Here is a 57,671-nt window from a genome sequence, read left to right on the forward strand (position 1 = left end):
TTAACCTTAAAATTATCTATAACTATAGCTGAGTTTGGCAAATAAGCACCGTTTTTTTGCAATATATCTAGTTTACCATTAACATTTCCAGCAAACTTTAAACTATCTATTTCAGGAATAATTTTAGCAAGATCGACATTTTTAAAATCGAGTTTTAAATCTTTCTGTGTAGAATCTTTTATAAAGCCCGAAAACTTAATTTCTTCATTTCCATGGTTTATTGACAACTTGTCTATATTAAATTTTGTAAAGGTGTTATTGAATGAAATTTTATTGAATTTGTCTTTCTTTTCATTAATGTACCAAGTATTATCCTTTATGGTTACATCGGATTTCTTAAATCCTATAACCGATTCTTTTTCTTTATTGATAGTATGATAAAAACTTAAGTTAAAAATATCATTGTTTCGCTTTCCGCCTCTAAATTCCGAACGCATAAACAAGGTGTCATTTACCGTTACATTAATTAAACTGAATTTGGAAACGTTGTAATACTTTGTTTTTAAACTATCTACTTCTACGTAGGTATTAAAAAGTGGATTGCTATTATCTACTTGAAGCTCAATATTATTAGCAAAATAGTCAAGTAATTTAATTTGGGGCGATTTGAATGTGAGTTTAAATTGTCTTTGATCGTTTTCTACACGGCCTTTTATATAGGTGTTTTTTCCAAGCTCGATTTCTGGATAAAAAACTTCGACTATTTTATTATAAATTTTAAAATTAAAATCAATATTTTGATTGGTTTTAATTTTATGAGGAATATAATTGGTGTAAATATGTCCTAATGAATTTTCAAATAATTTTTTAATGTCTTTAAATACAAAACGCCCTTTTAGTTCGCCTTCAATAATATCGGGCGATTTGATTTCTATAAATCGAATATCATTTTCAAACCTTGAAGTTAAATCTAATTTATCAAAATAGTAGATATCATTTTGGTTTTTATAAATCGTATTCTTAAAAGAAATTCTACCATAGGCATCATCAAGATTACTACTATTCATATTCATTTTAACTTGACTGCTAAACTCCGATAGGCTATCTTTTTTTATAAAATTAAGGGCATTTAAATTGGCATAATCAACATTTGCTTCAAAATCATATTTTTTAATCTTTTCAGAAAAATCTATAAGCCCTAAAAAGTTTAATCTTAAATTTTTGTCGTTTGCAATTAAGCTTCCGTCAAAAATTCTATTTCTAACATTTCCAACAACTTTTATTCCTGTATAATTATATTTATTGAACTCTATTTGGTGTACATCTCCTTTTACCTGCGTATTTAAATTTTTAGCAGTGAAACCGTACCCTTTTACATCAAAATTTAATGATGCCATACCTATAGTAGGATCGTTTAAAAAGGCACCAAAATCGAAGTTTTCAAAAGCTACATTACCGCTATATGAAGCGTTATCGATGTCATTAATTTTTGATATTTGTAAATTAGAGTCTACATAACCCAATTCTGTATCAATTTGGATATTAGCGTTAACAGTAGAAGCCGTTACTTGAGAATTACCAACAATAGTAAATCTTCCTAACTTATCAAACGATGATGGAATGGATGCTCCTAATATGTTGGGCAACATCGCCTTTAGCTCTTGGTAGGTTGAAGATAAATTTCTAAAATTTCCATTCATATAAAAATTTCCTTCTTCTTTATTAAACAGATTTTTAAAAAGGACATTACCATCAACTACCGTATTGTAACTGGAATTTAGTTTTAGATTGGTGGTTTGTAAATTATTCAATGTTCCAGATAAATCTACACTTAATCTAACCGATTGGTTTCTTCCGAATTCATTATAAAACACATTAATTTCATCTAAAAAAACATGAGAATCTTTAAAGCTAGCAGTAACCAAAACCTTATCAGTAAAATATTGTAAATCTTCTCTTTTGTACGAAAACTTTAAATCGCCTTTTAACCTTGAGTGCTGTGTTTTGGCATCTAAATCGGCAAAGGTCATATCGGTAAGCGTATAGGTAAAGTTGGTAGTCATGTTTTTCATAACCAATCCTCTACTATCATTAAAAGCAAGGGTGTTTATTCTAGCACTAACATCACTTCCGTTAATTAAAAAGTTAGTTGCATTAATGTTTAGCTTTGTAAACTCTAATAATTTTGTAGTTTGCCTATTTTCATCAAGCAATCTAAAGGTTCCGTTATAAATAGATACATCGCTAGAAGATAATAAAAAGGTGCTTGGACTTTTTCTTGGGTTATCATCTTCAAACTTATTTACAAAAACATCTAAATTCGTTTCCGTTTCACCTTCATAGGTTTTAATATTAAAAATTAAATCTTCAATATCAATATCTCCAAAAGTCAATTTACCATTGATTAAATTATTGATACTTATAATGGAGGTATTCAATTCTGCAATACCAATAAGTGTATCTTGTTTGTAATCTTCAATATAAATATCTTTAAGCTCTACATCGCCATTAAACTGCAAACTAACTCTACTAATATTTATATTGGTTTTAAACTCGTCGTTTAGTCGTTTTGTAGCATATTTACCAAGACTTGTTTGAACAGAAGGAATAGAGAGTACTAACACCAAAATGATGAAAAGCATTAGAAAAATACCTGCTAATTTATACGCTATTTTGAAGAGTTTTTTGATACTAATTTAAGTTATAGATTATCAAGAATACATTACATTTCCTTAGTAATTTTCCATTTTATATTATTGAAAAGACAAACTACATAAACTATATTTTTAACTTCAAATAAAAAATATATTTAAGTAGTTTTGCAATTACGAATATAAAGTATGGTATTATACTTTTATTCTTTTCAAAATTAACAATTATTATGCCTAATTTTAAGTAATGGCTGAACAAAATATTTATATTCTAGGAATTGAGTCTTCATGCGACGATACAGCCGCTTCTGTAATACACAACGGGCGCATTTTAAGCAATATTGTAGCTAACCAAAAAATACACGAAGAATACGGTGGCGTGGTACCCGAACTGGCTTCTAGAGCGCACCAGCAAAATATTGTTCCGGTGGTGGCACAGGCTTTAAAAAAGGCCAATATTAACAAAGAACAATTGCATGCTATTGCCTTTACTAGAGGCCCCGGACTTATGGGTTCACTGCTTGTTGGAACATCGTTTGCAAAATCCTTGGCTTACGGATTGAATATTCCGCTTATTGATGTAAACCATATGCAAGGACATATTTTGGCGCATTATATAGATGAAGATGGGTTTGAAAAACCACCTTTTCCGTTTTTGGCGATGACCATTTCTGGCGGACATACACAAATTGTGAAGGTTGATAATTATTTTGACATGACCGTTATAGGCGAAACTATTGATGATGCTGTTGGGGAAGCGTTCGATAAAAGCGGAAAAATACTTGGTTTAGGTTACCCTGCAGGACCAGAAATTGATAAACGTGCCAAATTAGGAAACCCAAAAGCTTTCAAATTTACCAAGCCAAAAGTTGATGGGTTGAATTTTAGTTTTTCTGGGTTAAAAACCGCTATTCTTTATTTTATTCAGAATGAAACCAAAGCGAACCCCAATTTTATTGAAGAAAACCTGAATGATATTTGTGCCTCCATTCAATACACCATTATTGGAATTTTAATTGATAAATTGAAATTGGCCTCTAAACAAACGGGCATTAAACACATTGCTATTGGTGGTGGTGTTTCGGCTAATTCGGGCATTCGTCAAGCTTTAAAAGATGGCGAACAAAAATTTGGATGGACAACCTATGTACCTAAATTTGAATTCACTACCGATAATGCTGCTATGATTGCCATTGTTGGCTACCTGAAATATTTAGATGGCGATTTTTCTGAACAAAATGTGGCTGCTTCAGCGCGATTGAAAATTTGATTTTTGCCAATAATCCACGAATATTTTTAATGAAATCTACAAAACCAAGTATCTGTTTTTGGATAAGTTCAATAATTATTTTCATTATTGGTTTGACTAATTATAATTCTGTTGACTCAATTGATATAAATATTCATGACACATATTATGTGATTTCAAATTTTCATATTTCTATAATTTTTACGTTCATATTTTCTTTAATAGGTTTTATTTATTGGATTTTAAGCACAACAACTTTAAAACTATATCCACGCTTAACTCAAATCCATACCTTCATAAGTATTGGATGTTTTTTAGCATTTATAATTGGTATGCTATATTTTAACAAAATTAAAACAGATAATGAATTTCCTCTTTTTGACAATTCTTTAGACAAAAACATTTTTATTATATTAGTTTTTATAATATTCTTCTTACTTCAGCTATTATTCATTATCAATATAATAGCATCAACTCTAAAACAAATTTTCACTAAAAAAAAAGCAAATAAGTTGTAAACAATACATTCTTAAAAACTTATTTTTCATTCTATTTATATGTTGCGCCAATACCTTTAAATTTGAAACTAAATTTAAAACCCCAATTATGACAAAAAACCTACTTTTTGCAACAATCCTTAGTATTTCTGCTTTATTGAATGCCCAAAATTCGACCGAAAAAGAACTGGAACTTATTGAAACACCAGAGCAGATAGACAACTATCTGGAATTAAAAAAATCAAAAGAAAATAAATTGATTACTTTTAATGAAGAAAAGCACAAAACCATTCTTGCAAATGAACTTTTTGAGCTTTCAACAGGCGGCATTAAAACCGTAAAAACCAATTTTGAAAAAACTATTTACAAAGTGGTTGAAAAAACCAAAACCACCAATTACCGTGCAGCTTATATTTATTTAGATGGCACAAAATACAGCACAAACGATTTGAATACTTTAAGAACTAAAATAATTAACGAATACAAAAATGGCGCACCTTTCGATTTTTTGGCAAGCCAATATTCTATGGACGAAAATGCGAACAGAGGTGGCGATTTAAGTTGGTTTGCACAAGGTGAAATGCATCCTGATTTTGAAAACGAAATCATTAATGGAAATCATGCTTTAAATGATATTTTCACAATTGATGTACCTTCAAAAAACTGGTATTATGTGGTGCTAAAAACACATGAACCAAAAAATATTTCAGAAATTAAAGTCTTAAAAATTGTTGAAGATTTAGATTAATGCAGCTTTTTTATAACCCAGACATAAACGAAACCACTACACAATTTTCTTTTGAAAAAGAAGAAAGCAAGCATATAGTAAAAGTGCTTCGGAAAAGTGTGGGCGATACTTTACATATTACAAATGGCTACGGTTGGCTGTTTACTGCTGAAGTTGCCATACCCAATATTAATAAATGTGTGGTGACGGTTATTTCAAAATCCCAACAACCAAAGCGAAACTACAATCTACATCTAGCGGTAGCACCTACCAAAATGAACGACCGCTACGAATGGTTTTTAGAAAAAGCCACCGAAATTGGTATTGATAGCATCACCCCTATTATTTGCGACCACAGCGAACGTAAAGTTATCAAACCCGAACGGTTTGAAAAAATTTTGCAATCGGCAATGAAACAATCACTAAGTTGTGATATGCCAAAACTTAAGGAGGCTATTTCTTTTAAAGATTTTATTTCACAGGAATTTACAGGGGATTTGTTTATTGCCCATTGCGAGGAAACCGATAGAAAATTGCTTAAGCAACAACTAAAACCAAAACAAAACATCACCATTTTAATTGGTCCTGAAGGCGATTTTAGCACCAACGAAATTGATTTGGCTCTTAATAATAAGTTTATTCCAGTAACTTTGGGTGAAACCAGACTGCGTACTGAAACTGCTGCCATTGTAGCGTGCCATTCGGTGGCTTTTATTAATGAATGAAAAAGATTATAATTTCTATTTACAATTCTATATTCTTCTTTTTTCATAAAAGGATTGGATTAAATAATTATACTTCCAAATCTGCTGCATTAAGCATTGTTTCTTTTGTAATAATTGGCGTTTTAATCATTTTATTAAATGCAATTAGTATAATTCTAATAAATTATGATTTTATAAAAAACGCTAATGAATGGGTTATATTAATTACATTTATTTTCATTTATATAATTACATATAGTTTTGTCAGTAAACAAATTTGAGTCAATTATGAAAAAGACAATCCTACTTTTAACTTTTAACTTTTTACTTTTTACTGTTTCTGCCCAAGAAATAGCCTTAGTAAAATACAAAGGTGGTGGCGATTGGTATGCAAACCCTACGGCATTACGTAACTTAATTACATTTTGCAATAACAATATAAACACTAAAATAAGCCCCAAACCCCAAGATGTGGAAGTTGGAAGTTCTGATATTTTTCAATTTCCTTTTTTACACATGACGGGACATGGGAATGTATTTTTTAGTGACACCGATGCCGAAAACCTCCGTAATTATTTAATTTCGGGTGGTTTTTTACATGTTGATGATAATTACGGTTTTCAACCTTATATAACCAAAGAACTTAAAAAAGTATTTCCCGACAAGGAATTGGTTGAACTCCCTTCAAACCACGAGATTTTTAATATAGCCTATAAATTCCCAAACGGATTGCCTAAAATACATGAACACGATGGCAAGCGCCCGCAAGCATTTGGTATTTATTTTGAAGAACGACTTGTTTTGTTATTCACTTTTGAAAGTGATTTAGGCGATGGTTGGGAAGACCCAGAAGTACATAACGACCTCGCCGATGTTAGAGATAAAGCCTTAAAAATGGGCGCTAATATTGTTAAATATGCGTTTGAACATTGAAAACAATTGATAATTGACAATTGACAAAAAATACAACTTAACAATTTAACCATTGTATATGAAAGATTTATTGTTTTCTTTAGTCGAGTCTATTTTTAATAATGATAATGACGAAGATTTTTCATTTAAAAGAATTTTAATTGTAGCTATAAAAGTCATGACATTTATTGTCATAGTTTCTTTAGGAATTTGGATTGCCTTAAAATTAAAAAAATAAACCATTTATGAATTTATGGCAAAAACAAATAAACTCATAAACAAATAAACAACTCAACACCCTTGCAACTCACTCACTACAACACCCACTTTAAAAAAAGCAAATTCCCCATAATATTGGTGTGCGATAATGTTACTAACGCACCAAATATTGGAAGTTTGTTTAGAATTTCGGATGCATTTGGCGTTGAAAAATTGATACTTTGTGGTAAAGGTATTTCGTTAGGAAGAAAACTAACAAAAACATCACGAGCTACTGAAAAAGTGGTGGATTTTGAAATTTGTGAAGACGCTTCAATAGTAGTTAACGATTTGAAAAATAGCGGTTACCAAATTATGTCGCTAGAAATCACATCTACCAGTAAACCAATTCATACGTTAAAATTTTCAGCAAAAAAACCTATTGCATTAATTATTGGTGATGAAAATTTTGGTGTTTCTGAAGCCATTTTGAATATATCGGATGTTGTTATTCATATTGATATGTTTGGTCTGAACAGCAGTATGAATGTAGTACAAGCAACCAACATTGCATTGTATGAAATTACCAAGCAGATTTTTTAATTTGCCAGGTGGAGCGCAGTCGAGGCTTATTTAATTTACAAGTTTAAAACCTCTCGACTGCGCTCGAGGAGACATTATTAGTTTAATTTGATATATGGGATAGAAAACAACAAATTCCGGCAGAATTTAAATCGTTTTTTCCAACTATTTTACCAAAACCTTTTTCTCGAAACTACTTTTTGGTGCTTCACAAAGTGAACATTCATAGCTATCTGGAAGACTTTCAAACGTGGTATTTGGTGCAATGTTTTGTGTAACATCGCCGTAAATTTCATTATAAACCGTTAAGCAATCTTTACATTGATATACTTTTTCTTCGATGCTTTCTTTCTTTACATCTTTCACAGAGGTTTCTTCGCGTTCTGTTCCTAATTGTTCAAAATACAACTGACTCAATTCCATTAACAACCCAGGTAATTCCACTTTATCAATATCTTGTACATGCATGATATAATCACGTGTATTAGGATCGAAATTTTTAGCGTATAATAAATTGTAGGTGTCTCTAATTACAAAATCGCTTAAAGCTTCTGGTTGTTTGTTCTTTTCAATAACAACCGACGTAAAATAATATGCGTTACTTGCGTAATTAGTCAACCCGAATGTTAAACCATAGGTACTAATATCGTTTTGGTCAAAATTAGTAACCAAATATTTTTTCAGACTTAAAGCATCTTTATCATTAACTGGTAAATGCCAATTTAGTTCGAGCATAGAGTGCCGCACGTTAATACCGAATTTTCCCAAAAACTTCTCCCATTGCAATTTTGCTTTCAACGGAATACCTTTAACTATAAAGGATTTCCAAGGAGTTATGGATATTTTACCAATTTTATTTTCTGCGCACAGTTCGCACATGGCTTTTAAGAAAGATAAGTCGTATCGGTTATTACGCCAATACAATCCTAACCAATATTTATCGCCAATTCTATTCATACCTTCGTAGTACGGAAATGGGTAAAAAGGTACTTCTAAAGGTTTATCAACGGTTCTGTTATTGGTGTCTATGGCATCACTAACCAACTCAAAAATCATTTCAACAGTTTCAGGTTCTTCCTGCAACATGTTTTCGATAGCCAATTCTACCTTATCTAAATCCCAACTATAAATAAGCGCTGGGTACATGACTGTTTTTTTCCATTCTGGAAGTCTTATATACAAATACCAGTAATCTTCGTGTTCCGAAGCTATAAAATTGATATGTCCTGTAAATAAAGGCACTAAACGTTGTTTGGGGTCGGTGATGTTAACACGTAATTTTAGATCGTGCTTAAATTGTTCTAAAACATATAAATATCGATCACCAGTAAGCCACGATGTACTTGGAAAAATATCGGACGACACATAAGACGATACCATATTTTCACTACGCTCCCGGTTTGGAACTACAATTTGAAGCTTATCAAAAACCTTTAGTTTTTCAACATCTACTGGTTCTGGAAAAATAATATCTTGTCGCGAACCAAATGAAATGGAATCTAAACCTAAGCTTTCTGCGGCTTCACAAATGTATTTTAACTCTCCTGGAGAGAGTACACCACCATTAACTAATAATCTATACGATTCTTTCATGTGTCTATTTTATTTGTTTTTTATTGGTCACATGGTGCTTCCATATAATCGTCATCTTGGGTATCAAAATTTAGTTATGAAAGATTCATGCCAATACCTTTGTATTATTAAGAATTTCCTTAACCTCTGTTTTACAACTTCCGCAGCCCAAGCCTGCACCCGTTTTATTACACAGTTCTGTAAAATTGGTACATCCGCCTTTAATAGCTTCTTCAATATTACCTGCCCCTACTTGACTGCAGGAACACACTAATTTACCAATAACCGGCACATCGTTTGAAGCCCCTCGCAGTAAAGTGTTTCGCTTATCGGACATTTCTATTTTGCTTTCAATCATGGTTTTAAATTCGGCAAACTCATTTTTATCGCCCATTAAAACCGCTCCAATTAGCAAATCGTCCTTAACGATACACTTTTTATAATAGCGTTTTGATATGTCCGTGAAAATAACCTCTTCGTACGAATCGTCATTTTCAGGAACCTCTATATTACCAATACTACACAGATTTAAATCGTTGAATTTTAAAATATTCATTAAAACCGAACCATTGTAAGCACAACTAATATCCCCCGCAATAAAGTTTGCTAAAATATTTGCTTGTTCTTCGGCAGCCGAAGTAATACCGAATAACTGGTTGTTAAATTCAGCAATTTCTCCAATAGCAAAAATATCTGGGTTGGATGATTGTAAATGCTGATTTACCTTCACCCCACGACTACAAACAATACCGTTTTCTCTAGCAATTTCTATATTTGGAATGGTACCAATAGCATATACAATAGCATTGGCGGTTATAAATTTACCACTCTTAAGTGTAATGTTCAATTCGCCCGTTTCCTCATCATCAAACACCGTACTTACCTCATTATCAAAATAAATTTGAATACCACGCTCCTGTACATCTAATGCCAATAGTTTACTGGAAACTTTATCTAACTGACGCTCCATTAATCGAGATGCCCGCTGAATGATGGTCATTTTTACGTTTTTATGCTTCATGGCTGCTGCCAACTCCAAACCTAATAAACCACCACCAACAATAACCACATGTTGCTCTTCTGGAGGTAAGCCCGTTGCATCTAAATAGGCTTTAAACCTATCAGCATCACTTTTATTACGCATGGTAAAGCGCCCTGGTAAATCTATTTGAACATCTTTAGGGATGAACGCACGACTACCAGTTGCCAAAATTAGCTTATTGAACGTGTGCCGGTCACCATTAGTATCCATAACTATTTTTGTTTCAGAATCAATGTTCTTAATAGACGTTTCCGGATAGACCTTAATATTTAGCTTGCTTAACTCTTTTTGTTTTATTTTAAGAAGTTGTTCCCAAGTTAATTCTTCGGTTACGTACTCAGGTAATAACACCCTATTATAAAATAAATTAGGCTCTTTTGAAAACACATGGATTTCATCAACCTCATTATACTCTCTATAGTTTTGAACAAACCTGAAAGCAGCAGCTCCTGCTCCAACAATAATTATTTTTTCAACAGGTTTTTTATATTTTGAAACCGATACACGCGTAAATTTAAAATCCGGTTCTTTTGAAGTAGGATCTATATGTGTATTGGTTAAATTGTTAGCTCTGTTTAAATCACTTTGCAATTGTTTCCCCCAATGCATCGGCAAAAACACACAGCCTTTTACAATATTATCTGTAACTTTTGCTCGAACACGAACAACACCATTTTCACTTTTAATTTCAGTAATATCACCTTCCTTTATTTTGTTCAAATACGCATCAACAGGATTAATTTCTAAAACAGGTGTTGGGTAATGTGTTTTTAAACGCGATACTTTTCCTGTTTTGGTCATAGTATGCCACTGGTCGCGCACCCTACCAGTTGTTAAAACTAGCGGATAGGTTTCATTAGGCTGTAAAGAAGTATTTTCAATACTGGTAGCAACGTTAAAAATGGCTTTTTGTGATGGTGTATAGAATTTTTTATCTTGAAAAAGCCTTGGCGTTCCAACATGTCTATACTCTGGCACTGGCCATTGAAAAGTGCCTTCGTTTTTTAATCTATCATAATTTAAAAAGGATACATCAATTTTTGTTCCTTTAGTCATCGAGCTATATTCCTCGTAAATTTCTTCAGCACTGTTGAAATTAAATCCACGGAATCCCATACGCTGAGCAAAATCACAAAAAATTTCAACATCGGGTCTGGCTTCTCCTGGCGCATTGATTTCTTTTGGCAAATAAGAAATACGACGCTCAGAATTGGTCATTGTTCCTTCTTTTTCCAACCAACCAGCTGCAGGAAGAACCAAATCGGCATAAGCTACGGTATCGGATTTATGCGAGATATCTTGAACTACCACAAATTTAGCATTCTTCATGGCGCGTTCAATACGGTGCGTATTTGGTAAACTTACTAGCGGATTGGTACAAGCTACCCAAATAGCTTTCAGTTTTCCTGATTCTAAAGCATCAAACATCTCGGTAGCTGTTAGTCCTGGTTTTGGAGAAATTTGATCGACACCCCAAAACTGTGCTACTTCTCTACGATGCTCTTCATTTTGTAAATCTTTATGAACTGCCAACAAATTTGCCATGCCTCCAACTTCACGACCACCCATGGCATTGGGTTGTCCAGTTAATGAAAACGGCCCCGAACCTGGTTTACCTACTTGCCCCGTAATAAGTGATAAGTTTAATAAAGCGGTATTCTTATCGGTACCAACCACACTTTGGTTTAAGCCCATAGCCCACATACTTATAAAGCCTTTAGAAAGCCCTATAATATCGGCAGCTTTTCGAATATCCGATTCTGGAACTCCACATATTTTTGAAGCATCTTTAATAGATATTGAAAATATTTGTTCTTTATAATCTGTAAATCCTTCAGTATGGTTTTTAATGAAATCGTCATCAATTAAACCACGTTTAAACAAACAACGTGCAATGGCATTGTAAAGCACCACATCTGTTCCTGGAATTAATTGAAGATGTAAATCTGCAAAATTCGCGGAGTCGGTTTTTCGAGGGTCAATTACTATGATTTTAACATTGGGGTTTTTCTCTTTATGTTGCTCGATACGTCTGAAAAGAATGGGATGGCACCACGCAGGGTTTGCGCCCGTAATTAAGAAACAATCGGCTAATTCAATATCTTCATATGAAACAGGAACACTATCTTCACCAAAAGTTTTTTTATACCCTACTACTGCTGAACTCATACATAAACGTGAGTTGGTATCGATGTTATTCGTTCCTAGAAACCCTTTTGTAAGTTTGTTTGCAATATAATATTCTTCGGTTAAACTTTGTCCTGACACGTAAAACGCTACACTATCTGGCCCATGCTTTTTTATAATGGATTTAAAAACGCTGGCAGCTCTATCTAAAGCATCATCCCAACTTACTCGCTCGCGAGGGTGTGAACGACTCCAACGCATTTCGGGGTATAAAATTCTATCGGAAGTATCGTTAACTACGTAATGTAAGTTCATACCTTTAGAACAAAGCATACCTCTGTTTACGGGGTGATCTTTGTCTCCTTCAACAAAAACCTTATCGTTATTATCTCTTTTAACAATAATACCGCAACCAACCCCACAATACGAACACGTTGTTTTTACTTCATTTTTTATCATTTAACCTAGAATTTTTATATTAAATGAGGTTTCTTTTCGTATGAAAATAAAAATCAACCTCAATATACAAATAGCCATCATTATTGTAAAAATAAGTATTTATACTTAATTTAAAGCCTATAAAAAAAGTAACAATTAAAAAATATTAGATTAATAATAATCATATAGTGATTTTATATATATATTAAAAAAGACAGAACTTTATTTGAGTTTTAATGACTCTATAAATGATATTGTCTTTAATTAATAACAAAAAACCTTATTAACAACCAATAACAGCTTTAATTACTTCAAAAACAATTCAACTATTTATTGTTTTTCGAATTTATTTACCAACTGAGGCGTTGCTTTGTCTGCCATTTTTTGCACCACTCTATGCATCCAAATAAGACATACCGCAGATAGAAAAAGCATTAAAATCCAACAACTAGACCAAAGTCCTGTGCCAGCTAAAAGGTAACCAAAAATGATAGGACAAAAGAATCCTCCCAATCCTCCAAGCACACCTACCATACCTCCAACAACACCAACCTCTTCTGGAAAATAATCTGGAATATGCTTATAAACTGCCGCTTTACCTATACCCCAAATAGAACCAATTATAATAGCTATAATTGAAAATATCCACAAATTGGCTTGAAAGAATATATGTGTTTTACCTTCAGCTATTAATTGCTGTTTTTTTACAATATCGCCTTTTTTAACAATTGCTTGTTGCCACGTCTCCTTAACCGGAAAAACATGAAACCCATCATCAACAGTTGCTAATTCATCTGTCTTAGCATTAAAAGGGTATTTAACACCTTCAACTTCTATATATGAGGAAGTTACACCTGTAACAACTCCTGGCGATTTTGCCATAATCCCTTTTCCTGAAGCATAAATATCCATTTTAGGAATAATAAGAGCTGCACTAAAAAAAACAGACGAACCGAGTACCCAATACATGACTTTTCTTGCACCAAATTTATCTGACAACCATCCTCCAAAAGCCCTAATAACTCCTGATGGTAAACTAAAACAAGATGCTAAAAACCCAGCGGTTGCCAAATCCAAGGTGTACACATTGGTATAATAAGGCACTAACCACCCAGCAAATGCAACAAAACACCCAAACACTAAGAAGTAATACAACCCAAATCTCCAGACTCTAATACTTTTTAAAGGTTGTAGCATACCTGCCAAATTCTTTGTACTCGATGCCGGCTTTTTGTTCTTTGTAGCAAAGTAGAAAACAATCGCCATAAGTACCAAAAAAGCAGCATAAATTCTCGGCATATCTCTCCATCCATCCAAATTCGTTTTGCCATCGGTAAGGTAATATAATAGTTTAGGGCCTACCAATGTTGTTATAGCTGCACCAGCGTTTCCCGCACCAAATATACCTAAAGCAATACCTTGTTTTTCTTTAGGAAACCATATAGATGTAAACGCAATACCCACCGCAAAACTAGCTCCAATAATTCCAAAACCAAGACTACAAAGTGCATACGACCAAAAACCATTGGCATAAGACAGCAAGTACATAGGAACGGCACACATTAATAACAAAGCTACAAAAACCGGCTTGCCTCCTAGTTTATCTGTTAAAATCCCTACTGGCAATCTGAATATAGCCCCTGTTAATACAGGAATACCTATTAACCATCCAATTTCTACCGAAGTCCAACTGAACACTTGATTATCTGCTAAAAAAGTAACCAATATGCCATTTATCAACCACGCCGCGAAACAGAACGTGAAAGATAATGTGTTCATAAACAATATTTTATTTGCTCCTTTTGTTGCGTTCATTACAATATAATTTATAAGTTCAAATTAATTTTACTATGTAGAAACTAGTATTTCTGTAACGAAATTAAGTATAAATACTTAATTTAAAGATATAAATTAAGTATTTATTTAAAAAAATACGTAATTATTAATGAACGAAAAAACTTTTTGAGAATCTCTCAAAAAAAGAAAGAATAAAATATAAAATTATGTGTTTTTTTGTACAATTGGTGAACACCAATAATTGAAATACCAAAAAATTCAATTGAACAATGTGTGATTTTAATAAAAATAGAGAATTGAAGTATTTAATAAAAATAGAGAATTGAAGTATTAAATAAGTTCAAACTCCTTAGCCTTGTTACTTAGTTCCATAAGGTTTTTAACATCTAATTTTTTCATTAAATTAAAACGATGTACTTCGGCAGTCCGCTTGCTTATTTGAAGTTCATCTGCAATGTCTTTGTTGTTTTTTAGCTGCAGAACAAGATTTAAAATCTGTTTTTCTCTTTTAGTAAGATTGAAAGGGTCTTCAATTTGTTTTTCTTCTTGATGAGTTGCAGAAGCCACATTTCCATTAACAAAATTATTCATAATAATAGCTGAAATATCACCCGTAAAATACTTACCTCCAGAAGCCACTTTATGTAGTGCTTTTAAAAACTCTTCTTTACTCGCCCCTTTTAATAAATACCCATCTGCACCGGCTTGAATGGCTTTAACTACGTATTCTTCTGAATCGTGCATTGAAAGTACCAAGGTGCGTACATTTGGATAACTCTTATTAACTTCACTAACCACCTCAATACCATTAAGTTCCGGCATTCGGATATCGACTATTAATAAATGTGGTTGGTGCTTTTTAATAACCTTCAAGGCTTCTAAGCCGTTAGAAGCTTCATCTATAACTTGAATACCTTCTTGGTCTTCTAAAAGCGCTTTAATGCCGTCCCTTACGAGTACGTGGTCGTCTGCTAAAACTACATTTATAATATTCATCTTTTCATTTTTATAAGTACAAAACTAAAAAAAATTTACGTAAAAATACTTAATCTGTTGTAGGTATATTTAACGTTACACGTGTTCCCTTATCTATTTCTGAATTTAGAAACAAACGCCCATCTATATACTTAATTCGTTCCCGCATAAAGGTTAACCCCATACCACCATCTCCATTTTTAACATTTTTAACCTTGTTAGGATCAAAACCTTTACCATTATCATCTATAACAATACTTAGTATATTTTCGCTATGCGATAAAGACACTAAAATATGTGTAGAATCAGCATATTTAATGGCATTATTAATAGCTTCTTGCACAATACGGTAAATATTTATTTCAACTAACGAGTCTAAACGCTGATTGAAATCGGTTTTATTAAATAGTACAATATGCTTTGCTGTAAGTTTACCCAATTCCTGAGTTAATTTTGTAATTGCTGGCACAATACCGTGATCAGACAATTCCGGTGGTGTTAAATTGAATGTTGCTGTTCTTACCCCTTTTATTATGTTTGATGTAAGTTCTTTCAGGTGTTCAATTTTAGAAGCGGTCTTATTTATATCCTTAATATCTATGCTTTCTAAATTATATTTTAATCCGGTTAGCATTTGCCCAATACCATCATGCACATCTTTAGCTATTCGGTTTTGCTCCTTTTCTTGGTTCTCAATAATTTTACTTGAAATAACCTTTTGTTGATTCATTCTCTCTTCAAAACTTTCCTTTGTTAAGCGCGCAATTTCTATTTGAGCTACTTTACGTGCTGTGATTTCTGAAGCAATAATTAGAAGTTCCGATTTGTCGTCGGTTGGATTGAATGGAATAATAGCCATTTCCAACCAAACATCACGACTATCTCTGGTGGTTGCTTTTACTTCACCTTGCCATCCTGTTTTTTTGTACTTAGCTATTAAATTTTCTATTTCTAATTGTTCGGTTTCGTTTATTGAAAGTATATCTGAAAAATTAGCAGAACTACTAAATTTAGTAAATTTAAAAAGGCGCGAAAACTTTTTCCCCATGTGCACCAAGGCCCCATTAGGTGTAATTCTGGCAAACAACAGTGTTTCGTCCATAGCATAGCTTAATGCTCGCAATTCTTTAATTGATTTTTCTTTAGATATACTTAACTCATCAGCATCAAAAGCCATTTTTTTAGCTTTCTTTTCGGCAATTAACAATTCTGCTAATGTTGATTTTACCGATTTTGCTGTTGGCCAAAAAATAAATAAAAATTCTCCCAACAATATAAGTATGGTAAATGCCATTAATAACAGCTCCAACTTACGAAGCCAACTTACTTTCGCATCGGCCTCTAAATCATATTGATTAACAATTTGATCCATGACCAAAAGAAAATGCCCTTCATTACCCTTTACACTTTCAATATCATCAATAAATGCTGAGAGCGGTAGCGGCGGTATATTTTCAATTTTTTCAATAATGGATTTTGAAGCATTACTAATTATGTTAAATGTTGGATTTAAAGCTTCAAACTTTTCTTTAATGATAACGCTGTTTTTTCCTGGCAAACCCAAACTATCATTCCCGTTTTGCAGGGCATAATGCGATCGTTCCCAAACATTTAACGTTTGTTTTATTTTTTCTTTTAGAAGTATGCGTTCTTCTGGTGTGTTTTCTGTTGAAAGCGAAACAATTTCTTTTGTTAATTTTTGACTTAGCATACGCTGCCTACCTGCTACATTTATAACCGAAGAATCGCTTTGTTGGTCGTTTAAGTGCTTACGGACTAGAATTTGACTCAAAACTACCGAAAGTGCAATAGTACTTAATGCGATAATGTACAAACGGCTTAATCTATCAAAAGTGCGTTGATCTAATGAATTACCGTTATTTGTCATTGTTATGTATCGTATTTAAGAAATAGCTTGTTTTATAAGTGCTAAACTTCTTTCTGAATAATTTATTTTTAAAGCTTCTGCATGTCCTTCTTCAGACATTTTAACCCAAGTTTTTTGTAGAATATCAATCACCTTTTCATCTTCATGTTTAGCGGCAAATTCTTCAAAATAATAATCTAAAAACACCAAACAAACCACATCTTCAATCGTTTGGCTTTCTTCATTCTTTTTAATAAGTTTCTTATTGATTAAAAAAGACACGCGCTCAATAAACTCACCGTCATACCCCACTTCTTTTAAAATATCTGCTGTTATTTCAGCATGCATTTTTTTAAGCGTTTCGCGCCATTTTAAATAGCCCACTCTGTCCATTGGGTATTCGTCTCTGGCAATTTTCCAACGGCAAATATGCTGTGCTCTTGCGGCAATTTGAAGCGCTCTAGACGCATCTGGTTTAAACTGCAACAACTTTTGAGACATGCGTTGCGAATACAGTAATTCCTTAGGGAAATCCAATCCACATGCATGGTAAACGTTAGGGTCTTCAGAATTTTTTTTATCTATTAATGCAATGGCAGTTTCAAATCGTGTTGGTTTCATGGTGTGTATATTTTATGTTAATCAGAAAAGCCAATATACACATTTCCACTTTCAATTTTAACAGGATATACCGCAATTTTTAAATCGTCACCACCTAAATTAGTACCATCTTCCAACGAAAAATTCTTTTTATGCATTGGGCAAGCCACTTTTGCAACACCATCCTTATCGCCAATCATTCCCAAAGACAACACCATTTCCATTTTATGCGGACATAAATTTTGGCACGCATACCATTTATCTTTCCTGGCAAAATTATACACCGCTATTTGTTTGGTTTTGTACTTTATACAAGCACCACTATTTTCGGGAAAATCCGATACAGTACCAACCTCAAACCACGTTTTAACTTCTGCTTCTGTAACCGATTTATATTGTTCAAGTATATTTTGCATATCTATTTAATTTAATTCATTTTTTATTTGGGCGTTTCTTTTTTCTCATACCTACAAGGTTAAAAAAACCTTGCAGGATCCCAAAAAGTCGGGCTTTTAGCTGCAAGTCCTCGTTCGTGCCTCACTGCGGGCTTTACGCTGCAATCCCTAACGCGAAACAATTGATAATTGTCAATTGACCTACCAAGCCTTCGGCATTTTCTGATCACGCATTGGTACAAACACTAAGTTGTCATCCGTATCATCCGAATTCACAAAATGTTTGAAACGCTTTGCTATATTAGGGTCTTCAATAGCTTGTTTCCATTCACATTCGTATTTGTTTACAAGGCCTTGCATTTCTAATTCTAAGTCTTCAGCAATTCCTAAAGAATCTTCAATAACTACTTTCTTTAAGTATTCAATACCTCCATCTAATTTATCTAACCAAGGTGAAGTTCTAACTAAAGGACCTGCGGTACGTAAATAGAACATTAAAAAACGATCTAAATATTTAATGGCTGTTGCATCATCTAACTGTTCTGCAAAAAGTATGGCGTGTTTTGGAGTTACACCTCCGTTTCCACACACGTATAAATTCCAACCGCCATCAACAGCAATCAATCCAAAATCTTTTCCTCTAGCTTCTGCACATTCTCTAATACAGCCCGAAACCCCACCTTTTAATTTATGTGGTGAACGCAGTCCTTTATATCTGTTTTCAATCTCAATAGCAAATGTCACACTTTCATGCATTCCGTAACGACACCATGTAGAACCAACACAACTTTTAACTGTACGAAGCGATTTTCCGTAAGCATGTCCACTTTCAAATCCAGCATCAATTAATTCTTTCCAAATAAGTGGCAATTCGTGTAGTTGAGCACCAAATAAATCGATACGTTGTCCGCCAGTTATCTTCGTATATAAATCATATTTTTTAGCAACTTCACCTATTACAATCAACTTATCAGGAGTAATTTCACCACCTGCAATTCTTGGCACTACCGAATAGGTTCCATTACGTTGAATATTTGCTAAAAATCGATCGTTAGTATCTTGAATTGCAACCTGCTTGTTTGGTGTCTCCATAGTAATGGTAGCGAAAATAGATGCCAATGCTGGCTTACAAACTTCACAACCATCGCCTTCTCCAAATAAGTTAAGTGCTTCGTCGTAATCTTGAACTTTATTTACTTTTACCAAATCGTATAGCTCCTGACGGTTAAAACTAAAATGCTCGCAAAGCGTTTCTTTAACTTCTTTCCCTAGAGATTTAAGCGTTTCATTAACCAAATCTACCACCATAGGTTTACAGCCACCACAACCTGTTGTAGCTTTGGTTTTAGCTATAACATCTCCTAAATTCTGGCAATCACCTTCTGTAATAGAGCAGCAAATATCACCTTTTGTAATACTTTCACACGAACAAACTTGAGCTGCATCTGGAATATCCATCACACTACCAAACGATGAACCACCCTCTCCTCTACTACCAATAATTAACTCTTCAGCATCTTCAGGAATTGGTAATCCGTTTAAATAAATTTGATGGAACATGTTATAATCAGATGCATCACCTACTAAAATACCTCCTAAAAGGTTTTTACCATCGTGACTGATGTTGATACGCTTATATAAATTCTTTGTTTTATTTTCATAAATAATAGAATACCCTTTCTCTACAGGCATAAAAGGTTCACCGTAACTCGCTACATCAACACCTATTAGTTTAAGTTTGGTAGACATATCAATATCACTCTCCATTAAAACCTCTGCATTTCCTATAATTTGATTAACGGCAACACCAGCCATATCATAGCCCGGAGCCACCAAACCGTATATCATTTGGTTGTATAAAGCAACCTCTCCAATGGCATATATTTCCGGGTCAGATGTTTGCATTCTGTCGTTAACAACAATACCTCCACGTGTTCCCATTTCTAAAAAACAGGTTTTCCCTAACTCATCACGAGGTCTAATTCCTGCCGAAATAACAAGCATTTCAACATCAATTTTATCGTATTCACCAAACTCCATCCCTGTGATGTTTTTATCACCTAATATTTTATTAGTTGCTTTTGATAAGTGTATATTGATGCCTAATGATTCTAATTTTTCTTGTAAAACTTTACTGGCTCTGGTATCTAATTGACGTGGCATTAGTTTATTAGCAAACTCCACCACATGTGGTTCAAAGCCCATATCCATAACGGCTTTGGCTGCTTCCAAACCTAACAAACCACCACCAAGCACTGCAGCCCTTATAGTATCTTTTTTTCTACCCTTTTTAAGTTTAGCGGCATAAGAAAGCATGGCTTCTAAATCTTCAATCGTTCTGTAAACAAAAACACCCTGTTTTTCAACACCTGGTATATTTGGCACAAAAGGCGCAGAACCTGTTGCTAATACTAAATAATCGTACTTATAATTTATATCTTTTGAAGTGGTTACTTTTTTAGAAACACGGTGAATTGCCGTAATACGTTCGTCTGTAACTAATTCAATACCATGCTCTTCGTACCATTCCCTAGGTGCCATTTCTAAAGCCTTCGCATCTTTATTCTGAAAAAACTCACTTAAATGAACACGATCGTATGCTGGTCTAGGTTCTTCACCAAAAACAGTTAACTGAAATTTTTTGTCTTTTGCGAGGGCTACAAATTTCTCACAAAACTTATACCCTACCATACCGTTACCTACAACAATAATTTTTTTCATCTGTTTGGTTTTATTGTTTTTTAATGGTCTGATGTTGCATTCATACTATAATTTCGTCGTTTAACAAAAATGCTATAATGAATGTTTCATCAGTTAAATTTTAATTATTTAGATTGAGCTGCAATACGCAACTACGTAATTTAATTACAAATCTAAGTATTTTTACTTATTTTTAAATACAAATTTAAATTAATTTTTAACCAAATTTAAATTATTGATGATTTCACAAATAGAAATGAATAAAACTAATTATTATATAAAATATTGATGTTAGAATTAGGAAAGTTTGAATAATTCTAATCAGCTTCAACCGTTATAATCACACTTTTTGAAGCGGGTGTTTTAGCTGTATGTGCAAAACTGTCTAAAGGTACCAATACATTTGTTTCTGGAAAATACGTAGCGCAGCAATTCTTAGGAATCCCATACCCCACAACCTTGAAATGATGGGCTTCACGAACCACACCATTAAATTCCGATTTAAGATTGACAACTTGCTGTTCTTGCAAACCTCTTATTTTCATATCTTCACGATTCATAAAAACAATGCGCCGTTCATTATAAATACCACGATACCTATCATTTAATCCGTAGATAGTGGTGTTAAATTGGTCGTGACTACGTATCGTCATCATTATCAACTCACGTTCTTTAAGCTTCCATTCTGGTAATTTATTAACCGAAAAATTAGCTTTTCCTGTTTTAGTTTTGAATTCTCGAACTCGTGCTCCATTTGGCAAATAAAATCCTGAAGGTTGTTTTAGTTTGCTATTGTAATCGTTAAATCCTTCAACAACTTCCTGAATATCATTACGTACTAAATTATAATCATCTTTATATTGAAGCCAATTTATTTTTGTTTTTCCTTTTAAAGTAGCGTTTGCAATTCCACAAACTACAGCAACCTCACTAATTAAAGCTTTGGAACATGGCTCTAAAACACCTTTGGTTGAAGAAACTATACCCATAGAATTTTCTACGCTTTGAACTTGAATACCCGATTTTTGATAATCTTTTTCAGAGCGTCCTAAACAAGGTAAAATAAGCGCTTCATTACCCGTTACTAAATGCGAACGATTCAATTTTGTACTTACATGAACGGTTAAGTCACAATTACCTAAAGCCCGGGCAGCATATTGTGTATCTGGAACTGCAGAAATAAAATTACCTCCCATTCCAAAAAACACTTTCGCTTTTTTCTCATACATCGCTTTTATAGCATCAATTACCGAGTAACCATGTTTTGTGCTCGGTTTAAATCCATACTTAGCTTCAATTTTATCTAAAAATGCTTGTGGCGCAGATTCCCAAATACCTACCGTTCTATCTCCCTGCACGTTGGAATGTCCACGAACCGGACATGTGCCTGCACCTTCTTTTCCTATACTTCCTTTTAATAATAGTAGGTTTACCAATTCGCGAATATTATCTACAGCATTTTGGTGTTGGGTTAAACCCATCGCCCAACAAATAATAATTTTATTGTTATTTAAGATTAGATTAAAAACTTCATCAAATATGTTTTTTGAAACACCTGATAATTTTAAACAATCATTAAAATTATAAGTCTTTAAATCTGAAATAAAACCATCGTAACCATGTGTAAATTCTTTGATGAATTCTTTATCAAACACACCACCTACAAATTCTTCTTTTTCAAGTAATTTAATAAGCAATGCTTTTATAAAAGCTACATCGCCGTTTATGGTAATCGGTACAAATACATCAGCTATTTTAGTACCTCCTGTAAGTAGTTTTAATGGGTTTTGCGGATTAGTGAATTTTATAAGACCTGCTTCTGGCAATGGATTAATAGCTATAATTTTACCGCCATTCGCCTTACATTTTTCTAGAGCGGTTAACATTCTAGGGTGATTCGTTGCAGGGTTTTGACCAATAACCATTACCACTTCTGCTTTATATAAATCATCTAAAGTTACCGAGCCTTTGCCTATCCCCAATGTTTCAGACAGCGCACTACCACTAGCTTCATGACACATATTTGAGCAATCGGGTAAATTAGAAGTTCCAAACTCACGCACAAATAATTGGTACAAAAAAGCGGCTTCGTTAGTCGTTCTTCCAGAAGTATAAAAAACAGCTTCATCAGGGCTATTTAATTTGTTTAAATGTGTTGCAACTTTAGAAAATGCATCATTCCAAGAAATGGGTTGATAACTCGTTCCTCCCTTTTCCAAACACATAGGTTCTGATAAACGACCTGATTTTCCAATTTCAAAATCGGACCAACTAGCAAGTTCGTCTACTGTGTGTTTTGCAAAAAATTCTGCGCCAATGGTTTTTTTTTGAGCCTCTTCTGCCATAGCTTTTATTCCATTTTCACAGAATTCACCCAATGAAGAACGCTCATCATCGGGATCTGGCCAAGCGCAACCGGGGCAGTCAAATCCTCCTTTTTGATTTAGCTTTAGAGAGATTTTGAAAGCATCAGCAGGATTCATATATTTTGCAACATGCCCAACCGCAGCTTTTATAGCACCAAAACCCACACTATTACTAGGTGGCGTTTTCGTTTTTAAGTTGGTAAAAACTTCAGGTGTTTTGGCTTTATCTTGTGGAGTTGAACTCATTATTAATTCTTAAATTTAGAATTATGGGCATTTTTGTAATCTTCTTGTGTATCTAAGTCTATATTCTTTAATGAAGGTATTAAATTTATAACTTGAGATTCATATTTTTTTAAAAGATACTTAGCACCGTAGTCATCACGTAATGCCATTAACTCTTCAAAATATACCTTATCAAAAATAGCAGGGACACCATATTTTCCTTCTTCATAAAAAGTCGCAATAATTTGATTTTTATTAGGCACAAAATTTTTAATTATAGATTCTAAAAAACTACTTGTTACGAAAGGTTGATCTGCCAGCATTATAAGTACTCCATTAATTGGGAATTGAGTGTTTTCAAAATAGGAAACACCTTTAGCGATAGATGTACCCAACCCTTTGTCCCAATCTAGATTATTCAAAACAGTAACAGGGTAGTCTTTAATATCCTTTTTTAGAACATCATAATTAGCACCTAATATTACAACAATTTCTTTGGGCACAACGCCCAAGGCTGTTTCAATAGCATGACTTAATAACGACGTATTTCCCCAATTAAGCATTTGTTTAGGAACACCCATTCGTTTTGAAGCACCAGCAGCTAGTATAAGTATGCCTATGTTTAAAGATATTTTTGGCATTTAATTAATGACACTTTTATGGATCTTACCTGATATTTTATTCAACGAATTAACACTTTTTTTTCTAGTAATTCCTAAAATTTCTGCCACAATTGACACAGCAATTTCTTGTGGTGTTTCTGAACCTATATTGATTCCAGCTGGTCCATAAATGACATCAAAGAATGAATCATTAATTTCTGGTTCATATTCCATGAACTGAGATAATAAGTCTTCGCGTCTATTAATAGGTCCCAAAATACCGATATAATTTGGTTTGCTACTTTTTAAGGCTACTAAAAAGCGTAAATCGTTAGCAAAATTATGGGTCATTAAAACAATTGAAGTTTGATTATCTATGGATAGTAAGCTAATTTCTTCGGGAGACATAGAATAAAACTCTTTTGCGCCAGGAAAATTTTTAATAAATTTAGGTTCTTTATGCCCAGAAACTACGGTAACCTCCCAACCTGTTAAAGCAGCATACTTGCAAAGTTGTACCGCATCGTGCTCTGCTCCAATAATAATTAATTTAAAACAAGCTGGCATATCTTGTTCAAATACGGCTAATTGTTCTTTATTTACCTTTTCAATTTGTTTTCCTTGAATTGAAAATTCATTGCTATTTAATTTTACAATGGAACCAATTCCGGACGTAAAACCTTCTTTCTTAATGAAAAAAGACTGAATTTGAAATGAATCCCTTTGTTCAATACTTTCTAAAAAGGTTTTTTCAAAAGCAGTTTCAGGTTGAAACAACTCCAATAATATGTATAATACACCTTCGCAACCTAATCTATATTTTCCATCATAGATCATTATCTTTGGTTCACAAGTTTTAAAAACAGCTTGCGATTGCAATAAAATTTCTTTTTCAACACACCCCCCACTAACAGCCCCAACCATTTGTCCGTTTTCAAGAATTAGCATTCTTACACCTGGTCTTCTGTATGATGAACCGTCTAAAGCTACAACAGATGCAAGTACCGATTTTAGATTATTTTTCCTTCCTTTTAAAGCTTGTAGAACGATGTCTTTAAATTCATGGGTCATTGCATAAAAAATATTAGAAAGTGTATATAATTTAACTATAAAAAATATTAAGACAAGTAATCACAGTAACATTTTTAAATTAACCAACAATTGGTTTATAGAACATAAAAGGCTGATGATAGTAACGCACATCTGTTGCTTTATATAGGGCATTTGCAATGGCTCCAACAGCTGGCGGAAGTCCTGGCTCTCCTAAACCAGTTGGTGCAATTTCACTTTTAACAAAGAAAACCTCTATGTCCTCTGGTGCCTGTGAATGACGGATGAGTTTATACCTGTCAAAATTCATTTCGTTTGTAGCTCCTTCTGTAAACGTCAACTGACTGTACATGGCATGCCCTATACCGTCTATAACACCACCTTGAATCATATTCTTTGCAGCATCAATATTCACAACAATACCACAATCTACTGCACACCAAACCTTTTTCACTTTGGGCTCCCCATTTTCCATAACCAAATCTATAACTTCTGCAACATAGGTAGAATGACAAAAATAAGCTGCAACACCACGATATACTCCTGGTTTTGTTTCTCCCCAATTGGATTTTTCTTTAACAAGTTTTAAAACACCTGAATAACGTTCGGCATCATAGTCATTTTTTTCTCCTACTGGATTTTTGATGGCACGATCAAACAATTCTAATCGAAAATCTATAGGATCTTTTCCAGCCAATTCAGCTACTTCATCAATAAATGATTGTTCTGCACCAGCAGTAAAATTAGAACTTGGTGCTCGCCATGCACCTGTAGTGATATTTGTTTTTCCTTCAATTTTCTCAGCAGAATAGTTTTCAACAGTTCCTGCAGGGAATCTATTTGGAAATACGGGACTTTCAGGTAATCCCGTACCTCTTACAGAAAAGGCAATAAGATTATTATTTTCATCTAACCCCGCTTTGTATATAGAACTATATGCTGGTTTGTAAGTACCTTGAGACATATCATCCTCTCTTGTATAAATAAGTTTTACTGGGCTTCCTATTTTTTTCGATATAGCCGCTGCCTCCAAGCCAAAATGTACATAAAGCCTCCTACCAAAGCCACCTCCCATTCTGGTCATATTCACTGTTACTTTTTCAACAGGCATATCCAGTAATTTAGCAACCGATTCCTCGAGTGCCTTAGGTGTTTGTATTGGCCCAATTAATTCTGCTTCATTCTCTGTAACATTTGCAAAGAAATTCATGGGCTCCATAGTATTATGTGCAATAAACGGAGCGCTGTATGTACGTTCAATTACTTTAGCTGCATTCTTAAATGCCGCATCTGGGTTGCCGTCTTTTCTTTCTTGTTGTACTTTACCTCTTTCAAGTGCTTCTTCTAATTGTTCAACATGAGTTTTAGAGCTTTCCAATGCACTAACAACTTCCCAATTAGCTTTAATTGCTTTTTTGGCTTTCATTAATTGCCATGTAGATTCACCAACAATAACTATTAATTGTAAAAAACCTTTCTCATCAAAAGCTCCAGGTTCGGGAATTGAAATATCTATAATGAACGCATCTTTCACACCTGGCATTCCTTTTATCTCTTCTTCATTAAAGTCTTTTACTTTCATACCAAAAGCGGGTGGATGCTGAATCATGGCGAATTGCATACCATCTCTTTTGAAATCTAAACCAAATAAAGGTTTACCAGTGACTATCTTTAGGCCATCTACATTTTTTACACTGGTTGAAATCAGTTTAAAATCTTTAGGTTCTTTGAGTTCAATTTCCTTTGGAATTTCAATACCTACAGCTTTTGTTGCTATTTCACCATAGGTGATGATTTTATTACTGTTTTTATCTTTGATAATACCATTGGAAACCGATAAATTGGAAACTGGTAATTGCCACTCTTTTGCAGCGGCTTCTAACAACATTCTTCTTCCTGTAGCTCCAGCCATTCGCAGCGCATTCCAACTCAACCTAATGGACAAGCTACCTCCAGCAAATTGATTTTGATAAAACCCTGTATTTAATGGTGCTTGTTCTACAACAACATTTTTCCAATCTACATCTAGTTCTTCGGCAACAATCATTGGCATTGAGGTTCTTACATTTTGACCAATCTCAGGGTTTGGGGAGTAAATAGTAACCATACCTGTATTGGCTATCTTGATATAACCATTGATATCAAACCATTCATTGGGGACTGAAACCTGTTGTGAATTAACCACTGAAGCAGAGCCAGTTAACCAACTAAACCCAATTAGCATTCCGCCCCCTGCAGCAACAGATACCTTCAAAAATGAACGACGGTTATACTGTGTTTTTATTTTTGTCATAATTTCTGAAGATTAAAGCTTTGAGGCGGTTTTAATTGCCTGTTTGATTCTAATATATGTACCACATCTACAAATATTGCCGTTCATTGCAACATTTATATCTTCATCGGAAGGATTAGGGTTCGTCTTCAATAATGCAGCAGCATTCATGATCTGACCGCATTGGCAATATCCGCATTGCGGAACATCGTGTTCAAGCCATGCTTTCTGTACGGGGTGGTCCCCATTAGCTGAAAGACCTTCAATTGTTGTTATTTTCGAGTTCCCTATTACAGAAACAGCTAAAAGACAACTTCTAACGGCAGTTCCATTAAAATGAACCGTACAAGCTCCGCATTGACCTATCCCACAGCCATATTTTGTTCCTACTAAATCTAAATGATCTCGTAAAACCCACAATAGGGGTGTATCCTCATCAACATCAACAGAGTATTTTTTATTATTGATGCTTAATTTATATGTTGGCATATTGGTTCGTTTTTAGTTAAATTATGAATATTCTGTAAAAAACAAAAAATAAAACAGACTCTTTAAAAATACAAAAAAAAATAGTTGTTTTAAATTTTTGACTAAGTCTTTAATAATCTAACACAAACTCTAGAGCCTTATGTTCATTATAATAGACATTGTTTTTAGATACAAACCCAACATGACCACCAAATTTCGGCATTTCTAAAAACAAATTAGGATTTTGTTTAGCTTCTTTTACGGGGTAACATTCAGGCGATAAAAACGAATCGTTAAGCGCGTTAATAATAAGTGTTGGTGTTTTTATGTTTGAGAGAAATTGCAAACTGCTGCATTGCTCATAATAATCTAAAGCATCTTTAAAACCATGGGCCTTTGCAGTGTAAACATTGTCAAAATCGTATAATGTTTTTATGGAAGCTATGTCTTCTACACTTAACTCCTTAGCAAAGTTTTTTTGTTTGACTTTTAAGCGATTCACAAGATGTCTTTTAAATCTATTGTGAAATAACACGTTCTTAAAAGTGTGTAATTCCTTAGCAGAACCATACAAATAACATGGAGCGGAAATAGCAATTGCCTTTTTTACTTCCTCCGGAACAACGGCACGTTCACCCAAATATTTTAAAATGATGTTAGCTCCTAAACTAATACCTTTTAAGTATATTTCATCATAATTTCTATTAAAAACCGCATGATGAATCACTGATTCTAAATCTTCGGTAGCACCAGAATGATAACTTCTAAATTTTAAATTATCCGTCCCACTACAGCCTCTAAAGTTAACACAAACGGCATCTATACCGTTCTTGTTAAATAATTTGGCAGATCCTGTTACGTACGGACGTTGGGCATGTCCTTCCAATCCATGAAGCAAAACAATGAGTTTTTTGCTTTTTTCTTTTGAAAAACTCCAATCTAAATCTAGAAAATCACCATCATTTAAAGTGATACGTTCCCGCACTTGCTTTAACGAAACTCGACGAACTAAACCTGAATATACAGTTGAAACGAAACCTTTTTTAAAAAAGAATGGTGGCTTATAGGTAGATTCTATTATTGGCATTTTTGGGCTTTTAGTGATAGGTTATTGGTTTTGGATATTGAGTGTTCTTTTAATTGTTAATTGCTAAAGGTGTAAATTTAAAATCTGTTCCATTAAAAAGTCCTTTGTCACTTAATTTCAAAGATGGTATAACCAACAAAGCCATAAAGGATAAAGTCATGTAAGGTGCATGTAAAGTACTCCCTAATTGTTTTGCCATTTTATCGAGATCTGCATATTGCTTACCTGTTGTATTTCCATCTTTATCACTCATAATTCCTGCAACCGGAAGAGGAACAATCTTTTCTTCGGAATTCGAAACCGCACAAATACCGCCTTTGTTTTCTATAAGCAAATTAACAGCTTTACAAATAGCTTCATCTGAAACACCAACAGCGATAATATTATGAGAATCGTGACCAACAGACGATGCTATAGCACCCTCTTTTAATCCGAAATTTTTAATAAAAGCAATGGCCGGTTTTTTATTTTTATAACGATTTACAACCGTTATTTTTAAAATATCATTTTTAATATTGGAAACTAAATTTCCATTTAAAATTAATGCCTCTTTAATTAATTCATTGGTAACCAGTTGTCCTTCTAATGCTTCAATAACTCTAATTTTTTTGGTTGAAGATTCAAATCTGAAATCTGAAATTTCTTTTTTATTACAATTGAAATTATTTAGATTCTTAAATGAAACGGGGTTTATTAAAACGTTTTCTTTATCAAACACCAATTCTCCATCTATATAGGTTTGAACGGTTTTGAAATTTATTAAATCTTCAACAACTATAAAATCGGCAAAATCACCAACTTTTAGCAAGCCAACATCTAAATCATAGTGCTTTACAGGGTTTATACAGGCCATTTGCAACACTTTAAACAAATCTATTTCTTTAGCAACAGCTCTGGCACAAAGTTTATTTATATGGCCGACCATTAAATCGTCTGGATGCTTATCATCACTGCAAAACATCATATTTTCAAAATGTTCTGATGCCAAATCTATTAAAGCCTCAAAATTCTTAGCAGCACTGCCTTCCCTAATTAAGATTTTCATGCCTTTTTGCAGCTTTTCTAAAGCTTCTTTATATGTAAAACACTCATGGTCGGTAGCAATACCTGCATTAATGTATTTGGTAATAGCTTGACCTATTAAACCAGGTGCATGCCCATCTACAGGCTTATTATAATGTTTTGCCCAAGCTATTTTTTTCAACACTTCGGCATCATCAAGCAATACGCCGGGGTAATTCATCATTTCTGACAAATACTTAATGTCGGGGTTTTCTAAAAGCTTTTTTATAGCATCGGAATCTATCACCGCTCCTGCTGACTCAAAAGTAGTAGCAGGTACACAGGACGGCGCACCAAAATTGAATTTAAACGGCACTTTTTTACCGTTCTCAATCATAAACTCGACACCTTCAACTCCCAAAACATTAGCTATTTCATGAGGGTCTGAAACCGTCGCAATGGTACCATGCTTCACCGCCAAACGTGCAAATTCACTGGGTACTAACATAGAACTTTCAATATGAATATGAGCATCTACAAAACCTGGAAGAATATAAGTCTCAGTATCGTGCTGCTTTTCTTCTATAGAAAAAATCATTTCGTTTTTAATTGTGATTTCACCTTTAAAAACGCGTTTATTTTGAATATCGACTATTTGTCCGCTAATGGTCATATTTAATTTCAAACTTTAAAATCGATTTACTGTTTTCAGTAACTCGAAATCGATTATCTGCTCTTTTATTTATAACCCAAACAATAGCATCTCCCGAACAAAGCAGCCATGCATTTTCTTTATCTAACAACGAGAATTTTTCATCTTTAAAATATTTACTTAATTTCTTTTTCCCTGTCATTCCTAGTGGATAAAAGGTATCGCCTTTCTCCCATTTTCTAATTATCAAAGGGAACTTTAATAAATCCTTATCTACATAAATAGTCATTTTATGTGTTTCTAAAACTGTGTCAACTTCATCAAGAAACAGTACTCCAAAAGGGGTGTCAACTATTTTATCTGTTTCTGAAATATTAATAGTTTGGCTATCATCCGTATGGATTTTACTCAACAACAAACAATCTCTATCTTTTATTAATCGGTGCGTATGGGTTTTTACATACTTCCCCGACTGTGCATCTAACAACTTAAAAACGTCATGCCATTCTGTAAATCCGAAATCCTTTAATAGCTCATGTAAATAAGCTATGGGATGGCTTAAATTCTTGATTTCTTCAATCTTTAATGCTACTGTGTACTCATCAATTGATTTGATTGCTTTTTGGGATACAATTGAAATTTTATCCTCAATTATAAACTTAGAGTCATTTAAAAACATCTGGGTTTTAGCGAAATTCTGTAAAAAATGAGGATTCATTTCTTTAAGTATAGGTATTACATCATGACGTAATTTGTTCCTCAAATATTTAGTGGAGATGTTACTACTATCTTCTCGCCACTTTAGTTTGTGTTCTTTTACATAATTCTCAATTTCTTCCCTCGAATAAGGTAACAATGGTCTAACAATATTATTATTCACCTCAGGAATACCCAATAAACCATCTAAACCAGTTCCTCTTGATAAATTTATAAAAAATGTTTCAAGATTATCGTCGGCGTGGTGCGCTGTTAAAACATAATCAAATTTAAGCTGCTCTGTAAGCTCTAAAAACCAATGGTATCTTAAGGTTCTTGCTGCCATTTGAATACTAATTTTTTCGTCATTGGCAAAAGCCTCTGTTTCAAAATTTTCAATAAAAACCTCTAACTCTAGGTCTTCTGCAAGTTGCAATACAAAATCTTCATCGGCATCGCTTTCTTTCCCTCTTAAATTAAAGTTACAATGTGCTAATGCAATATTCAAACCCATTTTATGACATAAATGTGTTAAAACCACACTATCAATCCCACCTGAAATAGCGAGAAGTAACTTGCTGGTTTTTAAAAATGAAAGTTTGGAATCTATATGGTTTTCAAAGCTATCAATCATATTTCAAAGTTAAGGTTTATTTTAATCTCGCAAAGAAGCAAAAGCACAAAGTTTGTCTACCTATAAATTAGGTAAGACAAAACTAAAACTGATTTTCATCATCATATATTCTACAGAATTTTGTAAATTTAGAAATACATATTTAATACTGGCGTTATGAGTTCAATAGAAAAACTAAATGAAAAAGCGACCCAGGCTGCTTTTAACAAAAAAGTGGTTTTTGCTTCGCAACAATTACACCCTTACGTTAAGCACAGGCTTTATATTGCTGAGTCTACGGGTATTATTCCTAAAAAAATGTATGCGTCAAACGGGATTATAGATGAAAGTGTCGTTAAGTTTTACGAAAAAGGTTATGATATTGATGTAGATACAAACACCTTAAAACTGAAACTCTTTAAAATTGTTGATGCCGATTTAGAGATGATTTTTAAGAAAGAAGCTTTTCACAAAAACACCATAAGTACGAACTCTATTTTAATTGAAGAATTGGATGCCTTAGAAGAAAACTATACCATTGATGATGGTTTCGATTATATAATGAATGAAGATTTAGACGATATTTCATACCAGCAAAACGGACATAATAAACACTTATTTTTATATGCCGATAGCGATAATTCTATTCTAAACGCTTTTGAAGCAAATACAGACATATCAAGTAAATCTAATGAAGTTATTGGTAATATATATAGCCGTTTGCCCATAAACGTGTCTAATATTATCGATTTATATGTTTTTGGAAAATTAAGTGTTGAAGATATTTCAAAAGTAAAAAACATTGAAGTTAAACGTATTAACCGCATTATTGATACTGTTAAAAAAACCTTCGATACCAATTTAGATTAGTCTTCTAAAACCTGACGCATGGCTTTGGCCTTAACCAAACACTCTTCGTATTCTTTTAACGGGTCGCTTTTCGCTGTAATGGCGCCTCCAACAGAATAAGACACATACTGTTTGGTTTCATTGTATAAAATACTTCTGATAACTACATTAAAATCAAAATCTCCAGTTGGCGTAAAATAACCCACGGCGCCAGAGTAAAGTCCGCGTTTGGTTTCTTCTAACTCCTCAATAATTTTCATTGCTGAAATTTTTGGAGCGCCCGTCATGCTACCCATTGGGAAAGTACTTTTTATTACATCTACGGCATGGGTTCTGGTTTCTATTTTAGATTTTACCGTCGATATCATTTGATGGACTTGATCGAATGTATAAATTTTACATAATTCTTCAACCTCTACACTGCCTTTTATAGCGGTTTTAGATAAATCGTTACGCACTAAATCTACAATCATAATATTTTCACTGCGTTCCTTTTCGTTCTTTAATAAATCATTTTTTAATTTTTGGTCTTTAGACTTATCTAAAGACCGCTTCGCAGTACCCTTTATGGGTTGGGAAATTACTATGTTTCCATCCTTTTTTAAATAACGCTCTGGTGATGCTGATAACAAATATTTATCACGACACTTTAAAAAAGTTGCAAATGGCGGATTTGAAATAGCGTTAAGCTTATTATAGGTTTCTAAAGGATTTATTTGTGTGTTTTCAGCATAAAATTCCTGACAAAAATTAGCTTCATAAATATCGCCTCTATGAATGTGAGCGAGCATGTTGTTTATCTTTTCAAAGTATTCATCTTTATGGATACGAAGTTTTATTTTGATTGAATTGTTCTTTTGTTGATATGTTGATGTATTGATGTGCTTAATAGATTTAAAATCATTTTCTAATTCATCATGCACCAATTTCAAATACTTCATTTCAATTTGATTACCTTTAAAAAAGAATAGTTTTTTAGGTTGAAAAAAGAATAAATCAGAAAATTCCAAACCATCAAAATTATGAGATTTTAAATCTTCAACGGCATTTTTTAAATCGTAGGTCAAATAACCAAAAATCCAATCGTTTACAAGAGTTTGATATTCTTTTAGCTTTTCGAAAGCATCAAGGTAATCGGTTTTAACACTTGTAAAAGCATCAACAGCCAAAACCGCGTCGTAATTGGTGTAGGTTTGCTCATAATTATTAGAATCTAACCAAACAACATCGTCAAACTGTTGCGCCCATTGCAATAATTGTTGTTTAAACAATGTGATGTTTTTAACCGTATGGGTGGAATTTGTTCTCAACTCTAAAATTTAAGTTGTAAAGTTAGTTAGATTCCTTAAAAAATTACAAGTTTTGTATTTTAGTTTAAATTTCACTTAAAATGGTAACATTAGAAAACAAGCTACTTAAAATAGCAGTTAAAAAAGTAGGTGCCGAATTATGCCAAATCACCTCAGTAAAAAATAACACAGAATTTATGTGGGATGCCAACCCAACCGTTTGGGGAAGTTTTGCCCCTAACCTATTCCCTATTATTGGCGCACTAAAAAACGATACCTATATTTTTGAAAAACAGGAATATAAATTACCAAAGCATGGCATAGTTAGAAATAGCAGTGCGGTTATTTTACACGAACAAACACCCAATAGCTTAACCTTCAAACTACCATATAGTGAAGACACCTTAAAATTTTATCCCTTTAAATTTGAGTTTTTCATCTCTTATAAACTCTTTAATAATAGTATTGAAGTGCTTTATACCATAAAAAATGTAGACAATAAAACCATGTATTTTTCGGTTGGTGGGCATCCTGCTTTTAAATGTCCTGTGTTTGAAAATGAACAGTATGAAGATTACTTTTTAGAATTTGAACATGCTGAAAATTCTAAAACCCATCTTATTAATATGGAAAACGGGCTTATTTCTTCTCTATCAATTCCTCTTTTTAATAAATCTAATAACATTCCTTTAACGCATGACTTATTTAATGATGATGCCCTTATTTTTAAAGATTTAAAATCTAAAAAGGTAACGCTAAAAAGTAAACTATACGGTAATATTCTATCTGTTAGTTATAAAGATTTTCCTTATTTAGGTATTTGGGCAAAACCCACAGGCGATTATGTTTGTATAGAACCTTGGCTAGGAATTGCCGATAACGAAGCTACCAACCAAGACTTTAAAACAAAAGAAGGTATTTTAAAACTAGGTGCTGGCAAGAGTTTTAAAGCAAGCTACACTATTGAAATACATAACAGTTTGGTTTAATATTGAATAATAAACGTAACTTTGCCAGCTAAATAGCACACCGTGACTTTCGAAGATTTAAATTTAAACACCCCTATATACAACGCCTTAAACGATTTAGGCTTTACCTCCCCAACACCCATACAAGCCGAGGCTTTTAATGTGGTTTGCTCTGGAGCAGACATGGTGGGTATCGCACAAACAGGTACTGGTAAAACTTTTGCATACATGTTGCCTATTTTAAAACATTTAAAATTTTCAACACAAGAAAACCCACGTGTTTTGGTTTTAGTACCAACGCGCGAACTGGTGGTACAGGTAGTTAGCGATATTGAAAATCTCGCAAAATACATGAATACCCGTGTGTTAGGTGTTTATGGTGGTACCAACATCAATACGCAAAAACAAGCCGTTGCACAAGGTATTGATATTTTGGTAGCAACCCCTGGCAGGTTGTACGATTTGGCTTTAAGCCGTGTATTACAATTAAAATCGATACAAAAATTGGTGATAGATGAAGTAGATGTGATGCTCGATTTAGGGTTTAGACATCAACTTATTAATATTTTCGATTTACTACCCGAGAAACGCCAAAATATCATGTTTTCGGCAACGATGACTGAAGATGTGGATGTGTTAATTAACGATTTCTTTAAAAGTCCAGAACGTGTTTCTATTGCCGTTTCAGGTACACCGCTCGAAAATATTTTACAATCGCGTTACAATGCACCCAATTTTAACACTAAAGTTAATTTACTTAAACACTTATTAAGAGATACCGAAACATTTAATAAGGTGTTAATATTTGTGTCTTATAAAAAAATGGCAGACCGTTTATTTGAAAAATTAGACGAACTATTTCATGATGAATTGTGCGTAATACACTCCAACAAAACACAAAATTACCGTTTGCGAAGTATCGAGCAATTTAGAAACGGCGACAACCGCATATTGGTAGCTACCGATGTGATGGCACGTGGTTTGGATATTGATAACGTAAGCCATGTTATTAATTTTGATACACCAGATTACCCCGAAAACTACATGCACCGTATTGGTAGAACAGGTAGAGCCGAACGCGAAGGAACAGCTATTTTACTATCTACTGAAAACGAACAAGATGCGGTTACCAATATTGAAGGTTTAATGAACATGCGTATTTCTTTAGTGGATTTGCCAGTGGAAGTTGAAATTTCTACCGAACTTATTGAAGAAGAACGTCCTCAAATAAAAGAACATTACAACCCAATAAAACGTGATGAGAATATTGGGGCTGCATTTCATGAAAAATCTGAAAAGAATTCTCAAGAAAACAAAGGAGGCTCGTATAAATTTAAAATTGCTGCTAAATATAAAAAGCCTAAAACACGAGGCGATAAGAATTATAATAAACGGAATAAGAGGTAGTTGGGCTAACGTGTTTGTATGACTTAAGTTATAGCTTTTATTAATAAAATTTTAAATTTAAGCATATAAACAAAAAGAAAGGATTATGGTTATTACTTTCTCGCCTATTTACCATATACTTTGTTCTATGCAGTTTTTTATTCAATATACCATTCTGTCATAAATATAAATCCCTTTTTGTCCGAAACTTAATTCTCTACTAAATTCATATTTTGGGTCAACAAAATCGATTTTTATTTCTCTAATAACCTTTTTTAAAATTCCTTTACATTTTTTATAATCTTTATCAGAAAGTCTTTCCCAAAATCCCATATCAACTTTCATTCTTTTTAGTTTTCCGTTTTTTGAAAAGGTTAAACTATAATCATCATAACAATTTAGCTCTGTAGAGTTTGGAATTAATTCATTAAGTTTTAATTCAAGGTAGTTGTTAATTGTATCTTTAATTGATTTTTTATAATCTCTGATAGGTTTTCCATTTCTCCAACTTTCACTTTCTTTTTGTGTCATAATATACATTTGCATATATCCATCCTTCGAATAGGATTTACCTTTTTCTAATTTGTTAATGAATTCCGAATATTTTTCTTTTAATTGAAAAACTTCATTCAAATTATGTAAAATATCCTTTATTGGTTGTACTTCATTAATTCTATCATTTTGATTCCAAGGACAAGTATAAATTTTAGAAGTAATATTATTCTCGGTTTTGCAATAAAATTCAATATTTCCACAATGTAGCCAATTAAAATTCCAATTTTTTATTAATGTATCTGTTGGAATTTGATATATTTTTTCTTTTAGAATTAATTGTCCGATTTTAGATGATTTTTCTTTTTCTAATTCGACTAATTGAAATACATAATTTGTCGGTTCACCATCATTTCCATAGTCAGTTTTAATTGTTTTACTTTCGGTTATTTCATTAATTAATTCTCCGGAAAATTCAATTCCATTATTACTTTTTAAATCTATGATTTGACCATATTGAACATAACGAAAATGATATTTTATTTTAGAGAATTTAATAGGTTTAAGTCCAAAATAGTATTCATTCAGTTCTTCTTGTGAGTGGTTCTGAAAAGTATAATTTTCATTCAAATCAACTTTTTGTAAACTGTTTTGTCCAATTAAATTAGCATAAATTAAAAGCGATATGATTGTTAGTTTTAAATTCACAGGTTTGTTTGGTCAAATTGAGTAGAACAATTAGATATAAACCATTATCTATATCCAAATTATAATACCTACGAATATAATTAATATATACTTACAAGTATAAATGTGATTTTAAAAGATGCAGTAGTTTTTGGTTTTGGTCATTTGCTTTGTTGATGAATGCTCTAAAAATATTCAAAATACTATATATTCAAAATACTATATATAGCGACATGAAAATACGCTACTTAAATGACAAAAAAAGGAGTTTCAAATTTTAGTTGTTTTTTTGAGTGGATTCCTGCGTAGGAAGGAATAAAAACTCCCTTTTCAAACTAATAAAAAAGGGAGTTATGAATATAAATAGTTATTTATTAATCTGCGATAGCAGCATTTACCAAAAGCCTAAACTTTCCACCAGTATCGTCATTTACTTTTTGAGTTTGTTTTAAAAGAATACCTAGTATACCTTCTTTTGGGTCGGCAAAATATTGGGTATTAAAATAACCGCCCCATTCAAACGTGCCTTCGCTACCACTACCTCCTAAATCGTGTTTTTTTGTATCTACAAGTCCAAATGCCAACCCATGAACCGCAGGAATATCATTTGATATATAAGGTATTTGGTTGGTTAAAATGGTTTCTACGGTGGTTCTGCTTAAAAGCCGAATGCCATTAAGTTCGCCTTGGTTTAAATACATTTGCAAAAAGGCAGCATAGTCTTTTGCGGTACTTGTAAGTCCGGCACCACCAGAGAAAAATTGTTTGGCACCTGTTTTTGGGTAATCGGTGTCATAAAACGTTACGGGGTATTTTACCCATTTATCATTTTCTTTGGTTTGAACAGTAACTAACCGATTGTATTTAGTTTCTGGAAGATAAAATTGCGTATCGTTCATGCCTAAAGGGTCGAAAATTCTAGTTTTTAAAAACACATCAAAAGGCATTCCTGAAACCACTTCAATAAAATATCCCAACACATCCAATCCTTCGCTATACGTAAATTTTTCGCCAGGGTTGTGGTGTAATGGTAAGCTTGCTAACTTTTTGATATTATCGGCAATTTTCACATTTTCCGTAGTAAATAAATCTACAATTCCTGCTTTTGCATATATTTTCCTAAATTGTGCATCGCCGTCTATTTGTCCATAACCAATGCCCGATGTATGTGTAAGCAGGTTTCTTATAGTTATTTGCTTATCGGCAGGTTTGGTGGTGTATGATGAATCTGCTTCATTAAAAGATTCCAACAACTGTGGGGTACCAAATTCTGGAATGTATTTAGAAATGGGCTCGTCTAAACTAAACTTTCCTTCTTCCCAAAGCATCATAACCGCTGTAGAGGTAATGGCTTTAGACTGTGATGCTATTCTAAAAATATAATCTAATTTTAATGATTCTTCCGATTTATTATTTGCCATACCAAAAGCTTTATAGTACACAATTTTACCATGTCGCGCTATCAACGCTACAGCACCTGGTATTTTGTTATCTTGGATAGCATTTGTTAATAATATATCAATGCGGGCAAGTCTGTCTTGAGATATACCTACTGTGGTAGCAGAAACTTCTGGTAGTGTTTTTTGTTGTTGAGCATTACTTTGTGTGAAACAAGCAGTAAACAAAAACGTAGACAACAGAATAAGAAATAACTTTTTCATGGGTTTAGTTGGTTTGTGAATAATTGAATAGCTAATTTACTTTTTTAATGACAAATCAATTTAATAAAACAAAAAAAATCCCTTTTCAAATAAATGAAAAAGTATTATAATATATAAAACAAACTTTATTTAATGAAAGGAAAAATGGTATCGTTAAAGTAATAATTCTATGTTATTTATTCCAATTCAATAATTTCAGAAAGATGCATAAAAGTATCTTGCCAGCGCTCAAAACGAGCATCAAATTTATCAGAAAACACTAGGTATTGGCATCTGCTTATACTTTCTGGCGTTCGAGTTACCTCAGCAAAATGGTTGTTTCTAAATAAAAAATCGGCATCTTCTACAATGAACATTTGCAGTAGATTCAAATTGATTCCGTTCAAATAAAAAATTCTATTTAGGCGTTTTGGAGTTGCTATAACAATATCGGTTCCCAAATAAAGTTCTTCGCGCTGTAATTCCATGTTATGTTCTTCATAAGCACAATACACACGCAAATCGGTTCCTCTTTTATACGTATTGAAAATTTCAGCCAATTTTAATGCTTCTTCTTTATCTTTCACAAAAATTAAAGCACGCGGCGCATCTTCAAAAGCCTCCTTTAATTTATTTATAACACTTATTACAATACTTGTGGTTTTACCTGCGTTTTTTGGCGCAATTACAAACATACTTTTACCTCCTTTTATTTTTGAAAGGATTTCAGTTTGAAGCGGATTAGGCTTAATAATTCCGTTGCGTTGTAAATTATCTTTAAGTGGTTCTATTATTTTTTTAAAAGACATAGTAGTTTTTATGAATATACAAATATAGACTTAAAAACCCTGTTAAAACCAAAAAGAGCGTTCATTTCTGAACGCTCTTTTCTAACTATTAGTCACTATATAATTAAAACTCTAAATCTGCAACTAAATCAAATTCATCGTAAATAGCTTTATCTTTCAACCCGTCAAAAAAACTTGTAGAACCGTAACGTACATCGTATTTTGTTCTATCTACTTTTAATGATGCTGTTGCTTTGTTTCCGTATATTGAAATAACAAAAGTTATTGGATTGGTTTTTCCTTTTATGGTTAAATCGCCAGTAACTGTATATGCATTTTTACCTGAAGCTGCTACTTTTTTAAATACCAAGGTTGATGTAGGGTGATTTTCAACACCAAAGAAATCATCCGATTTTAAATGTCCATCTAATTTTCCTTTCATTCCTCCATCTAAATCGGTAGAACTGATAGTACTCATATCAATTACAAATTCACCACCTGTTAATTTATTATCATCAAACGTTAAAGAGCCCGATTTGATAGCAATACTACCTTCGTGTGAACCTGTTACTTTGTAACCTTTCCAAACTACTTTACTTTTATCTATTTTAATTTCCTTTTTCTCTCCAGCTATTGTTGTGAAAGAAAATGTTGTAAATGCTACTAAAGCTACGATTGCTAAATTTTTAATTGTTTTTTTCATCTTGTTATTGTTTTGTTTTTGTTTATGATCCGTAATAAAATTTTTCTTTAATAATTTTTCCGTTTTTCCATTCTTGAACAGCAACTTGTGTATAAGTTTTTACACCCCAATCTTTGTGGGTATAATCAAAATACCATTCAACCATGGTTGTGTTTTCACCAACAGTAACTTTTAAAGGTTTTGCCCCCCTAAACTCTGTTATAGATGCAAAAAATTCTTCTTCTCTTTTTCTGTTAACTTCTTTTCCTATAAACTCGGGGTTATCATTTTCTTGCATTACTACGTCTTCATGATAAAATTCTTCAAAGGCCTCAAGAGCTTTTCCCTGTAAAATCATATCATTAACCGTACTTATTTTTTCAATTAATGTATTCATAATTTTTATTTTAATACTATGGTACAAATATCTGAAACATATGCATTACAGAAAATGACATAGATTATCAAATGATGTTAATCTAGTTTAACATTTACTGTTCCAAAATTAACTGACTTTTAATTTTACTAAGAAATTCTTTAGTAATACCCAGGTAAGAAGCTATCATATACTGCGGGATACGTTGCTCAATTAAAGGGTATTGCTCTCTAAAATAAAGGTATTGTTCTTTGGCTGAAAGACTAAAGTTTCTAACAATGCGCTTTTGGGAAGCGACAAAGGCTTTTTCTATAATTTGTCTAAAAAAACGTTCTAACTTTGGTATTTCCCTGTACAAATCTTCAATAATATCATAAGAAAACATCACTAATTCTGAGTTTTCTAAACACTGTACATTAAAATCGGCGGGGGTTTGTGTGATGAAACTGCCCATATCAGACGTCCACCAATCTTCAATCGAAAACATAAGGATATGTTCCTGCCCTTCTTTATCTAAATAAAATGTTTTGGTACAACCCTTCAAAACAAAACATTCATATTTACATATATCACCTTGTTGTACAACATATTGTCCTTTTAAATAGGTTCTAACGGAAATTTTAGATTCTAAAAAAGCAATTTCAGTATCAGTTAAACTAATGTAATTATTAATATATTTTAAAAGCGGTTGTATATCCATATTCTAATTAATTCACAGCAATAAGTTCTATATCAAATAAAAGTACAGATCCTGCTGGTATGCTTCCTCTTCTAACATTACCATATGCTAAATGCGCCGGTATTAACAGCATACCAGTTCCTTCTTCTTTAAAATAAGTAATGCCTTCTGTCCAACCACTAATAACTTGTTGCAGATTAAATGAAATTCCTTGGGCATTGCTTTGATCGAACACACTCCCATTTAAAAAATAACCTTTATAAGCTACCGTTACATTAGATGTTGTAGTTGGCTGCTCGCCTGTTCCTGGTTCATCAATTATGTAATATAAACCACTATTGCTTCTTTGAGCTACTAAATTATTATCAGCAATGTAGTCGCTTATTTGTTGTTCATTCAATGTTACATAATCAATTTCTTTATCGTCATTATTACATGAAAAAAGGAAAAATAGGGAAAGAGAAAAGATTAGGAGTTTCATTGTGGCATTTTATTTTGAGTTTAACATGAATCAACAAATATATTTTATTTAGCATAAGCACCTATCATTTTAATAATATATTAACGCCTAACTTACTTTCTTATCTATTATAATAAAGTATTTTTGCCCCATGCAAAAAACACAGACCTTTAAATTTGAATTTGTGGCCTTAATGGCCTCTTTAATGTCTATTGTAGCCCTATCAATTGATGCCCTGTTACCTGCTTTACCAGATATTGGTACCTCATTAAACATTACAAACCCAAACGATAATCAGTTACTAGTTACCATGATTTTTTTAGGTTTGGGTTTTGGGCAACTTTTTTTCGGACCACTATCAGACAGTTTTGGTAGAAAACCTATTGTTTTTTTTGGCTTTGCTGTTTTTATAATTGCCAGCATTATATGTGTTACCACCGAAAGTTTAGAAGTGATGCTTATTGGTAGAGTATTGCAAGGTATCGGTCTTTCGTCTCCAAGAAGTTTAAGTATTTCTATGGTGAGAGATTCTTATAACGGCGATTATATGGCTAAAATAGTATCAATTGTGGTTATGTTTTTCATATTAGTCCCTGTAATTGCACCTACTTTAGGTACTTTTTTTCTTTACTTTTTTAATTGGGAAGCGATTTTTTATTTTAACCTGATCTTTGGAATAATAATTATGTTTTGGTTTTGGAAACGCCAACCCGAAACACTGCCTAAAGAGAAACGCATTAAATTCTCGTCTCATTTATTTACTAATGGCATCAGAGAGTTTTTTAAATACCCCGATGCTATTGCCTACACTTTGGTATCTGGCTTTATAACAGGCTCGTTTATGGTGTATTTAAGCACCTCACAACAAATTTTTGAAAGTCAGTACCATTTAGCAGACATGTTTCCATACATCTTTGCAAGTTTAGCTATCTCTATTGGGTTAGCCACTTATTTAAACAGCACCTTGGTTGTTAAGTTTGGTATGATGCGTATTGGCTTTATGGCAACCATTGCCTACTGTCTTGTTTCTGTTTTGTATGTTATTTTATTTTGGTCTGGAAACAACCCTAGTATTTATATTTTAGTAGGCTTTTTTGCTTTACAATTTTTTGCTGTAGGGTTTTTATTTGGAAATTTAAGAGCTTTAGCCATGCAACCTTTAGGACATATAGCTGGCATTGGGGCTGCTTTAAACGGCTTTATATCTACAGTTATGGCGGTTCCTATTGCTAATTACATTGGTAGCTCTGTTAAAACATCGGTACTTCCCTTATTTATTGGGTTTTCTGTTTTTGGAATTTTGTCTTTACTTGTGTTTCTGTTTCTTAGAAAAAGCCAAAAACGTGTTGTTGGTTTGGCTTAATTGCACTAATACACATAGTTTATAAATTAAATTTGTGTTTTTTAGTATGAATTAGATTTAACTATTTAATGAAATGGTATTGCTACATAGTTTTTTTTGTTTTATTACAACATTGCATTTCATTTTCTTATGTTAAAAAGCACCAATTAAATGGTACTTTTACTTCTTTAACAACTGAAACTTATGAAACTCTAAATGGGAACATAGTTTTAAATTAAAAAACCAATTACCTATTCACAAAAAATGGTCGAGTTAAATTTTCTGAAGCTTTTGATACTAATAATAATCTTATAGAAGTTGCTGAAAAAAAAACTATGGGTTATAAAACGCTCTTACCCTAATAACGAACCTTATTATTGTAAAACACGTTGGAAACCAAACAACCGAGAGTGCATTAGTTGCTATACACAAAAGCACTATAAGAAAAATGAAGCTATCTATCATTACAATCCAAATGGTAGCATTCTACAATTTGTAGATAATTTTACAACGTTCTACCCCACAACTATGATTATAATTAGAACGGTGAACCATCAAAAATAACCAATACGAACAAAGATGGTGTATTGCTAGACACTATACTTATAACCTGTAAATTAAAAGATGCATGGGGAAATTGCATCAATTTAGAAAAACAATCTTCTAAAACGAATACGGTTACGCAGGTCATTTCAAAACCAACCTACCTATAAATAGCGTTCTTTTATAATATTGATATGCCAAATATAATGCCCTAAAACCACAAAAGCAGCAGCCCTAGCAGACATGGCATTTCCATTAGCATTGCCCACAAATTGTAAATCTTCATCATTTAATGAATTAAGCAGTACGATAAAACTTTGACGAACTGCTTTAAACTCTTCTACCAGCGATTCTATACTTTTATTTTTTGCTTGTGAAGGCGATATATAATCGTTTTGTTCAAAACCTGGTAGCGGCGTTTTATCACGTCTTGCCAAACAAAAACAACGGTACTGAAAAACACGTTCAGTATCTATTAAATGCTGAAAAATTTCTTTAACGCTCCACTTTTGCCTCGCATAGGCATAGTTTAATTTTATAACAGGGATGTTTTGAAAGAAATCAATAATATCTTGAGTACTTTCATTAAACCCATTTAGTAACAGCTTGTCTTTGGGAACCAATGCCAAGTAATTACTATAAAACGCATGATATTCGTTGGATTGTACGTCTGAAATTTTCATGATAACTTGTTTTAAATTTTTGCTTGATATGTGTATAAATCGTAATATCTACCCTCTAAAGCAATCAATTCTTGATGGGTACCACGTTCTACAATATTACCAGCCTCTATCACTAAAATTTGGTCTGCTTTTTTAATGGTACTCAAACGGTGTGCAATTACTATAGTGGTTCGGTCCTTTATTAATTCAGATAAACTTTTCTGAATTAGAGCTTCACTTTCGGTATCTAAACTCGAAGTTGCTTCATCTAAGATAATAATTTTTGGGTTAGCAAGGATAGCACGAGCAATAGCTAAACGCTGACGCTGTCCGCCCGATAATTTCACACCTCGTTCACCAATTAAAGTATCTAATCCATCATCAAAACGGTCGGTAAACTCGTTTACATAAGCCGCCTTCACAGCATTTTGTAATTCGCTTTCAGTCGCATTAGGTCGTGGAAATAGTATGTTTTCTCTAATAGTACCCTCAAATAAAAATTCATCTTGCAAAACCACACCTAAATATTGGCGGTACGTACTTAATTTCACTTTCGATAAATCTTGATTATCAATTGTCACCATTCCTGATTTTGGCGTTAAAAAGGTTGCCGATAATCCAGCCATAGTTGATTTTCCAGATCCAGAACTACCCACCAATGCTGTTACAGAGCCTGCTGGAGCTGTAAAATTAATGTTATGTAACACTTCTTTTCCTTCTTCATAGGAAAACGATACATTTTTAAAAGTAATTTCACCTTTTAAATCTTTTAGGTGAATAGTGCGCTGTTTATTATCTTCTTCTGCCGTCATATTCATAAGCTCTTCGGTTCTATCCAAACCTGCTAAAGCTTCGGTAAGTTGGCTACCAATATTGCTCATTTGTACAATAGGCGCAATCATAAAACCAAGAATTAAGGTGAAGAATAGAAAATCGCCCGTAGTCATTTCACCATGAATCATATAATAACCACCCATTCCCATAATACCGGTAGTGGCAACGCCTATTAAAAACGTAGAAGAACTAGTCATAAACGCAGTGGCAGTTAAACTCTTTTTTACATTTTGGTAGAGCTTATCAACGCCCTTTTCAAACACCATTTGCTCTTGTTCTTCAGCATTAAAAGCTTTAATAACACGCACACCTGCCAAAGTTTCAGTTAAGCGCCCCGTAACTTCAGAATTAATTTTCCCTCGAGTTCTAAAAATAGGACGAATGTATTTAAATGCTTTAAGGGCAATATATCCAAATATTGAAAGTGGTACAAACACAAAAAGGGTCATCCAAGGGTTTATTTTTATTAAAATAACGAGAGATACAATAGCCGTAAAACTACCACCCACCAATTGTACCAAACCGGTACCAATTAGGTTTCTTACACCTTCAACGTCGCTCATAATTCGCGATACTAATGCGCCCGATTTTGTATTATCAAAAAAACTAATAGGCAAAGACAGTATCTTTTTTTGAACCTGTGCACGTAGTTCACTAATTAAATACTGTGCCTGTACGCTTAAAACTCTTGTTAATAAAAATGAAGTTACTGCTTGCACCAAAATAGCTGTTAGCACAATAGCTATTAAGGTGTAAAGCTGATAAAAATCTTTATTTGGTATTACCTCGTCTAACAATACTTTACTCTGCCAAGGTAATATTAAACCTGATATGCTTTTAATAACTATCAAAACCAACCCTATAAAAACCAGATTACGCCTTGGCCAAATAATGGTTTTAAAGGCTTGCGCCATAGTTACTTTTGGTTTTGTTTTATCTGAGTTTTTTGAAGGTTTTTTTAGGTGTTGCATTTTGAGAATTCTTGTAATAAAAATGAACGGTAAAATTAACCATTCTAAATGGTGTATTCTACAAATTAGTTTAAATAAAAAAGCTGTCTGAAAAGTGTATTATATTTACTTTGTCAGATTGAGATTACCGAAACCTATATTGATTATCAATAGGTTAAAATGTTTCAATAGGCTCAATATGACACAAAATTACACTTTTCAGACAGCCTTTTAAATGTATTAAAGTTATTACCCTTTAATCGCGTTTTGCCTTTTTAGCAAGTTTTGCTGCTTTTTTTTCCTTTAGTGTTAAAAGTGGCTCTTTTTTAACCGTTTTCTTAGCGTCGTGTGATTTTGCCATGGTAATTAATTTTAATTAAACAATTTTTTATGCTTTTAATACAATTCTAAATCGGGCTTTACCATCTTCCAAATGCTTTATGGCTTTATTAACGTCCTCCAATTTAAATTCTTCAACCGTTGGATAGATAGAATGCCTAACACAAAATTCCAACATTTTTTTGGTTAATGCAATACTTCCTATCGGACTTCCTCCAACCGATTTTTCACCCATAATTAAGCTAAACGCAGGAATAGCCATAGGTTCTAAAACCGCACCAACGGTGTGTAATTTTCCCTGTGGTGCTAATGTAGTTAAAAAGGAATTCCAATCGAGTGTTACATTAGTGGTATTTAATATAAAATTTAATGTGCCCGTAATACCTTCTAAAGCTTCTGGTTTTGTGGAATCGACCACATGGTGTGCACCCATTTTTAAAATTTCTTCTTTTTTATTTGGGTTAGAACTGAAAGCCGTAACCTCACAACCCCAAGCTTTTAAAAACTTAATAGCCATGTGCCCAAGTCCGCCAACGCCTATAACTCCTACTTTATCGGTTGGCTGTACACCAGACAACACAATGGGGTTAAAAACAGTAATGCCGCCACAAAATAACGGGCCTGCTTTTGCCATATCCAAACCTTTTGGTAATGGAATAACCCACGACCAATGGCCTCTAACAAAATCGGCAAAGCCACCATGTCGCCCAACAATAGTAGCTTCAGAACTACCACATAAATGTTGTTTTCCATCTAAACATTGGTTACAATGCATACATGCGCCAGAATTCCAACCCATACCTACTTTATCTCCAACTTTTAATCCGCTAACATCGCTCCCTAACGCCATTACCTCTCCTACAATTTCATGCCCTGGTACTAATGGAAATTGGCTCATGCCCCAATCGTTATGAATCATGCTTAAATCGGAATGACAAATACCGCAATAATGCACTTTAATATCTACTTCTTCCTTACCTATTTCGGGCAATTCATATTGAAATTTTTCTAATGTACCGCCAGCTTCTTTTGCCGCATACGCATTAATTTTTTTCATAATTACTATTTTAGATATTGCTATCAATGTACAAAAAACAATAGCAACTTTTATAAGAAAGAAGTTAAATATAGTTTAAATTTAAACGGCATATTTACTAAATTTACAACTTCAACATTAATTAAAATTAAACATTATGAAAGTAATTGGAATTGGCAAAAACTATGTGAGTGATAAATCTGAAATTGCAGAAATTAAAACAGGGGATCAAATAATATTTTTAAAAGCAGAAAGTACAATAGTTACTAATAATAACAATATCGAATTTCCTTCTATTACTAAAGAATTAGCTTATGAGGTTGAATTAGTTGCTAAAATTGGTAAAAAAGGAAAAAATATAGCGGTTGAAAACGCTAATTCTTATATTTCTGAAATAGCTGTTGGCATTGACTATACAGCTAAAGATGTACTAGCTGCTAGCAGAGCAAATAAAGGCCCTTGGGCATTAGCTAAAGGATTTGATGGTGCATCACCAATTTCAAATTTTAAACCAGTTTCAAACTTTCCAGATTTAAACAATATCAATTTTGATTTAGTAATTAATGGTGAAACAAAACAAGTTGGAAATACCGATTTTATGATTTATAATTTTAGTGAAATCATAGCATTTGTTTCAAACTATATGACTTTAGAACCAGGCGACCTTATTTTTACTGGAACACCAGCACTTGGTGCCGGTTTGAATTTTAAAGGCGACCACATACAAGCTTCTATTGAAGGCGAATTGCTTTTAGATTTTAAATTAATTTAATCTACAAAAGCCAAAAAAAAGACTTGTAAATTTATTGAATGAAAAATTCCATTGCAGAGCGTGTTTACGATTTTTTAAAAAATTATCCACCCTTTAATATTTTAAAAGATGATGATTTGCTGGAAATCTCTAAGCAAGTTTCCATTGTTTATTTAGAAAAAGGCGATACGCTATTTAAAAAAGGCGATGCGTTTAACGAACACTTCTATATGGTTCGTAACGGTGCCATTACATCATTTCACACCAACAATAACAACGTTCAAGAAATAGTAAACATAAGTGATGCCGGAGATATTTTTGGTGTACGTCCGCTTATTGCAAAAGAAGATTACAAGCTTACCGCAACGGCAAACGAAGAATCTATTGTGTATGCTATTCCAATAGACACTTTTCAAGCGGTTACAAATAATAACGCCAGTGTTTATAAATTCTTAATTACGGCCTTTGCAACCAATGCCTATGACCCCTATACTGCCGAAGAAACCGGTAAAATTTTTGCCGATTACTTACCCAGTACCTCACAAGATGTTGTCAGTTTTCAAACAGCCAATTACACAAAAAACCCCATTACTTGCGATTTTAAGTCGTCGTTAAAAGATGCTGCCATCACCATGAGCACCTACAAAATTGGCTGTATTATTGTAGTAGATGAAGATATAAAACCTGTAGGCATCATTACAAATAGCGACATTAAAAACAAAATTGCTACTGGTTTATTCCCTATTGAAACGCCTGTTACCAATATTATGAGTACGCCTGTTATTACCAATAAAAAAGATTTAACAGTCGCGGATGGTCAATTACAAATGATAAAACACAATATTGGGCATTTATGCATTACCAAAGATGGTACAGTAAACTCTAAGCTTATTGGTGTATTAACGCACCACGATGTTTTGGTTACCCTAGGCAACAACCCATCGGTGATTTTAAAAGAAATAAAGCGTGCCAAGCGCACCAAAAAATTAAGAACTGCCAGACTTAAAGCCAATACGCTTTTAAAAAGCTATTTAGAACAAAATATCCCTATTTCGCACATCATAAAAATCATTTCCCAAATTAATGATGCTGTTACCATTCGCGCCATAGAAATTGCCATAAAAAAAATGCCAATACTACCTCCTGTAGCATTTTCTTGGATGTCTATTGGAAGCCAAGGCAGAAAGGAACAATTGCTTTTTACAGATCAAGATAATGCCATTGTTTTTCAGGATGTAGAAAAAGATGTATACGAAGAAACTCAAGCCTATTTTTTAGAATTAGCAAAAATGGTTACCAAATCTTTAAACAAAATAGGATTTGAATATTGCGAAGCAGATATGATGGCTCGTAATTCTGAGTGGTGCAAATCTGTTACCAATTGGAAATTACAATTTGAAAACTGGATTTTAAACCCCGATGAAAAAGCCATTTTACTATCCTCTATATTTTTTGATTACAACTGTGTTTATGGCGATAATAACCTGGTTGATGAATTGTCTGACTCTATTTATGAAACCCTAAGTAAAACCTCATTATTTTTTAAATTTCTAGGAAGGGATGCGCTTAAAAACCCACCGCCTCTTGGTTTTTTCAAACAGTTTTTAGTTGAGGAAAGCGGCGAACAAAATGACCTTTTCAATATAAAAAGCAGAGCCTTAATGCCTTTAATAGATGCTGCCAGATTACTTACTTTAAGTAATAATATAAAAGGCATCAATAACACATCTGAACGTTTTGAAAAATTAGCCGAAATAGAACCCAATAATAAAGAACTTTACCAGTCGTGTTCTTACGCCTTTAAAGCTTTATCAAAATTTAAAACAAAGCAAGGGTTACTTCACAACAATTCGGGGAAGCTTATTGAATTGGAAACGCTTACAAAAGAGGAAAAACTTAAGTTAAGACGTTGTTTTAAACCTATACAGGAAATTCAAGAAACCTTAAAAATGAGGTTCGATTTAAAGAATTTCATGTAATATGAAGTTGAATCTCTAATCCATTTAAAAAATAATAGATAATAACAGATGAATTTTGATTGGTTATTTAAGAAAAAACAAGAATTTCCCGATTTCTGGAACGACTATCTCAATACATTCAACAAAAAGAAAAATAAAGATACTTCTATTGCAAATTCCCGCTTTGTCGCTTTTGATACCGAAACTACAGGATTCGATAAAAAAGAAGACCGTGTGCTATCTATCGGTGCCGTCTCGTTTATTGGGAAAACCATTCAGGTTAATAATAGCTTAGAATTGTACTTGGAACAAGATGTTTTCAAACCAGAAACCGTTGAAATACACGGATTGATGAAATCAGGTTCTCAAGATAAAACATCGGAATTAGAAGCCATAAAAACATTTTTATCATACATAAAAAATGATGTTTTAATTGCTCATCATGCCAATTTTGACAGGTGTATGATTAACGAAATGCTTTTAAGACACGGTTTGGGCAAACTAAAAAACAAGTTTATTGACACAGGTGTTTTATACAAAAAATCGCTTCACATAATTTATAGGCAAAAAGAAAAAACATATACTTTAGACGAATTATGTAAAGAATTAAACATACCTATGGTAGATAGACATACAGCCACCGGTGATGCTTTAATCACTGCTTTGGTATTCTTAAAAATTATAGGACGCTTGGATAAACGCAAACACTTAGATTGGGGGTATTTGTTGGAAAAATAATTGTCAATTACCAATTGATAATTGACAATTATTAATTTTAAAGCGCATTATCCATTATATCCTGCACCACTTCTGGATTCAACAAAGTGCTGGTGTCTCCTAAATTAGAGGTGTCTTTACAAGCTATTTTTCTTAAAATACGACGCATAATTTTACCCGAACGCGTTTTTGGCAACCCTTGTGTAAACTGTATTTTATCAAGTTTTGCAATAGGCCCTATTTTATCCGAAATAAGTTGATTGATTTCTTTTCTTAAATTATCATGATTTCTATATTCCCCAGTATCTTTAAGCGTTACATAACCATATAAAGCACTTCCCTTAATATCGTGCGGAAAGCCTACAATGGCAGATTCTGCTACTGCTGGGTGTTCGTTAATAGCATCTTCAATCGGTGCTGTTCCTAAATTATGCCCCGATACGATAATAACATCATCTACCCTACCCGTTATTCTGTAGTAACCTACTTCATCACGCAAGGCACCATCACCTGTGAAATATTTATTTTCATAAGCCGAAAAATAAGTTTCTCTATAACGTTCATGATTTCCCCAAATGGTTCGCGCTATAGATGGCCAAGGGAATTTAATACACAAACGGCCTTCAACTTGATTGCCTTTTAGTTCATTACCAAGTTCGTCCATTAATGCCGGTTGTATACCAATAAATGGTAAGGTAGCATAGGTTGGTTTTGTTGGTGTTACATACGGTATAGGTGTTATCATGATACCACCTGTTTCGGTTTGCCACCAAGAATCTATAATAGGGCTTTTGTTTTTCCCAACCACATCGTTGTACCAATGCCAAGCTTCCTCGTTGATAGGTTCACCAACACTACCTAATACTTTTAAGGATGATAAATCGTATTTTTCAACCAACTCTACCCCTTGTTTTGCCAAGGCACGAATGGCGGTTGGTGCGGTATAAAACTGGGTTACTTTATGTTTATCTACTATTTGCCAAAAGCGACCAAAATCTGGATAACTAGGTACACCTTCAAACAAAACGGTTGTGGCTCCATTTGCTAACGGGCCGTAAACTATGTAACTATGCCCAGTAATCCAACCAATATCGGCTGTACACCAATACACATCGTTTTCACGATACTGAAATGCATTTTTAAAAGTATAAGCGGTGTACACCATGTAACCCGCAGTGGTATGTACCATGCCTTTTGGCAACCCAGTTGAACCTGATGTATACAGAATAAACAACGGATCTTCAGCGTCCATTACTTCGGCTTTACAATCTGTTGAAGCCGCATCTAAAAGGGGTTGCAACCATAAGTCACGACCTGCTTTCATCGTAATTTCAGAATTGGTACGTTTTGCAACCAACACATTTTTTACCCCTGGGCACTTTTCCAAAGCTTCATCTACAATACCTTTTAAATCGATGGATTTTGCTCCTCGATATGACCCATCTGCAGTAATGACCATTTTACAGTCGCTATCATTAATTCGTGTTGCTAATGCTGTTGCAGAAAATCCTGCAAATACCACCGAATGAATAGCACCAATACGCGCACAAGCCAACACGGAAATGGCGAGTTCTGGAATCATAGGCACGTAAATACAGACCCTATCGCCTTTTTTCACTCCATGATTTTTAAGTACGTTAGCAAATTGGTTTACACGTTTATGCAATTGACTATAGGTAATGTGTTCCGACGGCTCTTCAGGATTGTTAGGTTCAAATAAAATAGCTGTTTTATCACCACGTGTTGCTAAATGCCTATCAATACAGTTTTCGGTAATATTAAGCTTCGCACCTTCAAACCATTTTACTTCAGGTTTGGTAAAATCCCAACTTAATACATTGTCCCATTTTTTGCGCCATACAAAATGCTCTTCGGCTACTTCTTCCCAAAAATTTTCGGGTTCTCTAATTGATTTTCTGTAAACTTGATAGTATTCTTCTAAATGCTTGATGTGGTAATTACTCATTTTCTTTTTCTGTTGATGTGTTTATTTGTTTATGAGTTTATAGTTTAATCGTTAAGTTGTTTGTTGTTAAGTTGAGAATCATCTAAACAACTCCACAACATACGACTTATTTTTTTTTATTGTCAATTGAATTAATGTCCTGTAGCTTCTCCCGCACCACTTGGTATTCGGATGTTTTCAACAATATCCTGTACATCTTGAGGCGGTTCTGGTGTAAACTTCATAATAACTATGGATACTATAAAATTAAGAATCATAGCGATAGTTCCAAAACCTTCAGGTGAAATTCCAAACCACCAATCGTCTTTTCCTCCACCACCAAACCAATCGAACTTAAATTTAAGCATATAAAATAACATGGACAAGATACCTACAACCATACCTGCGATGGCACCTTCTTTGTTCATTTTCTTATAAAAAATCCCTAAAATAATGGCTGGAAAAAAGGACGCTGCAGCTAAACCAAAAGCTAAAGCTACAGTTGCCGCAACAAATCCTGGAGGATTAATTCCGAAATAACCTGCTACAACAACTGCTACAACTGCTGATAAACGTGCAGCAATTAATTCGCCTTTTTCAGAAATATTTGGGTTGATCATTTTTTTAATTAAATCGTGAGATACCGACGATGAAATAACCAATAACAAACCTGCTGCGGTTGATAAGGCTGCTGCCAATGCACCTGCTGCTACCAAAGCAATAACCCAATCTGGTAAATTTGCGATTTCTGGGTTGGCAAGCACCATAATATCGTTATCTACATACAATTCATTATCTGTATTTGGATTTGGTTTCTTAAAATCAAATTGCCCTTCTTCATCTTTTAAAAATGCTTCACCCGCTAAATACTGAATTTTTCCATCTGAATTTTTATCTAAAAATCCTATTAATTTAGTTTCCTCCCATGTTTTAAACCATTGAGGCATATTAATATATTCTTTATTACTAACTGTCTCGATTAAATTAGTCCTTGCAAAAACTGAAACTGCTGGTGCTGCGGTATATAAAATAGCGATTAACAACAATGCTAATCCTGCCGATTTACGGGCATCTTTCACACGTTTCACAGTAAAAAAGCGCACGATAACATGTGGTAAACCTGCTGTGCCAACCATCAAAGCCAGTGTTATGGCAAATACATCAATCATAGATTTTGAACCTTCGGTGTATTCGGCAAAACCTAAATCGGTACTTAAACCATCTAATTTATCCAGTAAATAGGTTCCGGAACCATCAGCTAAAGTATCTCCAAAACCTAATTGTGGAATGGGATTCCCCGTCATTTGAATGGATATAAAAATAGCAGGTACCATAAAGGCAAAAATAAGTACACAATATTGAGCTACCTGCGTATAGGTGATGCCTTTCATACCACCAAGAACCGCGTAAAACAACACGATGATCATACCTATAATAACCCCAGTGTTAATATCTACTTCTAAAAAACGTGAAAATACCAAGCCCACACCACGCATTTGACCCGCTACATAGGTAAACGATACTAAAAGCGCACAAAAAACACCTACCATACGTGCGGTGTTGGAATAATATCTATCACCAATAAAATCGGGAACTGTAAATTTCCCAAACTTACGTAAATAAGGCGCTAACAATAATGCTAAAAGCACATAACCACCGGTCCACCCCATTAAATACACAGCACCATCATATCCTGCAAACGAAATAATACCTGCCATCGATATAAAAGAAGCAGCACTCATCCAGTCGGCTGCGGTTGCCATACCATTCGCTAAAGGTGATACACCGCCACCTGCAACATAAAACTCTTTTGTTGATCCTGCTCTAGACCAAATGGCAATACCTATATAAAGTGTGAATGTAAGACCTACTATAATGTAAGTCCAATTTTGTACCCCAAATCCTGCTGCTAAAAACAAACTATTCATCATAACCGTATTTTTTATCTAGTTTATTCATTAGGCGAACATATACAAATATGAGTACAACAAAAACATATATAGCCCCCTGTTGTGCAAACCAAAACCCTAATTTAAAGCCTCCCATTTTTATTTGATTCAACGCATCTTTAAATAATATGCCTGCACCGTAAGACACCAAAAACCAGATGGCTAATAGTATAAAGAGGTATCTAATGTTTTCTTTCCAATAGGCTTTTGAATTGCTTTTTGTCATGTTTTATTTTATTTAGTTGGTTATTATTTTAATAAGTTTTAAGTTTAAATTATTAAATTAAATAGTTTGAATAAACCTTCAATATTAAAAAACTATCTCTCAAATAAATAATCTTTTATAGGTTATTCCATCCTGTACTTTACTGCTATCATCACATTTTAATAAAAATAAACTTCCATTACTGTCCAGTTAATGATAAAACTATCTCAAGACATGACTGCTAATATAATACTTACCTCGTAAATCTAGATATAATTATCTTTTTATCTGAATGGATTAAAGAACACAAGCCTATCACAAATACAACTACTTGCTCCTAATATCAGATTTTCAAAGCATTGCATTATACGTGAAAAATATCTTTATATAATTACATAAATATTATGGAAGCTTTGCCTAGTTTTAATTTTTAGAAGTATATTTACCCTAATCAAACTAAATTTAAGATTGCAAACTAATCGCTTATATTTTATTGATGCAGTTCGAGCATTTGCCATTTTAATGATGCTTCAAGGGCATTTTATAGACACCCTGCTAGACCCAATTTATAGAAACACTATCTACCCTGCATATAATGTGTGGTCTTATTTTAGAGGGATAACTGCCCCTACTTTTTTCACTATATCCGGATTGGTTTTCACCTATTTGTTATTACGTGCCAATGCCAAAGGCGACGATAAAAAACGAATGAAAAAGGGCATATTTAGAGGGCTTTTGCTTCTAGGTATTGGCTATAGTTTACGTGTTAATTTAGTAAGTTGGTTTACAGGTTATTTTAGTCCATATTTTTTAGTAATAGACGTACTACAGTGCATTGGTTTGTCGCTTATACTCTTGGTAATTCTTTATTCTATATTTAAAAACCATAGTTATCTGTTTTCCATCGTGCTCTTTTGCATTGGGTGTGCCTGCTTTTTATCGGAACCCTTGTATAGAAATCTAGTAATTGATAAAGTACCGCTCTTTTTTGCTAATTATATGACCAAAGTTAATGGCTCTGTATTTACTATTTTACCATGGTTTGGATATTCGGCATTTGGCGCGTTTTTCTCTACCGTATTTTTTAGGCACGCACACCGCAATCGTTTCAAACAATTTACCATTGCAACTTTTTTTGTTATGGGTTTTTTATTGATTTTTTATTCAACCGATTTCCTGTTCTATCTTCATAAAATAACTGGATATGAATTATTATACAGATGTGCCGATTTCAATTATTTATTTATAAGAATGGGTAATGTTTTAATCCTTTTTGGCTTATTTTATACTTTTGAACGCTATTTAAAACAATCCATTATTTCAAGAATTGGTGAAAAAACATTATCCATGTATGTAATACATTTCATCTTACTTTATGGAAGTTTTACTGGCTATGGTTTAAAAAAATTCTTCAATCAATCTTTAAACCCATGGGAGGTAATTATTGGTGCAGCTATGTTTGTTATTGTAGTTTGTCTTATATCCTTTTATTATGCCCGTACCAATCACTTTGTTTATAATTTAGCCAGAAGGTTTGTGAATTTATTTAAAAGATAGCACCATGGCATACGATGTATTTTTAGCCGATAGAATACGCCAACAACTAAAAGAAAAACATATCTTTTTTGAAGAGCTAAACATGATGGGTGGTTTATGTTTTAAAGTAGATAACAAAATGCTTTGCGGTATTCATTTAGATAAAAAATTTGGCGACAACTTACTCATGGCACGTATTGGTGAAACGGTATATGAAGCTGAACTTGAAAAACCAAATTATTTACCCATGGATTTTACGGGTCGCCCCATGAAAGGCTATGTTTTTGTGACCCCCGAAGGTTTTGATACTGATGAGGATTTATCGTATTGGTTAGATTTGTGTTTAGCTTTTAACCCTTTGGCAAAAGCCAGCAAACCCAAAAAGAAAAAAGGTTAATCGTTATTTTCATTATAAAACGAGCTTTTTAATAAATTTTATTGCTTCATTTCTACAAATTAAACCATTCACTTAATTTAAAGTCTAACATTACAATTACGTCCTGTTATATAAAACCAATTAAATTAATTCAACCAATATTATGAAGTTTTTTTATCTTATTTTAATAAGCATTTGCCTTTCCACAACTACTAATTGGAGTCAA

At 33.2% G+C, this 57,671-nt stretch carries 47 protein-coding genes (2 of these 47 only partly in view); 16 read left to right on the forward strand and 31 right to left on the reverse strand.

What is annotated here, in order from left to right; all coding sequences use genetic code 11:
- A protein-coding gene (locus VP395_RS00940) for a translocation/assembly module TamB domain-containing protein (protein WP_346239825.1) crosses the window boundary here: on the reverse strand, window positions 1–2,582 show its 5' portion. It extends 1,813 nt beyond the left edge of the window; 2,582 of the gene's 4,395 nt are visible here — the first part of the coding sequence; it begins with the start codon at window positions 2,580–2,582; the stop codon falls past the left edge of the window.
- 256 nt (window positions 2,583–2,838) lie between these two features.
- Here VP395_RS00940 and tsaD point away from each other — a divergent pair, with 256 nt between their 5' ends.
- The 6 genes from tsaD to VP395_RS00970 all read left to right on the forward strand — a co-directional run bounded on the left by tsaD (window position 2,839) and on the right by VP395_RS00970 (window position 7,481).
- Window positions 2,839–3,861 (forward strand): tRNA (adenosine(37)-N6)-threonylcarbamoyltransferase complex transferase subunit TsaD, encoded by a 1,023-nt coding sequence (tsaD, locus tag VP395_RS00945; RefSeq protein ID WP_346239826.1) that lies wholly within the window; start codon window positions 2,839–2,841, stop codon window positions 3,859–3,861.
- A 585-nt stretch (window positions 3,862–4,446) separates the two neighbouring features.
- Window positions 4,447–5,085 (forward strand): peptidylprolyl isomerase, encoded by a 639-nt coding sequence (locus VP395_RS00950; RefSeq protein WP_346239827.1) that lies wholly within the window; start codon window positions 4,447–4,449, stop codon window positions 5,083–5,085.
- Entirely contained in the window at window positions 5,085–5,789 is a 705-nt protein-coding gene (locus tag VP395_RS00955; RefSeq protein ID WP_346239828.1) for a 16S rRNA (uracil(1498)-N(3))-methyltransferase, read from the forward strand. Before VP395_RS00950 ends, VP395_RS00955 begins: the two co-directional genes overlap by 1 nt.
- A 267-nt stretch (window positions 5,790–6,056) precedes the next feature.
- Entirely contained in the window at window positions 6,057–6,701 is a 645-nt protein-coding gene (locus VP395_RS00960; protein ID WP_346239829.1) for a DUF4159 domain-containing protein, read from the forward strand.
- A 58-nt stretch (window positions 6,702–6,759) separates the two neighbouring features.
- Window positions 6,760–6,918 (forward strand): hypothetical protein, encoded by a 159-nt coding sequence (locus VP395_RS00965; RefSeq protein WP_346239830.1) that lies wholly within the window; start codon window positions 6,760–6,762, stop codon window positions 6,916–6,918.
- Between the two features lie 62 nt (window positions 6,919–6,980).
- Entirely contained in the window at window positions 6,981–7,481 is a 501-nt protein-coding gene (locus VP395_RS00970) for a TrmH family RNA methyltransferase (RefSeq protein ID WP_346239831.1), read from the forward strand.
- 144 nt (window positions 7,482–7,625) lie between these two features.
- On the opposite strand, the gene VP395_RS00975 is transcribed toward VP395_RS00970, so the two are convergent.
- From VP395_RS00975 to tilS, 16 genes are all read right to left on the reverse strand, one after another.
- Window positions 7,626–9,053 (reverse strand): rubredoxin, encoded by a 1,428-nt coding sequence (locus VP395_RS00975; RefSeq protein ID WP_346239832.1) that lies wholly within the window; start codon window positions 9,051–9,053, stop codon window positions 7,626–7,628.
- An 85-nt stretch (window positions 9,054–9,138) separates the two neighbouring features.
- The gene (locus VP395_RS00980) at window positions 9,139–12,660 is read right to left on the reverse strand and encodes a molybdopterin-dependent oxidoreductase (RefSeq protein WP_346239833.1); all 3,522 of its coding nucleotides are present in this window, start codon (window positions 12,658–12,660) and stop codon (window positions 9,139–9,141) included.
- A gap of 309 nt (window positions 12,661–12,969) precedes the next feature.
- Window positions 12,970–14,418 carry an MFS transporter gene (locus VP395_RS00985; protein WP_346239834.1) on the reverse strand — a complete coding sequence of 483 codons (1,449 nt, stop codon included), beginning with the start codon at window positions 14,416–14,418 and terminating at the stop codon, window positions 12,970–12,972.
- A 348-nt stretch (window positions 14,419–14,766) separates the two neighbouring features.
- Window positions 14,767–15,432, reverse strand: coding sequence for a response regulator transcription factor (locus tag VP395_RS00990; RefSeq protein ID WP_346239835.1), 666 nt, complete (start codon window positions 15,430–15,432; stop codon window positions 14,767–14,769).
- Between the two features lie 49 nt (window positions 15,433–15,481).
- Entirely contained in the window at window positions 15,482–17,299 is a 1,818-nt protein-coding gene (locus tag VP395_RS00995) for an ATP-binding protein (protein ID WP_346239836.1), read from the reverse strand.
- Window positions 17,300–17,314: 15 nt separating this feature from the next.
- Window positions 17,315–17,899 carry a DUF4202 domain-containing protein gene (locus tag VP395_RS01000; RefSeq protein WP_346239837.1) on the reverse strand — a complete coding sequence of 195 codons (585 nt, stop codon included), beginning with the start codon at window positions 17,897–17,899 and terminating at the stop codon, window positions 17,315–17,317.
- Between the two features lie 17 nt (window positions 17,900–17,916).
- A complete protein-coding gene (gene nirD, locus VP395_RS01005; RefSeq protein WP_117178129.1) occupies window positions 17,917–18,294 on the reverse strand; it encodes a nitrite reductase small subunit NirD in 378 nt (125 codons plus the stop codon).
- Window positions 18,295–18,474: 180 nt separating this feature from the next.
- Window positions 18,475–20,994 (reverse strand): nitrite reductase large subunit NirB, encoded by a 2,520-nt coding sequence (gene nirB, locus VP395_RS01010; RefSeq protein WP_346239838.1) that lies wholly within the window; start codon window positions 20,992–20,994, stop codon window positions 18,475–18,477.
- Between the two features lie 296 nt (window positions 20,995–21,290).
- A complete protein-coding gene (locus tag VP395_RS01015) occupies window positions 21,291–23,585 on the reverse strand; it encodes an FdhF/YdeP family oxidoreductase (RefSeq protein WP_346239839.1) in 2,295 nt (764 codons plus the stop codon).
- Window positions 23,586–23,587: 2 nt separating this feature from the next.
- Window positions 23,588–24,205 (reverse strand): nucleotidyltransferase family protein, encoded by a 618-nt coding sequence (locus VP395_RS01020; RefSeq protein ID WP_346239840.1) that lies wholly within the window; start codon window positions 24,203–24,205, stop codon window positions 23,588–23,590.
- Entirely contained in the window at window positions 24,206–25,237 is a 1,032-nt protein-coding gene (locus tag VP395_RS01025) for an XdhC family protein (protein WP_346239841.1), read from the reverse strand. It abuts the gene before it with no gap.
- A gap of 79 nt (window positions 25,238–25,316) precedes the next feature.
- Window positions 25,317–27,509 (reverse strand): xanthine dehydrogenase family protein molybdopterin-binding subunit, encoded by a 2,193-nt coding sequence (locus tag VP395_RS01030; protein ID WP_346239842.1) that lies wholly within the window; start codon window positions 27,507–27,509, stop codon window positions 25,317–25,319.
- Window positions 27,510–27,521: 12 nt separating this feature from the next.
- A complete protein-coding gene (locus VP395_RS01035) occupies window positions 27,522–27,977 on the reverse strand; it encodes a (2Fe-2S)-binding protein (RefSeq protein ID WP_346239843.1) in 456 nt (151 codons plus the stop codon).
- A 109-nt stretch (window positions 27,978–28,086) separates the two neighbouring features.
- Window positions 28,087–29,043, reverse strand: a complete 957-nt coding sequence (locus VP395_RS01040; RefSeq protein ID WP_346239844.1) for a YheT family hydrolase — start codon at window positions 29,041–29,043, stop codon at window positions 28,087–28,089.
- Window positions 29,044–29,092: 49 nt separating this feature from the next.
- Window positions 29,093–30,718, reverse strand: a complete 1,626-nt coding sequence (ade, locus tag VP395_RS01045) for an adenine deaminase (RefSeq protein WP_346240421.1) — start codon at window positions 30,716–30,718, stop codon at window positions 29,093–29,095.
- Window positions 30,708–32,027 (reverse strand): tRNA lysidine(34) synthetase TilS, encoded by a 1,320-nt coding sequence (tilS, locus tag VP395_RS01050; protein ID WP_346239845.1) that lies wholly within the window; start codon window positions 32,025–32,027, stop codon window positions 30,708–30,710. Before tilS ends, ade begins: the two co-directional genes overlap by 11 nt.
- A 156-nt stretch (window positions 32,028–32,183) precedes the next feature.
- Here tilS and VP395_RS01055 point away from each other — a divergent pair, with 156 nt between their 5' ends.
- Window positions 32,184–32,876 (forward strand): hypothetical protein, encoded by a 693-nt coding sequence (locus VP395_RS01055; protein WP_346239846.1) that lies wholly within the window; start codon window positions 32,184–32,186, stop codon window positions 32,874–32,876.
- Here the strand turns inward: VP395_RS01055 and pabB are convergent.
- The gene (gene pabB / locus VP395_RS01060; protein ID WP_346239847.1) at window positions 32,873–34,165 is read right to left on the reverse strand and encodes an aminodeoxychorismate synthase component I; all 1,293 of its coding nucleotides are present in this window, start codon (window positions 34,163–34,165) and stop codon (window positions 32,873–32,875) included. The genes VP395_RS01055 and pabB overlap by 4 nt on opposite strands.
- Window positions 34,166–34,245: 80 nt before the next feature.
- Here pabB and VP395_RS01065 point away from each other — a divergent pair, with 80 nt between their 5' ends.
- Both VP395_RS01065 and VP395_RS01070 read left to right on the forward strand, forming a co-directional pair.
- Window positions 34,246–35,133 carry an aldose 1-epimerase family protein gene (locus tag VP395_RS01065; protein ID WP_346239848.1) on the forward strand — a complete coding sequence of 296 codons (888 nt, stop codon included), beginning with the start codon at window positions 34,246–34,248 and terminating at the stop codon, window positions 35,131–35,133.
- A gap of 42 nt (window positions 35,134–35,175) precedes the next feature.
- Entirely contained in the window at window positions 35,176–36,519 is a 1,344-nt protein-coding gene (locus VP395_RS01070; RefSeq protein WP_346239849.1) for a DEAD/DEAH box helicase, read from the forward strand.
- 141 nt (window positions 36,520–36,660) lie between these two features.
- Here the strand turns inward: VP395_RS01070 and VP395_RS01075 are convergent, their stop codons facing one another.
- The 7 genes from VP395_RS01075 to VP395_RS01105 form a co-directional block, all read right to left on the reverse strand.
- Window positions 36,661–37,698, reverse strand: coding sequence for a hypothetical protein (locus tag VP395_RS01075; RefSeq protein WP_346239850.1), 1,038 nt, complete (start codon window positions 37,696–37,698; stop codon window positions 36,661–36,663).
- 353 nt (window positions 37,699–38,051) lie between these two features.
- Window positions 38,052–39,338, reverse strand: a complete 1,287-nt coding sequence (locus VP395_RS01080) for a serine hydrolase domain-containing protein (protein WP_346239851.1) — start codon at window positions 39,336–39,338, stop codon at window positions 38,052–38,054.
- 176 nt (window positions 39,339–39,514) lie between these two features.
- Entirely contained in the window at window positions 39,515–40,126 is a 612-nt protein-coding gene (locus VP395_RS01085) for a DEAD/DEAH box helicase (RefSeq protein ID WP_346239852.1), read from the reverse strand.
- Between the two features lie 103 nt (window positions 40,127–40,229).
- Window positions 40,230–40,808 (reverse strand): YceI family protein, encoded by a 579-nt coding sequence (locus tag VP395_RS01090; RefSeq protein WP_346239853.1) that lies wholly within the window; start codon window positions 40,806–40,808, stop codon window positions 40,230–40,232.
- 22 nt (window positions 40,809–40,830) lie between these two features.
- Window positions 40,831–41,184, reverse strand: coding sequence for a SnoaL-like domain-containing protein (locus VP395_RS01095; RefSeq protein ID WP_346239854.1), 354 nt, complete (start codon window positions 41,182–41,184; stop codon window positions 40,831–40,833).
- Window positions 41,185–41,278: 94 nt separating this feature from the next.
- A complete protein-coding gene (locus VP395_RS01100; RefSeq protein WP_346239855.1) occupies window positions 41,279–41,863 on the reverse strand; it encodes a Crp/Fnr family transcriptional regulator in 585 nt (194 codons plus the stop codon).
- Between the two features lie 7 nt (window positions 41,864–41,870).
- Window positions 41,871–42,323, reverse strand: coding sequence for an FKBP-type peptidyl-prolyl cis-trans isomerase (locus tag VP395_RS01105; RefSeq protein WP_346239856.1), 453 nt, complete (start codon window positions 42,321–42,323; stop codon window positions 41,871–41,873).
- A 130-nt stretch (window positions 42,324–42,453) separates the two neighbouring features.
- On the opposite strand from VP395_RS01105, the gene VP395_RS01110 reads away from it, so the two are divergent.
- On the forward strand, window positions 42,454–43,665 hold the full coding sequence (locus VP395_RS01110) for a multidrug effflux MFS transporter (protein ID WP_346239857.1): 1,212 nt from the start codon (window positions 42,454–42,456) through the stop codon (window positions 43,663–43,665).
- 686 nt (window positions 43,666–44,351) lie between these two features.
- Here the strand turns inward: VP395_RS01110 and VP395_RS01115 are convergent.
- The 3 genes from VP395_RS01115 to ahr all read right to left on the reverse strand — a co-directional run bounded on the left by VP395_RS01115 (window position 44,352) and on the right by ahr (window position 48,029).
- A complete protein-coding gene (locus tag VP395_RS01115; protein ID WP_346239858.1) occupies window positions 44,352–44,870 on the reverse strand; it encodes a DinB family protein in 519 nt (172 codons plus the stop codon).
- A gap of 11 nt (window positions 44,871–44,881) precedes the next feature.
- On the reverse strand, window positions 44,882–46,654 hold the full coding sequence (locus VP395_RS01120) for an ABC transporter ATP-binding protein (protein ID WP_346239859.1): 1,773 nt from the start codon (window positions 46,652–46,654) through the stop codon (window positions 44,882–44,884).
- A 367-nt stretch (window positions 46,655–47,021) separates the two neighbouring features.
- Window positions 47,022–48,029, reverse strand: coding sequence for an NADPH-dependent aldehyde reductase Ahr (gene ahr, locus VP395_RS01125; protein ID WP_346239860.1), 1,008 nt, complete (start codon window positions 48,027–48,029; stop codon window positions 47,022–47,024).
- A gap of 136 nt (window positions 48,030–48,165) precedes the next feature.
- Here ahr and VP395_RS01130 point away from each other — a divergent pair, with 136 nt between their 5' ends.
- From VP395_RS01130 to VP395_RS01140, 3 genes are read left to right on the forward strand one after another with little or no spacing between them, the layout of a single operon-like run.
- On the forward strand, window positions 48,166–48,780 hold the full coding sequence (locus VP395_RS01130) for a fumarylacetoacetate hydrolase family protein (protein WP_346239861.1): 615 nt from the start codon (window positions 48,166–48,168) through the stop codon (window positions 48,778–48,780).
- A gap of 38 nt (window positions 48,781–48,818) precedes the next feature.
- On the forward strand, window positions 48,819–50,738 hold the full coding sequence (locus tag VP395_RS01135) for a DUF294 nucleotidyltransferase-like domain-containing protein (RefSeq protein ID WP_346239862.1): 1,920 nt from the start codon (window positions 48,819–48,821) through the stop codon (window positions 50,736–50,738).
- Between the two features lie 48 nt (window positions 50,739–50,786).
- Window positions 50,787–51,455, forward strand: a complete 669-nt coding sequence (locus tag VP395_RS01140) for a 3'-5' exonuclease (RefSeq protein WP_346239863.1) — start codon at window positions 50,787–50,789, stop codon at window positions 51,453–51,455.
- A 37-nt stretch (window positions 51,456–51,492) separates the two neighbouring features.
- Here the strand turns inward: VP395_RS01140 and acs are convergent, their stop codons facing one another.
- The 3 genes from acs to VP395_RS01155 form a co-directional block, all read right to left on the reverse strand.
- Window positions 51,493–53,400, reverse strand: a complete 1,908-nt coding sequence (gene acs / locus VP395_RS01145) for an acetate--CoA ligase (RefSeq protein ID WP_346239864.1) — start codon at window positions 53,398–53,400, stop codon at window positions 51,493–51,495.
- A gap of 131 nt (window positions 53,401–53,531) precedes the next feature.
- Window positions 53,532–55,307, reverse strand: a complete 1,776-nt coding sequence (locus VP395_RS01150) for a sodium:solute symporter family protein (protein ID WP_379884136.1) — start codon at window positions 55,305–55,307, stop codon at window positions 53,532–53,534.
- Window positions 55,300–55,554: a DUF4212 domain-containing protein gene (locus tag VP395_RS01155; RefSeq protein WP_346239866.1), complete on the reverse strand. Its 255-nt coding sequence runs from the start codon at window positions 55,552–55,554 to the stop codon at window positions 55,300–55,302. The genes VP395_RS01150 and VP395_RS01155 overlap by 8 nt, the downstream gene beginning before the upstream one ends.
- A 447-nt stretch (window positions 55,555–56,001) precedes the next feature.
- Here VP395_RS01155 and VP395_RS01160 point away from each other — a divergent pair, with 447 nt between their 5' ends.
- The 3 genes from VP395_RS01160 to pelA all read left to right on the forward strand — a co-directional run.
- Window positions 56,002–57,090 (forward strand): heparan-alpha-glucosaminide N-acetyltransferase domain-containing protein, encoded by a 1,089-nt coding sequence (locus tag VP395_RS01160; protein ID WP_346239867.1) that lies wholly within the window; start codon window positions 56,002–56,004, stop codon window positions 57,088–57,090.
- 4 nt (window positions 57,091–57,094) lie between these two features.
- The gene (locus tag VP395_RS01165) at window positions 57,095–57,466 is read left to right on the forward strand and encodes a TfoX/Sxy family protein (protein ID WP_346239868.1); all 372 of its coding nucleotides are present in this window, start codon (window positions 57,095–57,097) and stop codon (window positions 57,464–57,466) included.
- A gap of 142 nt (window positions 57,467–57,608) precedes the next feature.
- Window positions 57,609–57,671, forward strand: partial view of a pectate lyase gene (gene pelA / locus VP395_RS01170; RefSeq protein ID WP_346239870.1) — the 5' end (the start) only. The gene runs 1,086 nt beyond the window's last position; only the first 63 of its 1,149 coding nucleotides appear in the window; it begins with the start codon at window positions 57,609–57,611; the stop codon falls past the right edge of the window.

The organism is Mariniflexile soesokkakense (genome assembly GCF_039650365.1).
In the GTDB taxonomy this organism is placed as follows: Bacteria; Bacteroidota; Bacteroidia; order Flavobacteriales; family Flavobacteriaceae; genus Mariniflexile; species Mariniflexile soesokkakense.

Bases quoted from the DNA above. Each gene is read 5' to 3' on its own strand.
- tsaD (WP_346239826.1), top strand. From the start codon at position 2,839: ATGGCTGAACAAAATATTTATATTCTAGGAATTGAGTCTTCATGCGAC.
- VP395_RS00950 (WP_346239827.1), top strand. From the start codon at position 4,447: ATGACAAAAAACCTACTTTTTGCAACAATCCTTAGTATTTCTGCTTTA.
- VP395_RS00955 (WP_346239828.1), top strand. From the start codon at position 5,085: ATGCAGCTTTTTTATAACCCAGACATAAACGAAACCACTACACAATTT.
- VP395_RS00960 (WP_346239829.1), top strand. From the start codon at position 6,057: ATGAAAAAGACAATCCTACTTTTAACTTTTAACTTTTTACTTTTTACT.
- VP395_RS00965 (WP_346239830.1), top strand. From the start codon at position 6,760: ATGAAAGATTTATTGTTTTCTTTAGTCGAGTCTATTTTTAATAATGAT.
- VP395_RS00975 (WP_346239832.1), bottom strand. From the start codon at position 9,053: ATGAAAGAATCGTATAGATTATTAGTTAATGGTGGTGTACTCTCTCCA.
- VP395_RS00980 (WP_346239833.1), bottom strand. From the start codon at position 12,660: ATGATAAAAAATGAAGTAAAAACAACGTGTTCGTATTGTGGGGTTGGT.
- VP395_RS00985 (WP_346239834.1), bottom strand. From the start codon at position 14,418: ATGAACACATTATCTTTCACGTTCTGTTTCGCGGCGTGGTTGATAAAT.
- VP395_RS00990 (WP_346239835.1), bottom strand. From the start codon at position 15,432: ATGAATATTATAAATGTAGTTTTAGCAGACGACCACGTACTCGTAAGG.
- VP395_RS00995 (WP_346239836.1), bottom strand. From the start codon at position 17,299: ATGACAAATAACGGTAATTCATTAGATCAACGCACTTTTGATAGATTA.
- VP395_RS01000 (WP_346239837.1), bottom strand. From the start codon at position 17,899: ATGAAACCAACACGATTTGAAACTGCCATTGCATTAATAGATAAAAAA.
- nirD (WP_117178129.1), bottom strand. From the start codon at position 18,294: ATGCAAAATATACTTGAACAATATAAATCGGTTACAGAAGCAGAAGTT.
- nirB (WP_346239838.1), bottom strand. From the start codon at position 20,994: ATGAAAAAAATTATTGTTGTAGGTAACGGTATGGTAGGGTATAAGTTT.
- VP395_RS01015 (WP_346239839.1), bottom strand. From the start codon at position 23,585: ATGAGTTCAACTCCACAAGATAAAGCCAAAACACCTGAAGTTTTTACC.
- VP395_RS01020 (WP_346239840.1), bottom strand. From the start codon at position 24,205: ATGCCAAAAATATCTTTAAACATAGGCATACTTATACTAGCTGCTGGT.
- VP395_RS01025 (WP_346239841.1), bottom strand. From the start codon at position 25,237: ATGACCCATGAATTTAAAGACATCGTTCTACAAGCTTTAAAAGGAAGG.
- VP395_RS01030 (WP_346239842.1), bottom strand. From the start codon at position 27,509: ATGACAAAAATAAAAACACAGTATAACCGTCGTTCATTTTTGAAGGTA.
- VP395_RS01035 (WP_346239843.1), bottom strand. From the start codon at position 27,977: ATGCCAACATATAAATTAAGCATCAATAATAAAAAATACTCTGTTGAT.
- VP395_RS01040 (WP_346239844.1), bottom strand. From the start codon at position 29,043: ATGCCAATAATAGAATCTACCTATAAGCCACCATTCTTTTTTAAAAAA.
- ade (WP_346240421.1), bottom strand. From the start codon at position 30,718: ATGACCATTAGCGGACAAATAGTCGATATTCAAAATAAACGCGTTTTT.
- tilS (WP_346239845.1), bottom strand. From the start codon at position 32,027: ATGATTGATAGCTTTGAAAACCATATAGATTCCAAACTTTCATTTTTA.
- VP395_RS01055 (WP_346239846.1), top strand. From the start codon at position 32,184: ATGAGTTCAATAGAAAAACTAAATGAAAAAGCGACCCAGGCTGCTTTT.
- VP395_RS01065 (WP_346239848.1), top strand. From the start codon at position 34,246: ATGGTAACATTAGAAAACAAGCTACTTAAAATAGCAGTTAAAAAAGTA.
- VP395_RS01080 (WP_346239851.1), bottom strand. From the start codon at position 39,338: ATGAAAAAGTTATTTCTTATTCTGTTGTCTACGTTTTTGTTTACTGCT.
- VP395_RS01085 (WP_346239852.1), bottom strand. From the start codon at position 40,126: ATGTCTTTTAAAAAAATAATAGAACCACTTAAAGATAATTTACAACGC.
- VP395_RS01090 (WP_346239853.1), bottom strand. From the start codon at position 40,808: ATGAAAAAAACAATTAAAAATTTAGCAATCGTAGCTTTAGTAGCATTT.
- VP395_RS01095 (WP_346239854.1), bottom strand. From the start codon at position 41,184: ATGAATACATTAATTGAAAAAATAAGTACGGTTAATGATATGATTTTA.
- VP395_RS01100 (WP_346239855.1), bottom strand. From the start codon at position 41,863: ATGGATATACAACCGCTTTTAAAATATATTAATAATTACATTAGTTTA.
- VP395_RS01105 (WP_346239856.1), bottom strand. From the start codon at position 42,323: ATGAAACTCCTAATCTTTTCTCTTTCCCTATTTTTCCTTTTTTCATGT.
- VP395_RS01110 (WP_346239857.1), top strand. From the start codon at position 42,454: ATGCAAAAAACACAGACCTTTAAATTTGAATTTGTGGCCTTAATGGCC.
- VP395_RS01115 (WP_346239858.1), bottom strand. From the start codon at position 44,870: ATGAAAATTTCAGACGTACAATCCAACGAATATCATGCGTTTTATAGT.
- VP395_RS01120 (WP_346239859.1), bottom strand. From the start codon at position 46,654: ATGCAACACCTAAAAAAACCTTCAAAAAACTCAGATAAAACAAAACCA.
- ahr (WP_346239860.1), bottom strand. From the start codon at position 48,029: ATGAAAAAAATTAATGCGTATGCGGCAAAAGAAGCTGGCGGTACATTA.
- VP395_RS01130 (WP_346239861.1), top strand. From the start codon at position 48,166: ATGAAAGTAATTGGAATTGGCAAAAACTATGTGAGTGATAAATCTGAA.
- VP395_RS01135 (WP_346239862.1), top strand. From the start codon at position 48,819: ATGAAAAATTCCATTGCAGAGCGTGTTTACGATTTTTTAAAAAATTAT.
- VP395_RS01140 (WP_346239863.1), top strand. From the start codon at position 50,787: ATGAATTTTGATTGGTTATTTAAGAAAAAACAAGAATTTCCCGATTTC.
- acs (WP_346239864.1), bottom strand. From the start codon at position 53,400: ATGAGTAATTACCACATCAAGCATTTAGAAGAATACTATCAAGTTTAC.
- VP395_RS01150 (WP_379884136.1), bottom strand. From the start codon at position 55,307: ATGAATAGTTTGTTTTTAGCAGCAGGATTTGGGGTACAAAATTGGACT.
- VP395_RS01155 (WP_346239866.1), bottom strand. From the start codon at position 55,554: ATGACAAAAAGCAATTCAAAAGCCTATTGGAAAGAAAACATTAGATAC.
- VP395_RS01165 (WP_346239868.1), top strand. From the start codon at position 57,095: ATGGCATACGATGTATTTTTAGCCGATAGAATACGCCAACAACTAAAA.